Below are 56,282 nucleotides of genomic sequence, written 5' to 3'. Positions count from 1 at the left end.
TGGCAGAGCCCGGACTGAGCCAGCGAAACACTGGAGGTGACGCGGCACCGGCGCGGGTGGAGGCGGTGGCGCGTGCCTCCTACGGGCGGCTGCTCGCACTGCTCGCCGCCCCGACCGGCGACCTTGCCGCGGCCGAGGACGCACTCGCCGACGCGTTCCTCAAGGCGCTGACGCTCTGGCCCCGCAGCGGGATCCCCGACAACCCGGAGGCGTGGCTGCTCACCGTGGCGCGCAACCGCCAGAAGGACAGCTACCGTTCGGCAGCCCGGCGCACCTCGGTGCCCCTCGACAACGCGCCCGGTCCCGCCCTGGCGGATGCCGCAACCATCGAGGCCGGGTCGGCCGGGGGCCCGTTCCCGGATCGCCGCCTCGCGCTGCTCTTCGTCTGCGCCCACCCCGCAATTCACCCGGGAATCCGCACGCCGCTCATGCTGCAGACGGTGCTGGGGATCGACTCCGGGAGGATAGCCAGGGCCTTTGCCGTTCCGGAACCGGCGATGGCGCAGCGGCTCGTGCGGGCGAAGCGCCGCATCCGCGACGCCCGGATTCCCTTCAGCGTGCCCGACACCGAGGTGCTGCCGGCCAGGCTCCCCGCCGTCCTCGAAGCGGTCTATGGCGCCCATGCGATCGACTGGCGGGCCGTGTCGGGAACAACCTATCGTGACTCACTCGCAGCCGAGGCCCTCTACCTTGCCACCACACTTGCCGAGCTGCTGCCCGCCGAGCCGGAGGTGCACGGGCTCGCCGCCCTCATCTGCCTGTCACTGGCGCGGGCCCCGGCGCGCGGTGGAGCCGACGGCACTTTCGTGCCCCTCGACCGCCAGGATCCCGCAGCCTGGGATGCCCGCCTGATTGCCCGGGGCGAGGCCTACCTCCACCGGGCCCACGCCCTGGGGCGGATCGGGCGGTTCCAGCTCGAGGCGGCGCTGCAGTCGGTTCACTGCGCCCGGGCCAGGACGGGACGAACCGACTGGGAGGCACTTGTGAAGCTCAACCGCGCGCTCGTCCAGCTCTTTCCAACGCTCGGTGCACGGGTATCCCTCGCCGCGGCGGTCGGTGAGGCGGAGGGGCCGGCCGCCGGGCTCGCTGTCCTCGGGGATCCGGACGGCACCCTGCACCGGTTCCAGCCGGCCTGGGCCACCCGGGCGCACCTTCTCGAACGCTCGGGGCGCACCACGGAAGCCGCAGCGGCGTACGCACACGCGCTCACCCTGACCACCGATCCGGCCGAGCGGCGGCACCTTGAGGACGCTCGCCGCAGGCTCGCCCGCGCGTCCGCGGAGGCTACGACCGCGGCGGAGTGATGTTGGCGGAATGATGTTCCGTTGCGGTTCGTCGGTGACGAACCTACTGGGCCGTGCCCGTCCACCCGTCTTCTTCGGAGCTGTCGTCGGCGCCTCCGCTAAGCACCCGCAACACCGTGTCCGCCGCTTTCTGTACTGCCTCATCGGCGCCCCGCCGGCCTTTTGTTGAGGCGGTCCCTGCTGCGTAACCGATCAGGAAGGCGCTCACTGCACCGGCGTTCGGGGCGACCGAATCCGAGGACTTCGATGCGACTTCAACGATCTTTTCCGAATCGACCTCAAGGTCAAGGATCTGCAGGGCCTGGGTGAGCGTCCGGCTCCAGTCGCTGAGTTCACGGGCTTCGGCTTCGGGCAGTGTCATGACTTCTCCTTCATCGGCTGGCTCCGGCGGAACGGCCCGAAACGCATCCAAGGTCCATTCCTTCTACCAAGGCATAACACCCCGCCCCGGCTCACACAACGAAAAGAACCGATCCGTTGCGGCGGCGGAAGACGGTTACTTCACCGCTCCCGCCGTGAGTCCGCCGATAAGGCGCTTTTCGATCAGCGCGAAGAGGATGATCACCGGGATGATCGCGACGATCGAGACGCCGAAGACGTACTGCCAGCTCGTTGCGTACTGGCCGATGAACTTCGTCAGTGCAACCGACAGCGGCTGGTTCTCGGCGGTGGACATGATCACGAGGGAGGCAGCGAACTCGTTCCACGACGAAACGAAGGTGAAGATGATCGCTGTGACGATTCCGGGCCAGACGAGCGGCAGGTTGACGCGGAAAAGCACGGCTATCCGGCTCGCTCCGTCGAGCTGGGCTGCCTCATCGATTTCCCTGGGGATCCCCGCGAAGAAGCTGTGCATGATCCACAGCGCGAAGGAGAGGTTGAAGGCGGCGTTGATGAGGATCATGGCGAGCCAGGTGTCGTTGATGTCGAGCACCAGCATCTGACGAAACAATCCGGCCGTGAGGACGGCCGGCTGGAGCATCTGCGTCACGATCACCAGGAACAAAAAGGCGAGCTTGCCGGGGAACCGGAAGCGCGCCGTGTAGTAGGCGGCAGGGGTGGCAACGAGCAGCACAAGGAGCGTGGCGAACACAGCGATGATCAGTGTGGAGACGAGGTTGTACGGCAGCGGAGTCTCAGGCGTCGACCACATCGACGCATAGTTGCCCAGCTGCAGCCCCTCCTGCGGCAGGTACGCGGGCGGCACGGCGAGGATTTCAGGCCGGGTCTTCAGCGAACCGACCAGCATGATCAGGTACGGGGTCAGGAAGACGACGGCGATCACGATCCCGGCGACGACGCGCATTGTCATGCGGCGCCTGCTGACGCCGTCGGAGCCGTACCGTCTGGTCCGGCCCGCGGTCCGCGCCGTTCCATCGAGCTTCAGCGGGGCGGCGACTGTCACTTCAGTTCTCCTTCATTGGACGAACGACCTTGACGTACACCGCAACGATCAAGAGGACGACGGCGAAATTTACGACGCTCAGGGCGCTGGCGATGTCGAGACGCCGATCGAACTGAAGCACCTTGAAGATGTAGGTCATGAGGGTGTCGGCGCTGTAGCCCGGGATCGAACCGGTCATGATGCGCAGGATCGGCAGGTTGTTGAACACGTTGATCACGTTGATGAGCACCGCGACGGCGAGCGCACTGCGCAGCTGCGGAAGCACGACGCCGAAGTAGGTGCGCACCGGTCCCGCCCCGTCCATCTTCGCGGCTTCGAGGGTGTCGGCCGAGACGGCCTGCAGGCCGGCCAGCAGAGTGTAGGTGGTGAACGGGATGGAAACGAAGACGCCGACGACGATCGCCGCACCGAGGGCGCTGGTGACGTTCTTGGTGAACCCGTAGGCCGAATCGAGCACGCCGATGTCGACGAGGAATGCGTTCATGATCCCGTAGTCGCGGTCGAGGCCGTAGTAGAAAACGGTCGTGGTCATGACGACGCTGGCCGCCCAGGGAACCACAACAGCCATCCGCACCAGGGTGCGTCCCGGGAACGGCTTGTTGAGGAAGTTCGCCAGCGCGAGCGAAATGAGGACGGTCAACGACACAACGACGACCACCCAGACGAGGGTGTTGAGCAGGATCCGGGGCAGGTTCGGGTCGGCGAAGACATCGGCGAAATTCGCGCCGCCCACTCCCTCGACGTCGGTGCCGGCCTGGCTGATGCGCCGCGTGGAGTTGTAGATCATGTATCCGGCTGGAAACAGGACCACCCCGAAGATCAGGATCAGGACGGGACCGATCCAGGGCATCGCTGCCCACAGGCTGTCGCCGCTCTGGGGCCCGGGCTTCCGGAAACGGGCCGCCGGCGGTTGGAAGGTGCTCATGAAATGCCAGTCCCTTTCGGAAACCCTGAGGGAGCCGGCCACGGAGGGCCGGCTCCCCGGTTAAGGATTAGGCTGCGGCGTCTGCCTTGGCCTGGATTTGCTCAAGCACCGTTTCCGGGTCCTTGTCTTCAAGCTGTCCCATGAGGGACTTGAAGGCGCCGTCGGTCGCGTTCCACGCCGGGTTGGACGTCGGGTAGAACTTGGCGTCGGGAAGCATCTCGAGGAACGGCTTGAGGGTTTCGTTCGAGGCCATCGCTTCGGCCCCGCTCTTGGTGGTGGGCAGGAAGCCCTCCGTCTCGACCCAGTTCACGTACTGGTCTTCCTGGAAGAAGAAGTCCATGAACTGGGTGATTGCCTCCTTCTTGGCGTCGTCGTTCTTGAAGGCCATCAGGCGGTCGGCGACGCCGAGGGTGGCCGGCTCGCCGTCCTTGGTCGGCACATTGGCGACGCCGTAGTTGAGGTCGGGGTTTTCCTTCTCGATCTGGCCCACGGTCTGCGGCAGCCCGTACACCATGCCGATCTTGCCCTGGGTGAAGACATTCAGCATCGGCGTCCGCTGGGTGGCGCCGGGGTCGGGCTGCGTCACGCCGTCGGTGATCATCTTCTTCATGAACTCGGCCGCTTCGAGGTTCTCCGGGGTGTTCACTGTGATCTTCGATTCATCACCGAATCCGCCGCCGTTGCCGGCAAACCAGATGAGGCTCTCACCCTGGGCTTCCTCGGAGCCAAGCGGCATGCCGTACCCGGGGGTTCCGGTTGCGGTGATCTTCTTGGCCGCGTCGTGGAGTTCGTCCCACGTTGTCGGAGGTTCGGCGACGCCGGCCTCTTCCATCAGGTCCTTGTTGTAGAAGAGGGCACGCGCCGAAGCGATAAGGGGAAGCCCGTACTGCGTGCCTTCGAATGACTCATTCTCGGCGAAGGACGTCTGGAAGTCACCGATGACCTCCGGTGAGGCGATCTCTTCAGCCGGGTAGAGCAGGCCTTCGGAAGCGAAAGCGGAGAAGGCGCCTCCGTTGTAGATGTCCGGTGCTTCTCCGGCCTGGATCTTGGTCTGCAGCACCGATTCGAGGTTTTCCCACGATTCGATCTGCAGATTCACCGTGACACCCTCGTTGGCTGCCTCGAACTCCTTGACGACGCCTTCCCACAGGGCCTTGGTGCCGTCCGAATAGCTCGGCACAAGCATGTTGAGCGTTGTCTCTCCGCCCTCACCTTCGTTGGCGGTCCCACCTCCCCCGAACCCGCAGGAGGTCACCATCAGCGTTCCTGCGGCGGCAGCGGCCATCAGGCCTCTACGAAGTCTGCTCTTCATCTATTCCTCTTTCAGGTGGTGCATCCTTCAGGCGGTGCGCCGCGGTCATCAGGCGTAGGAAGACCTGCCCGAGAAGGATGGTGATTAGTGATACTTCGGAGCCATTCCCGATCACAACGAATCATGCAATGTCAAAATAATGACGTGATCCACGTCTCACGTCAAGGGATTGCTCAATGCCTCGTTCTTCGGAGCGCTTGCGGGCCGTGACGTTGCGGTTCGCCGGTAATTCGACTTGGAAAGAAACGCACGCCCTCAGGAAGACCGGACCAAGATGATCGCTCCTGATCACTAGACAGGGCATTCGATCACACGCCATCATTGGTGGGAAGAGCGCCGCATCCGCCGCCTCCAGCGCCGCCAGCCAAGGAGTAGCACGCATGAACCCGAATCCGAGCCAGCCCGCCCAGGGCACCGGCGGGCGCCGCATGGAGGAAGAGCTCAATTCGCAGCCCGACCTCTGGGTGCGTGCGATCGGCCAGGCCCGGTCCGAACAGCTCGCGCCCGCCCCGGGCCACCGCGTGGCAGTCGTTGGCTGCGGGACCTCTTCGTTCATGGCGCAGTCCTATGCCGCGGCCCGCGAGGCCGCCGGCCAGGGGGAAACCGACGCGTTCGCCGCTTCGGAAGCAGCGCCCGTCGAAAGCCGGGGGTACGAGGCGGTCATCGCCATTACCCGCTCCGGAACCACAAGCGAGGTCCTCACGCTGCTCGAGCGCCTCAAGGGGCGGGTCCGCACCATCGCCGTCCTTGGTGATACCGGCTCCCCCGCCGTCGAGCTTGCCGACGCCGTCGTTGCCCTGCCGTACGCCGATGAGACCTCGGTTGTCCAGACGCGCTTCGCCACCACGGCGCTTACCTACCTGCTGGCAACGGCCGGCATCGACCTCTCGGCCGCGGCCGACGACGCACGGCGCGCCCTTTCGTCTCCGACCCAGCGGATGCTGCTCGACGCCGAACAATTCAGCTTCCTCGGCACCGGCTGGACCGTTGGCCTTGCCCACGAGGCCGCATTGAAGATGCGCGAAGCGGTCCAGGGCTGGACCGAGTCCTACCCCGCAATGGAGTACCGCCACGGGCCCATCTCCATCGCCGCCCCCGGCCGCGTGACCTGGATGCTCGGGGATGGGCCCGACGGCCTTGCTGCCGAGGTCGCCGCCACCGGCGCCGACTTCGTTGCATCGGACCTGCATCCGCTCGCGGAACTGGTCCGGGTCCACAAGGTGACCCTTGAGCGCGCCCGCGCCCGCGGGCTCGACCCCGATTCACCCCGCCACCTCTCCCGCTCCGTCATCCTCGGACACTGAGGTGAAGGTGGATCATGGGCACGTCCCACCGGCGCGGGACGAAGCGGCACCTCCAAGCGGCGTCCTCGCGTTCGACGTTGGCGGAACCGACATGAAGGTGGCCCTGATCGACGAGGCGGGCCGGTTCCACGAACTGCTGCGTGTTCCAACCCCCCACGACGCACGCCGGCCCGGTGACGTCGTTGTGGACAGGGTGCAGTCCCTGACCCTTCAATATCAGGACAAGTTTCCTGCATTCACCATCCAATCGATCGGGTTCGTGGTACCGGGGCTCGTTGACGAGGACGCCGGACTGGGCCTGATGTCCGCGAACCTCGGCTGGCGCGACTATCCCTTTACCGAACGTATCCGCAGCGCCACAGGACTCCCCGTGGCGTTCGGCCACGACGTCAGCATTGCCGGGGAAGCGGAAATGCGGGCCGGAGCCGGACGCGGGTTCCGGGACGCCGCCGTCCTGGTCATCGGCACGGGCATCGCCGCAGCGGTCTTCTGCGGCGGACAGCTCGTGCGCGCCGGCGGGTACGCCGGCGAGATCGGCCACGCCCAGGTGCCCGGAGGGACGGCCTGCCCCTGCGGGGCACACGGATGCCTCGAAACACTCGGTTCGGCAGGGGCAATCCAACGGCGCTACTCGGAGCTGTCCGGCATCCCGGTTTCGGGAGCACGGGACGTGCTCGAAGCCGCGGCCGAGGGGGACACAACCGCTCAGAAGGTGTGGGACGACGCCGTCGGTGCCCTCTCCTTCACCGTGTGCCAGCTTGCCGCGATCCTCGGGAGCGAGGCGGTCATCCTCGGTGGAGGGCTCGCCCAGGCAGGCCCGGCACTCCTTGACCCGCTGCGCCGGCGCGTCGAAGACAGCCTCTCCTTCCACCGCCGCCCACAGATCCTCGCTTCGGTCCTCGGCCAGGACGCGGGCCTGATCGGTGCAGGGCTCCGGGCCCGCGACCTCGTGGCACACCCATGAACACCCGCCGCGTGCCCGCCACCGTCGTCACGGTGACGCCCAACCCCGCCCTCGACGAAACCTACACCGTGCACGGGTTGGTGCCGGGAAACACCCACCGGGTTGATGCGCCGACCGTACGGGCGGGCGGCAAGGGCGTCAACGTGGCTCGGGTTCTCCACCAGCTGGGCCGTGCGGCCCTGGCCGTCGCACCTGTTGGCGGACCGGGTGGTGCGGTGTTCAGTGCCGACCTTCACTCGAGCGGAGTTCCGGCCGCGCTCGTCTCCGTTTCCGCGCCCACCCGGCGCACCCTCGCCTTCGTCGACGACACCGCCTCGCTCACGAGCATCTTCAACGAGACCGGGGCGCGCCTCGGTACGGACGAGCTGGCCGGGTTGGACCGGACCATCGATGCCGCCCTTCAACAGGCGGGCTGCCTCGTCGGCTCGGGCAGCCTCCCCCCGGGCGTTCCGGCGGACTTTTACGCCGGTCTCGTCCGGAAATCGGCGGCACTGGGCATTCCCTGCATCATCGACACCACTGGATCGGCACTGCTGGCCGCGGCGGCCGCCGGAGCCACAGCCCTGAAGCCCAACCAGCACGAACTCGTCGAGGCAACGGGGATTCCCGACATCCCCAGCGCGGCCCGGTCGCTGCTGGCGCGCGGAGCGCAACGGGTCTTCGTCAGCTGCGGTGAGGCCGGACTCCTGGCCTTTGACGCCCGCGACCCGGACACCCACCTTGCCGCGGCGCTGCCGGAGCCGCTCCCCGGCAATCCCACGGGCGCCGGCGACGCGGCTGTTGCAGCACTCGCTGCCTCATTCACCGACGGGTCGGCCGAAGGCCCGGACGCCACGGCCCGCATGCTCCGCCGGGCCACCGTCTGGTCGGCCGCCGCAGTGCTCGTGCCCATCGCCGGCGAAATTTCCCGTGATCATGAAGGCCTCGCCGGGACCGTGCTGGTCACCCGCCGCCAGGATGCCGCATTCAGCACAAGGAGGGGAAACTGATGGGCCTTACCGCAACCCGCACCCTCGTCGAGGCCGCTGCCGCCGCAGGCAGCGGCATCGGCGGGTTCAACGTGCTGCACCTCGAGACCGCCGAAGCGATCGTCCAGGGTGCCGAGGCTGCCGGACTCCCCGTCATTCTCCAGATCTCCCAAAACTGCTCCAGTTACCACGGCGCGCTTGAACCCCTCGCGCTGGCCTGCATCGCCATCGCCAATTCGGCGAGTGTCCCGGTTGCGCTCCACCTCGACCACGCCGAAGACGAAGCCCTGGTGCACCGGGCGATCGCCCTGGGCTTCGGGTCGGTCATGTACGACGGCGCCCGCCTTCCCTACGAAGAGAACGTTGCCGCCACGGCCCGCATCGTCAAGGACGCCCGCAGCCACGGCACCTTCGTTGAAGCGGAACTCGGCGAGGTGGGAGGCAAGAACGGCGCCCACGCACCCGGTGTGCGCACCGACCCCCAGGAAGCCCGAGCCTTCGTTGAGGGAACCGGCGTCGACGCCCTCGCCGTCGCCGTCGGCTCCTCGCACGCAATGACCACCCGCAGCGCGGAGCTCGACCTCGGGCTGATCAGGAGGCTCAAGGACGCGACCGGAGTGCCGCTGGTGCTCCACGGCTCCTCGGGAGTGCCCGACACCATGCTCGTTGAAGCGGTCCGGGCGGGCATGACGAAGATCAACGTCTCAACGCACCTCAACGGGTTCTTTACCCGGGCCGTCCGCGAAGCGCTCGAGGCCTCACCCGACCTCGTCGATTCCCGCACGTACCTCGGTGCCGGCCGCCGGGCGCTCGCTCCGGAGGCAGCACGACTGCTTCATCTCCTGGCCGCGGGCCGGGACACTGCCGAAGGCGGGGAGTGATCCTGGAAAAGACCGAGCGGCTCAACGCGATCCTCGACCTGATCGCCGTTGCCGGACACGTGCAGGTCGAGGACATCGTCCGGGAGTTGAAAGTCTCCCCCGCTACGGCCCGGCGCGACCTCGACAGCCTCGCCACGCAGCGGCTCCTGACCAGGACCCGGGGCGGTGCAACGATGGAATCTGTAGCCTACGACCTGCCGACTCGGTACAACCGGGACGACCACACCGCCCAGAAACAGGCGATTGCCCGCGCGGCGAGCGCCCTTGTCCCCAAGGGCGCAGTGATCGGCCTCTGCGGCGGGACAACAAGCACCGCCATTGCCCACGCACTCGGCATGCGACCCGACCTCCTTGAACCCTCAAGCAAACCGACACTCACGGTGGTGACGAACGCCATCAACATCGCCGCCCAGCTCGTCGTCCGGCCGAACATCCGAATCATGGTCACCGGCGGTGTCGTGAATCCGCGTTCCTACGAACTGGTCGGACCCTACACCGACGTCATCCTTCAGCGGGTTGCCCTGGACCTCGCCTTCGTCGGAGTGAACGGCCTCGACCCCGAGGTCGGCCCGACCGTGAGCGACGAGGGGGAAGCGGCAGTCAACTCGCTCATGGCACGCCGCGCCTCCGAGACCTACATCGTGGCTGACTCGTCGAAGATTGGAACGCGCAGTTTCGCAACGATGCCCGACTATGTCTTCAGCAACCTCATCACCGACTCCGGGATCACCGCCGACCAGAAGGCCGCTTTCGAAGCGCACGGCACGAAGGTGACCGTGGCGCCTCAGGCTCCCGGATCCCCCTCCGCCTCCTGACCACACCCCCCGCCCGCGCCCCAGGCACGAACGCAGCGATTGGCAGCCCATGCACCTTGTGATCCTCGAAAACTCCTCCCAAATCGGTGAGTATGCAAGTGACCTGATTCTTCGTCGGTTGACCGCGGGGAAGCTGCGGAACCTCGGCGTTGCCACCGGCTCGTCTCCCCTGTCCATCTACAAGGCCCTTGAGTCCCGGTGGGTTCCCGGGCTCGCGGCGCTCAACGTCTTCGCGCTCGACGAGTACGTGGGCCTTCCCCCGCAGCACCCCGAGAGCTACCACTCTGTCATCGACCGGGAGGTCACCCGCCGGCTGCGGCTCGACCCCGGCCGGGTCCATGTTCCGGACGGATACGCCTCCGACCTGGCTGCCGCATGCGAGGACTTCGAAGCGGAAATCACCGCCGCCGGGGGAATCGACCTGCAGATCCTGGGGATCGGCCGCAACGGGCACATCGGCTTCAACGAGCCGACGTCTTCCCTCGCCTCGCGCACCCGGGTGAAGACCCTGATGTCCGCGACACGGATGGATAATTCGCGTTTCTTCGACGACGAGCAGCAGGTGCCGAAGCACTGCCTCACGCAGGGGCTCGGCACAATCCTCGAGGCCCACGAAGTCCTGCTCGTCGCCCAGGGGCCCGCCAAGGCGGCTGCAATTGCCCGCGCCGTCGAGGGCCCTGTCTCGAGCATGTGCCCCGCCTCGGTGCTGCAGCACCACCCGCGCGCCACCCTTGTCATCGACCGGGACGCAGCGCGGGAGCTCGAGCTTCAGGACTATTACCGCTACGTCGACGAAAACCCGGTCGCCGGAGGAACCTGGTGAGCGGGCTGCTTGTGCACGGAGCAACGAAGGGCGACGTCAACTTCGTCGTTTTCGATTCCGCATGGACCGTGGCCTCGGTGGCCGCACTCGGAAGGCGGAGCGCCGGCGCTGCCTTATAAGGTGCACAACGGCCGGGGCCTCATCTTGACGCCAAGAAAGAATTACCCTTCTGTCATGCCACGCGTCATCTATAACACCGCAACCTCACTCAACGGGTTCATCGCCGACGAGGCGAACTCCCTCGAATGGCTCTTCGCCGCCGAACCACCCGAACCTGCACATCATGAACGGTTCCTCGCCGGTATCGGTGTGCTCGTGCAGGGCTCGACAACCTATGAATGGGTCCTCCGGGAGGAAAAGCTGCTCGACAATCCCGGGAAGTGGCCTGCGTACTTCGGGCAGCGCCCCACGTTCGTCTTCACTACGCGGAAGCTGCCGGTGCCGGCGGGGGCGGACGTGCGCTTCCTCAGCGGGTCGGTTGAAGCGGCGTTTCCTGCCCTGGTGGAAGCCGCCGGGGAAAAGGACATCTGGGTTGTCGGCGGCGGTGACCTCGCCGGGCAGTTCCTCGACGCGGGACACCTCGACGAGATCCAGGTGTCCATTGCGCCGGCGGCCCTGACCGGCGGTGCTCCCCTGCTGCCGCGGAAGGTCCTTCCCGACACCCTGGTGCTGCGCAGTGCCCAGCAGCTGGGTCAGTTCGCCTCGCTGACCTACGACGTTCGACGGCCGTAGGCTCAACCGCGGCGGCGTGTCCCTTTGCAAAGTCGGGCCCGTCTTTGGGGCCGGTCTCGTCCGCCGGATCGCGTCTATGCGGGAGGGCGGTTGGCCTTGTGGAGATCGCGCATCGCGCCGGCGACCACGGCGGCCCGCTCAGCACCCAGGACGTCGACGTAGATCGAGCGCACCATGTCCGCAACGAGGCAGTGCAGCTCGGTTGCCAGCTCCTGGCCCTCCGGCGTCAACTCGAGGTAGGTGATTCGGCGGTCGTCCGCACACGGTGACCGCTTGACGAGCTGGCGGCGGGCCAGCCGGTCTGCCACTTTCGTGAAGCCTCCGGAGCTGAATGCTGCTTCGCGTGCCAGCACTGTCATCGGAACCCGATGCATGGGGCTGGCCCCGAGGCGCAGCATCGTTTCGGTTTCGGGCTCGTCGAGGCTGAATGCCGCGGCTACTGCCTTGTGAAGCTTCTTGTTGGTGACCTCAAACCCGCGGATGACCAGCCCCCACTCGGACACCACTTCACCATCGGTGGGAACGGACGCTGGGAGCGTTTTGGGGGATGACATTTTTCGGGCCTTTCCGGCGAAGGGGAACCGCCGATAGTTCTTCGTCGAGCAAGTATATTCCATGGAAGCAAAAAGTGCACGCTTCTGGCGCGCCGCCCCCCTCGCCTCCACTGCAGCACCGCGAGCACCGCCCCGGGTGTTGGGCAGGGTCACTTTGCTGCCGGCCGGGGGATGCCGGCTTTTTGTTCCCTTCCCGGCTTCGCTTGTTCCCTTCCGGCTGATACCCCCTGCCGGCGGCCGTTCCTCAAAAGCTCGTCAGGGGACTCAAAGCCCCAGAAGGATATTGCGCTGCGATCCTATTCTTCGGGCCTGATATCTGACGCTTGATCTTTCGGCGGACCATCTCCGGCGATTATTTCATCGGTGACGTTCATTCCATCAATTAAGACGATTTCCATTGCTAAGGCACCTCGTGCCGACCAAAATGCAATAGCATCGATTCAAGAGGGAATTGCATCTTCTTCAATAACATAAAGCCTGTAAATGCGCGACTCTTCCACCCTTCGACGCGGCACGCAGCGGACAGCGACAAGTGAATTGCATCAATTGGGGTCTCGGCCCGAAGGCGCGTGCTCCGCCACCTTGAACGGCCTCACCGGATGCCAGATCAAGGGCCGGAGATTCCGCGGCCAGACTGACCATTCGCCAGGACATTGTGGCCGACGATCTTCCCAGGCGCACCCCTAGGTACATCGGATGACATTCGTACTCATTTCGGATGATTGTCTGCCGGGAGGCGCAATGCTGAACTAATGAAGGACTAGGCTGGAAATGTAAAGAGGAGCATTTTGCGCTCTCGGTGGCGCCACGCCAAACACATAACAAAGCCGTTCCCGGCCGTTAGGAACCCATGTCGAACTATTCGCTTCACAGCACTGAGAAAAACTCCCGGTACAACAGCACGCCCGATGGAATGAATGCCCCTGCAAGGAAGACCCTAGGTGTTGTCGGCCTCGTCTTCGCATTCCTCATTAGCCCGATCGGACTGGTCATCAGCATCGTCGCACTGGTCAAGGCCCGAAAAAGTGGGAGCCGCAACGGATTCGCCCTTGCCGGGATCATTGTCGGGATTCTCGGCACAGTACTCCTGGCAATCGCTGCGTTTGCCGCAATGTCACTCATTCCCAACTTCGTTGAACTGGCCGAGCAGTGCCAGGGCCTGGCGCCGGGCACAACGGTTCAGGTCAGCGGCGCCGAAGTGCCGTGCCCTTAGGTCCTAAGTTGTGCAGGTGGCTCCTGGAGCGATGAGCCAGCCGCGCAAGGGGCAGCGGCAAGGATGGCTGTCTCCACGGTCCGGCCGAGCGCAGCCACGGTCTGGAGGAACGCCCGATGCAGCAAGGGCCCCAGCGGGCGGATTCTTATTCCGCCCGCTGGGGCCCTTCGGGTTTGTCCCGGCCCGGGGCCGGCCTTCGTCGAGGACGTTCGGCGCAGTGCCGGCCTCCCAGAGTTCTATTCGAGGTTGGGAATGATCTTGCACGCGAGGGCGACAAGTTGCGCCTTTTCCTCAGCCGTGAGGCTTTGGACGGTTTTGCGTTCGAGTTCTTCCCATATTCCGAGGGTGCGGTCCTTGAGGGCCTGCCCGGCGTCTGTCAGAAAGACCAGGGTGACCCTGCCGTCCGCGTGGGATTTCTCCCGCCGCACCAGACCTGCGGACTCGAGTCGGCGCACCGATTTGGCGATCGTGGAATGGTCGAATCGTTGGGTTTGGCCCAGGGCTTTCTGTGATTGGCCATCCTCGTTCCAGAGCTGCATGAGGATCAGTTCCTGGCTTGGGAAAAGCCCAAGGTCGGCGAGCATTGACGCCGCCAACGCCCGGTGCGAACGGGCCAGGCTGAAGATGGCCCAGCTGGCGGGAAAGTCGCGGGCCGTGGAGGGCTGGGACTCCGCAGTTCCGTTCGGGGTCTTCACGATTGCTGCCTTTGGTTCGTTTTCCTGAGGTATGGGATGGGCGGTAGGGCCCAATATGGCCCCCACGCCCAAGCGGGTCAACCCTAGCATTCCGTCGCTCCGCTGCCCCGGATTGCGCGGGCCGCGGCGGATGTAGCCGGGTTCGGGGGCGGGCGTGCTCCGGTCGCCGGGACCCCTCCTCCCATTTCGCACCAATGGGTGGAGGGGCTGCCTGCCCCTCCACCCACTAATGTCTCTCATTCCGGGCCTATCGCGCCCGTCATTGCTGCTGCGTGGACTACTTGCCGGCCGGCTCTAGGACGGGGTAGTCGGTGTAGCCCGCGGCGCCGCCGCCGTAATAGGTCGCCGGGTCCCCTTCGTTGAACTCCGCGCCCGTCTTGAGGCGCTCGACGACATCGGGATTGGCCAAGGCCCAGGAGGCGATCGGGGCGATGTCTGCCAGTCCGGCCTCGACATCAACTCCTACGTCTTCGCGGGCCCGTCCGGCGCGCAGGACCAGCAGCGTGTTGGGCCAGGCTGCACGGATGTCGCGCAGCAGGTCATCATCACCAATGTGCAGCACGTGCACGTAGACCAGGTCGAGCTTGGCAAGTTCGCCAACGAGGTAGCGGTAAAGATCCCCCGATTCGGAACCTTCGTCCAAGCCGCCGAGGGTCAGGCCCGGCGAGAGGCGGATGCCTGTGCGCTCGGCCCCGATTTCCTCAGCGACGCCCTTGGCGACCTCGAGGGCAAAGCGGGCGCGGTTCTCGATGGAGCCGCCGTACTGGTCGGTGCGCTCATTGGCGTTAGGAGCGAAAAACTGCTGCAGGAGGTACCCGTTGGCGCCGTGGATCTCGACGCCGTCGGCTCCGGCCCGGATGGCAGCCGCTGCCGCGTCGCGGAAGTCCTGCACCGTGGCGGTGATTTCATCAACGCTGAGCTGCCGGGGGACGGGGATATCCTGCGGGCCGGTCATGGTGAACATCGGCACGCCCGGGGCGATGGCCGAGGGTGCCACAGGGGTGCGGTGATGGGGTGTGTTATCCGGGTGGGACATCCGCCCGGCGTGCATCAGCTGCACGAACATCGCGGCGCCGGCCTCGTGGACCGCGGAGGTAACCTCACGCCAGCCCTCGACGTGGGCGTCGGTGTAGATGCCCGGAGTGTTCAGGTAGCCCTGGCCGTCTGCCGAGGGCTGGACGCCTTCGGTGATGAGGAGGCCCAGCGATGCCCGCTGGGCATAGTACTCGGCCGTCAGCGGCCCGGGGGTGCCGTCCGCATTGGCCCGGCTGCGGGTCATTGGCGCCATGGCGAGACGGTGGTCAAGGGTGATGTTGCCGATGGTCGTGGGTTCAAAGAGGTTCGTCATTTTTTCTTCCGATCTGTGGTGGTTTGGAGTCTTGATAGCGGCAGTGATGCCGGCGGGTCTGGTGGCTGGTCCGGGCGGGGCACCGTGGGATCAGTACATGTACGCGCCGCCGTCGACGTTGAGGATCTGGCCGGTGATGAAGGCTGAGTCCTCGGATGCAAGGAAGAACGTGGGGCCCACGAGATCCTCAGAAACCTCGTCGCGCTGGATGGCCCGGGCGTCGCGCTGGGCCTGCAGGATCGTGGCGGGGAAGCTGTCGCGGACTGCCTTGGTGACTGTCAGGCCCGGGGTGATGACGTTGACGGTGATGTTGTATCCACCGACCTCACGGGCCAGTGAGCGGGAGAAGCCAACAACCCCGGCCTTCGCTGCCACGTAGTGCGCCTGGCCAGCGGTGCCGTCAAAGACGGATCCGGAACCGTAGTTGATGATTCGGCCGGCACCCAGATCCTTCATGAGGGGAAGGATCGCCTGGGTCATCAGGAAGGTGCCCGTCAGGTTGATTTCGATGATTTTGCGGAACTGGGTGGACGGCATGTCCTCGAACCTGCTGAACGGGAAGTAGCCCGCGGCGTTGATCAGCACATCGACGCGCCCGGCGGTGCTCCGGGCGAAGCCTGCAACGCGGGTGACGTCCTCATCGGAGGAGACGTCGGCGGCGATGATGGAGAGCTTCGCGCCGGCAGCGTACCGCTGCCGCCATGCGGTAAGGGTCCCTTCGCTGGCATCCGTTGCAATGACCGAGTCGCCGTTGGCAAGGAACCTCTCGACGAGGACCGATCCTACGCCGCCTGCTGCGCCGGTGATGAGTACTGCACGGTTGGTGTTCACTGGATTTCCTTTGATTGTGTCGGCGTCCAATTTGCGTTGCCGACCACATGTTGAACTGTTGTGATTCTGAACTTATTCCCTGCTCCGGGGGCCGGTTTCGCGGGCCCCCTGAGATCTTCTGGGGTTTTAGGTTGCCAGCCACTTGTATAGCGGGTGGAGGGCCCCGTTTATTCCGGACTTGGCACGCGAGTTCTTCCCGTGGCCGCTGCGGGCCGGGTCAGACGGGGGCGGAAGCGAGTTCTTTCCGGAGCTCGGGGACCACATATTCCCCGAGCAGGTCAATCTGCTCCAATGTGGTTGCCAGCGGCACTCCCCCGATCTCAAGGGTGAACAGGATGCGCTGGAAGTTGCCTGCATACTCTCGGAAGGACAACGTCTTTTCGATCACCTGCTGGGGACTGCCGGCGATTGTTGGGGTCTGCGCCATGTAATCCGCCAGGGCCGAGCCTCCGGGAAACATTGGTGCATTGTCGAAGTAGGGCTGGAAGTCCCGGACGGCATCCTGTGAGTTCTTGCGGATGAAGGCGTGCGCCCCGAGGCCCACGATTGCCTGGTCCGCACGGCCGTGCCCGTAGTGCTCGAACCGTTCGCGGTACAGGCCGACCATCCGTGCTGTGTGCTGGGGCGGGCCGAAAATGTGGTTCGCGAAGTACCCGTCGCCATAGTAGGCGGCCTGTTCGGCGATCTCCGGGGTCCGAACCGATCCGTGCCATACAAAGGGGGCGGCGTCATTGAGTGGACGGGGCGTGGATGTGAAGTTTTGCAGCGGCGTGCGGTACTTCCCGTCCCAGGTGACCCGGTCCTCGTCCCACAGCTTTCGCAGGAGAGCGTAGTTTTCGATGGCCAGGTCGACACCCTTGCGGGAATCCTTTCCAAACCACCCGTACACGGGTCCACTGTTCCCGCGGCCCAGCATCAGGTCCAGGCGGCCGTCGGCCAGGTGCTGGAGCATCGCGTAGTCCTCGGCGATTTTCACGGGGTCGTTCGTTGTGATCAGGGTTGTCGAGGTGGACAGGTGGAGGGTGCTCGTCCGGGCGGCGATGAAGCTGAGAAGCGTTGTGGGCGATGAGGTTACATACGGCGGGATGTGGTGTTCGCCGGTGGCAAAGACGTCAAGGCCCGCCTGCTCCGCACGGAGCGCTATCTCAACAGTCCCCTTGATGCGTTCACGTTCCGTGGGGAGCCGGCCCGTTGCCGGGTCCATCGTTCGATCACCGACGCTGAAAATGCCAATCTGCATGATTCCTCCTTCTGCGGGCCGTTCTGGACGCAGAGGGTCCGGACGGGCGGCGCTTTCGTTTGAAATTTAAGTTGCCCACCACGTAACTGCCTAAACCACCGGACTATTCCCCTTCAAACGAGGCCTTGATCGGGAATGAATCAGGGCCGGTTCCGGTTGTAATCATGTGCCCGGCAACATAAAACAAGCGACGAAGCACCGAGATGGAGTTCGAATGACTACGCAGCGAATCATGGTTGTATCCGCCGGACTGGGGGTTCCTTCATCAAGCCGGATGCTTGCCGATCAGCTGGCCGACGCCGTCGTAGCGGAACTCGCCTCCCCTGGCTCGCCGGTCGAGATCGACGCGGTGGAACTGCGGGACCATGCCGTGGACATCGCCAGTAACTTCATCACCGGCTATCCCGCTCCGGCGCTGGCCTCGGTCATCGACCGGCTCGCCCGCGCCGACGCCCTCGTCGTTGTGAGTCCTGTCTTCTCCGGTTCCTACAGCGGCCTGCTGAAGTCCTTCTTCGACGTCCTGGAGCCCACGGCACTTGAGCAGATGCCGGTGCTGATGGGGGCCACGGGTGGAAGTGCCCGCCACGCACTGATGCTCGAACACGCAATGCGCCCCCTGTTCAGCTACCTCCGCGCGGTTGTCGTGCCCACAGCGGTCTACGCCGCACCGGAGGACTGGGGCGCCGGATCGGATTCAATCCAGTCCCTCGAGCACAGGATCCACCGCGCCGCCCGGGAGTTCGCCGGAGCGGTACGGATCTCCGCCCGCACCTCAACCCCGACGGAGGGCCACAACTCAGTTCCGTTCCAGGAACTCCTCGACAGGGCCTCGGGCTACTAGCCCCACCTAAGGCAAGCAGCTCCGAAGCCCCCGCCCCGGCATCCAACGGATCTCCCGCAGTCGACGTCATTCAGCAGCGACGCAATCCCCTATTCGACGGTCTTTCTCCCCAATCCAGGCAGGATCATCATGACCAGCACCACCCCGATGCCGCAACCGCAGGTAAGCGACGCAATGTCCGCCCGGCAGGTCCTTCAGGCACTCACCGGCCTGTTCGCCGCACTTTTCACAGCAATCCTCAGCAGCACCATTGTGGCCAACGCCCTCCCGGCCATCATCTCGGACCTCAACGGGTCACAGACCGACTTCGCGTGGGTCATTACGGCAGCCCTTCTCGCCGGTGCGGTCACCACGCCCCTTTGGGGAAAGCTTGCGGACCTGTTCGATAAGAAAATTCTCGTGCAGTTGAGCATCGTGGTCTTCGTGGCCGGTTCAGTGCTCGCAGGACTCGCCCAAAACATCCCGGTCCTGCTGGCCGGCCGCGCTATCCAGGGCATCGCCATGGGAGGCCTGACCGCCGTCGCCATGGCGATCATCGCAGCGATGGTCTCACCGCGGGAACGCGGACGCTATTCGGGTTATCTCGGTGGGGTCATCGCCGCAGCAACCGCGGCCGGGCCATTGCTCGGCGGCGTCATCGTGGATTCGCCCCTCGGCTGGCGATGGACCTTCTTCGTCGTCGTGCCCCTTGCCGTCATTGCAATGGTCCTGCTCCAACTGACCCTCAAGCTCGTTCACCGCCCCCGCAGGGTCACAATCGACTGGCTCGGTGCAGTGCTCCTGACCCTTGGCGTGAGCACCCTCCTGATCTGGGTCTCCTTCGTCGGCAAAGTCGATACTTTCGGGTGGCTGTCTTGGCAGAGCGCCGGAATGGTCGGCGGAAGCGTCCTGCTCCTGGCGCTGCTGGTCCTTGTTGAGTCAAAGGCCGCCGAGCCGGTGATCCCGCTCAAGATCATCACCGAGCGCACGACCGCCCTTGCGATCGTCGCCTCCCTCGCAGTCGGCGTTGCAATGTTCGCGTCAACCACTTACCTCGGCCAGTACTACCAGGTGGCCCGTGGATTCACTGCAACCGAGGCCGGCCTGCTGACCCTCCCCATGATTGCGGGAAACCTGATCGGATCTGTCGCCTCCGGACAGCTGATTACACGCTTCGGACGGTGGAAGCGCTTCCTTATCGTGGGCTCGGCCCTGCTGATCCTCGGGCTCGGCCTCGCGGGCACCATCGATGAGGTCACGGGCCTCTGGTTCGTCGGAGGTTACACTTTTCTCTTCGGACTGGGCCTGGGACTGCTGATGCAGAACCTCGTGCTCGCCGTCCAGAACACAGTCTCGGTGAAGGACGTCGGTTCAGCCAGTGCTTCAGTGGCGTTCTTCCGCACCATCGGCGGGGCGGCCGGTGTTGCAGCACTCGGCGCCGTCCTGGGAAACCAGACAGCGGCCAAGACGGCCGAGGGCCTGCGTGCCGCCGGACTCTCCCCGGACCTTTCCGGATCCACCGGAGGTTCCCTCAACCCGGTCGGACTTCCCGCCCCCATTGGGGACATCATCCGGGCCGCCTACGGTGAGAGCACGGCGCTGATCTTCCTGATCACCGCCGGGATCGCCGTCCTGGCCCTGATCAGCGTCCTTTTCATCAAGGAGAAGGCTCTGCGCCGGACGGTCGACATCCAACCCCCGGCCCCGGCAAACCGACCAGCGGCTGATGTTTCAGAACCGTCCTCGGGCGCGGAACCCTCCGCGGACCACCCGGAAACCCCGGCACCCGGCCCCCGACGGCCGACCCTGGTCAGCTAGACAACACCGCTCCACCACAAAGACGCAGCCGGGCACCCGGCTGCGTCTTTTCTTCTGCTCCTGCGAAGTGACGGGAGGGCCCTGCGGCAGTGCGGTGCGGGAGGGTTACGAGCCAAGCAGTTCGGTGCGGTAGCTGGGCGCCAGTTCCATCATCAATTCCCGCCGCCGGACAAGCGTCTCCTCGTCAAGCTCGGGGGCGGGGGTGGTTCGGGTGGCCACCGGGTCACCGACGACAGCGAAGAATTCCTCCTGGCCGGCAGGGGTGCACATGCACAACATGCGCACTGTGCTGGTGGAACGGTTTCGGAAGAAGTGGGGCGCATTAGCGGGAATGTTGATCGTCTCGCCGGCGACCGCGGTGAAGCTCTTGCCGCGGAAGGTGAACTCGACTTCACCCTCGGTAAGGGTGAACATTTCCTCGAAGTTGTGGCGGTGGGGACGGGGGCCCCCTCCCGGTGGAATGAGCATATCGATAAGAGTGTACGCCCCGGCAGTGTCGGAGCCGCCGAGCAGGACGGTGTAGGTGCCCCCGGCCAGGCCGATGTGCTGCAGGTCGGACTTGTCGGGACTGACGACGGTGGCCTGACGGCTCGGGTCGTCATCGGGCACGGCTTGTGCGGGAGGGGGTGTCGCTGGTTCCTGGCCCATTGGGGCTCCTCTGTCAGATCGGACTTTTGTGCGCTGGTGCGGAGGGAGCGGGACTTGTGAAGCGGTGCTGGTGCCACCCTAGACAGATCTCGATCCAGCCGCCCCAATATGCGCCTTGATGACGAGCGCGGGGGTGCGGATTCTGGATGCGGATTCGGGGGTGCGGATTCCGGGTGTGGATTCTTTGGGCCGCGGGGGCCCTTGAGCTGCGGTGGTGCCCGGAATTGTGAGTGAGGCAGGGGCCGGTGGAGCTGCCTGAAGATTTTCGGCAAACCGCGTGCGGGTGAGCCGACTGCTCTTTGGTTGGCGAGGCTTTGCGCTAGAGTGCCCGGGTCGAACGGATTCCGCGCCTCTTCATCGCTGCGTCCTTGCCCAACAGCTCGTTCTGGCTGAGGGACAGCACAGCGAACAACCACAGGACGAGCAATACCGGAACCATAAGACGGTCGGCCCCTGGACTCTCCACAGCCGTGAGACCGTCGATAACCCAGGTGCAGGTCCGGCCGGGCGGAAACCACGACCACGCCGCCTCTCCGAAAAACGAGCGGCCGCCGAAAAGGTCGCAGTTGATGTCTTTCGTGAAGAGAAGCCGTTCGGTGATCATTGCTCCAATCCACGACGCGGCGGCCACGACCCACAATCCGATGTGAAGATGCCGGGCGTGGAGAGCGGAAGAGGTCATTGACCCAGTTTCGCAAAACGGCGCTGCGGCTCCGTCCACCCCTGGTATGAACATTCGCCATAGACAATCGCCGCGCTGAGCCGGCGCACCGGATGCGGCACACACAGGTCCGGCGGTACAGGTCCGGCACACACAGATCCGGCAGTACAGGTCCGGCACACACAGATTCGGCAGTACAGGTCCGGCACACGCGGCTCAGGGAGCCAGCACCGCTGCGCCCTCCTTCCCCTCCCCGCCCAGCGTGGGATGCAGCCGAGGTCATCTGGCCCAGCGATTTATCTTGCTTGGAAATAAATTGCATGGAAGGTATGTTGTAGGAACTGACCCGAGATACCGGCCCGGCCGGCAGCAGCAGGAGAAGGTCGCATGCCTGGTGGTCGAGGCCCTCGACTTGCCAGAAGCAGCACCCCTTGGCGTCAAGATATCTTCCACGGAAATAAATTGCGTGGAAGCTAAGTTATAGATCATGCACCCGGACCACCACGGTCCGAGCGAACCACGTTTGTTAGCTGATTGGAGGTGGGCAGATATGCCCACAATGCCCGTAGCAGGGATCGTTCCCCGGTCCGATGCGGTTGAACCCGCTGATCTGATTGTTCGGAACGGCAAGATCTTCACCGGTGATCCGGCACGCCCCCAAGCGACCGCCGTCGCCATCCGGGACGGCAAGGTCACTGTCATCGGCGACGACGCGGAGATCGCCAAGGTCGCCGGGCCCAACACCAAGGTCGTTGACGCGCGGAACCGCCGGGTGGTCCCGGGCCTTAACGATTCGCACCTCCACGTGATCCGCGGTGGCCTCAACTATGTCCTCGAGCTTCGCTGGGACGGGGTGCCGACCCTGAAGCTGGCCATGCAGATGCTCCGCGAGCAGGCAGCACGCACCCCCAAGGGCCAGTGGGTCCGCGTTGTCGGCGGATTCAACAAGGAGCAGTTCGCCGAGAAGCGTCTTCCCACCCTTGCAGAGCTGAACGATGCGGCTCCGGACACCCCGGTCTTCATCCTCAACCTTTACTCCTCCGCACTGCTGAACCGCGCCGCGGTCAAGGCTGCCGGCTACTCCAAGGAAACCCCCGACTTCAAGGGCGGCCAGATCGTCCGTGGACGTGACGGCGAGCCCACAGGGCTCCTCCTGGCCGCGCCAAGCGCACTGGTGCTCTACTCCACCCTGGCCAAGGCTCCGCTGCTGCCCGCCGAGGAACGCAAGGATTCGACCCGCCAGTACCTGCGGGAACTGAACCGGTTCGGCCTGACCTCCGCCATCGACGCGGCCGGCGGCTTCCAGAACTTCCCCGACAACTACCGCACGGTGATGGACCTGGCGAACGAGGGCAAGCTGTCCCTCCGCATCGCCTACCACCTCTTCCCGCAGGTGGCCGGGCAGGAAGTCGACGACCTCCGCCGCTGGGTTGAGACAGTCAACCCGGGTGACGGCGACGAGTGGCTGCGCCTCAACGGCGCCGGTGAGAACCTCACCTGGGCAGCGGGCGACTTCGAAAACTTCACAGAGCCGCGCCCCGAGCTTTCCCCCGACTACGAGGTTGAGTTCGAGAAGGCAGTCCGTCTGATGATGGAGAACGGCTGGGGCTTCCGCCTCCACGCCACCTACAACGAGACGATCGAGCGCGACCTCGCTGTCTTCGAGAAGCTTGCCGCAGAAGGCCTGTTCCCCGGCGACAACCGGTGGATCTTCGACCACGCCGAGACGATCAGCGGCCGGAGCCTTGACCGAGTCGCGGCTTTGGGCGGAGCACTCTCCATCCAGAACCGCATGTCCTTCCAGGGTGAGGCCTTCGTCCAGCGCTACGGCGCCGGTGCGGCAGCCGAAGCACCACCGATCCGCAAGATGCTCGACCGCGGACTCGTCGTCGGCGCAGGAACGGACGCCACCCGCGTTTCGTCCTACAACCCCTGGGTTGCCCTGCACTGGCTGGTTTCCGGACGGACCGTTGGGGACACCCTCATCTACCCGCCCGAGAACCGCGTGAGCCGCGAGCAGGCGCTTGAGATGTTCACCGTCGCCGGTGCCAAGCTCACCGGCGAGGACGACGTGAAGGGCGTCCTGCGGGAGGGCTTCTACGGAGACCTCTCGATTCTCTCGGATGACTTCTTCGCCGTCGAGGAGCGGGACATCCCGCACATCGAGTCCCTGTTCACGGTTGTCGGCGGACGGATCGTCTACGCCGCAGGCGACTACGAGGGCCAGGACGAGGAAATGCCCAAGGTTTCCCCGCTGTGGAGCCCCGTGGCCCACTACGGCGGATACCAGGCAACCCCCAAGCCCTCGATGGCCGGAGGCCGCCAGGCCGAACTGCTCGCCCAGGCGGCAGCCGAGTCCGAGCAGCAGAGGCAATGGCGTGCAGCCCGTTACGGCGCGGCTCCCGCCATCTCCGACAGCGCGTTCGAAACGCACAGCCACTAAGCCCCACGAATAAGAAAAACCTGTACGAAATCATTCGCACGGCATTCAGCAGGAACCAGTACAAAGGAAAAGAAGAAATGGCTACCATCGATTTCGCCAACGTCACCGCCACCCCCAGTGACGACCTGCTCACGCCGGATAACAGCGTGTTCCTCTTCGTTGACCACCAGCCCCAGATGTTCTTCGGCGTAGGCAGCGGAGACCGCACCTCGATCATCAACGCCACCGTCGGCCTGGCCAAGTCCGCCAAGGCCTTCAACGTGCCGACGATCCTGACCACCGTTGCCGCGCAGTCCTTCTCCGGCAACATTCTGCCCGACCTGGCCGCGGTGTTCCCGGGCCAGGAGATCATCGACCGTTCGACGATGAACGCCTGGGAAGACGAGCGCGTCGTTGAGGCAATCAAGGCCACCGGCCGCACNAGCGCATGACCCGCGCCGGCGCCGTCCCCGTGACCTGGATCCAGGTCCTCCTCGAGCTCCAGCGCGACTGGGCCCGCGGCGAGACCTACATCCCCGTCACCGAGGTCGTCAAGGCCCACGGCGGAACCTACGGCCTGGGCATGCACTACGCCGGTGACTTCATCGGCGGAAACGCCGGCTAATCAGCCACCCGGCCGACGTTGCACCCGGCTGGAGCTGCACGGCTGAGAAGCCACTGGTTGGCAAGCACTACGGCTGACCGGCCGTCCGGCCGGTCAGCCCCACGAAACGACGAAAGAGACCGGATCATGAATGCCGATATTGGAATCCTGCTGCTGCGGGTGGTGATCGGGCTGTTGATTGCCGGCCATGGGCTGCAGAAGGTCTCCTTTCGGCTGGGAGGCTCAGGTCTCCAGGGCGGCATTGACGAGTTCCGCGCCGATGGGTTCCGCGGCGGTGCCGTGACGGCGCTGGCCGCGGGCCTCGGCCAACTCGGATCCGGCCTCTTTCTCGCTTTCGGAGCCCTCACTCCGCTTGCGGGAATGGTGGCCATTGGCGTGATGACGGTCGCCTTGACTGTCAAAGCCTCGAAGGGCCTCTGGGTACAGCACGACGGGTACGAATACCCGCTGGTGCTGATCGTTATCGCCGCAGCGCTGAGCATCACCGGCCCCGGCGCACTCTCGGTGGATGCCCTGTTCGGCATCGCTGTCCTCCCGCTCTGGGCGGGCATCCTCACAACTCTTGTAGGCGCAGCCTCCGGTCTCATCGTTCGGGTCCTGCTCCACACCGAACCAGCACAACGACCCGATCAAAGGGAAATCTGAAAATGGCACGGCTACCGCAGACCAAATACACAGCCTCATTCGCAATCATCGCAACGACCTTCGCCCTGATGACGACCGGCGGCACCCTGCCGATCCCCCTCTATACCCTTTGGGGCGACGAGTTCGGGTTCGGCGCCGAAACCACAACCTGGGTGTTCGCCGTCTATGTGCTCGGAACGCTGCTCGCGCTGATCTTCTTCGGAGGCCTCTCCGACCAGATCGGCCGCCGGCCCCTGGCCTTCGCCGCGCTGTCGCTGACGATCCTCTCCACCCTGTTTTTCCTCTTCGCCGCAAACGTCCCCATGCTGCTCGCAGGACGGTTCCTCAGCGGTGTCGGTGTGGGCCTGATGACCTCGGCAGCCACCGCCGCACTGGCGGAACTGTACCGCGGGAAGAACAAGGCGTTCCCCTCGATGATCTCGACCGCCGCCAACATGGGTGGCCTCGGCCTCGGCCCGCTCGTGGCCGGCGTCTTCGCCCAGTACCTTCCCGCACCGACGGCCCTGATCTTCATCGTGTTCGGCGCCCTTGTTGCAGCGGCGTTCCTCCTGACCTTCTTCGTTCCCGAAACCCATCCGCGCACGGTGGGCAAGATCAACTGGGCGCCGAGGGTCGGGGTACCCCGCTCGGCTCTGGGGATCTATGGGAAGTCGGCCATCGCCGTCGTCCCGACCTTCACCCTCCTTGGCCTGTTCTCGAGCCTCACCCCAAGGTTCATCGCCCAGACCCTCGACGTGCACAACCTGGCACTGGCAGGGCTCGCGACGTTCATCCTCTTTGAGATTGGCGTCATCGCGCAGCTGTCATTCCGGGGAAAGGCGCCCCGGTGGTCGATCCTCCGCGGACTTCCGGTTCTGATCCTTGCCCTCGCCCTGGTGCTCACCGGCTTCCTCACCGCGAACCTCGTGGTGTTCGGGGCAGGCACGATCCTTGGCGGATTCGGGGCGGGCCTGACGTTCATGGGCGGCTTGAGCCAGCTGGCGAGGGCCGTACCACACGAGAGCCACGCCAAGAGTGTCGCAGCGTACTTCATTGCAGCACAGAGCGGCCTCGCCATCCCGGTCCTCTCGATCGGCGCCCTCACCGGCCCCCTGGGGCTCACGACGGCAACCACCATCGTGATCGCCGTCGTGATGGTCCTGGCCGCCGCTGCCTGGATGGTCAACCGCAGAACGACGCGCGCCGCCGCCTGAGAACACCCGGCGCCAGCGCCACACCACAGCAAACCCACAAGACCCGCACCACCGTTTGGAGAAATCATGGAAATCGGCGTTTTCACAGTCAGTGACGTCACCCGCAACCCGCTCACCGGAAAGACCCCGACCGAGGGTGAGCGCATCAAGGCCGCCGTCGCGATCGCCAAGAAGGTCGAAGAGATCGGCATGGATGTCTACGCCACCGGCGAGCACCATAACCCGCCCTTCTACGCCAGTTCCCCCACCACGATCCTCGCGTACATTGCCGCGCAGACCGAACGCATCAAGCTCTCGACGTCGACCACCCTGATCACCACGAACGATCCGGTGAAGATCGCCGAAGACTTCGCAACCCTGCAGCACCTGGCCGACGGCCGGGTCGACCTGATCCTGGGCCGCGGAAACACCGGCCCGGTCTACCCCTGGTTCGGCAAGAACCAGCAGGACAGCGTCGAGTTGACCATCGAGAACTACAACCTGCTGCGCCAACTGTGGGACAACGACGTCGTGAACTGGGAAGGCAAGTTCCGCACCCCGCTGCGCAACTTCACCTCGACCCCGCGCCCCCTCGACGGCGTCGCCCCGTTCGTCTGGCACGGCTCGATCCGCACCCCCGAGGTCGCCGAAATCGCGGCATACTTCGGTGACGGATTCTTCGCGAACAACATCTTCTGGCCCAAGGAGCACTACCAGCAGCTCATCGGGCTCTACCGCGAGCGCTACGCCCACTACGGCCACGGCGCCGCCGACCAGGCGATCGTGGGCCTGGGCGGGCAGTTCTTCATGGCCCGGAAGTCCCAGGACGCCGTGAAGGAATTCCGACCGTTCTTCGACAACGCCCCGGTGTACGGCCACGGCCCGCGGATGGAGGACTTCATGGCGCAGACGCCGCTGACAGTCGGCAGCCCGCAGGAGGTCATCGAGAAGACCCTCTCCTTCCAGGAGTACTTCGGCGACTACCAGCGCCAGCTGTTCCTGATTGACCACGCCGGCCTGCCGCTGAAGACCGTGCTGAACCAGCTCGACCTCTTCGGCGAACTGGTCCTCCCCGAGCTTCGCGCCGAGTTCGCCAAGCGCCGTCCGGCGCACGTCCCCGACAAGCCGGTCCACACCACGCGCAAGCCGGGCTCCGTCACCGCAGCCTGATTCGGGGGCGCGAAGCACCAAACCCTGGCGGGAACGCTCCTGCCGCCTGAACCACGTGGAGGCAGGAGCGTTCCCTTACGGCGCTGCCGGGCCGTAAGGGAATCCAAGCCCCGGTGGAAGAGCCAGCCTCTTCCACCGGGGCTTTTCTCATCCCTGCGGCCGTTCGGGCAGCGGCGTCCGCCCAAGGGACCCCTGGCTGTCCCGGAAATACTGCTGGAGCGTGGGATAAAGGGTCTGGTCGGTGGAGTACTCCCCCAGGAGGGACTGATCACCGAGGAGTCCTGAACCCCCTGGGTGTACTGCCACTTCATCGCCTCGGGACCGAGGACTTCACCGATTGACTGCCCTCCAGAGACGGAGGAGTGCCGGTTTATTACCTTGGGAGCCTCAGTCGGCCCCTACCGACAGCCATAATCCGGCATGTTCCCCGGAGCACCCCGCTCACCATTGAGCCGGGGTTACAGTGGTGCAATGCCATCACCAGAGCCATCGTAAGGCGATGGAGTTTTCCATCCGCGCCGCGGGCCCCGGCGACGCCGCGGCCCTTGCAGCGTGCGCGGCCGTGACCTTTCCACTCGCCTGTCCCCCGGGTTCCGACCGACGGGACATCGACCATTTTCTTGCCACCGAGTTGTCGGTGAACCGGTTCAAGGACTATCTCAGCGACCCGGACCGGATCCTGTTGTGCCTCGGGGCCGGAGAATCCGCAGGAGGCAGCGACGCGGATACCGGGCCGGATCCGCGCGTCGAGGGATACAGCATGCTGGTCCGCACCCAGCCGGCCGACCCGCAGGTCCGTTCCGCCCTGACGCTCCTGCCCGCCATTGAGCTCAGCAAGTTCTACGTAGATCCGGCGCACCACGGAACCGGCGCCGCGGGAGCACTGATGGCCGCGTCGCTTGCCGCGGCGGCCGGGAGTGGAATGCGGGGTATCTGGCTTGGCGTCAATCAGGAGAACGAGCGTGCCATCCGGTTCTACTCCCGCAGCGGCTTCCGCCTTGCGGGAACCAAGACCTTCCGCCTGGGCGGACGGATCGAGAACGACTACGTCTTCGAACAACCCCTCGCCTCACGGGCTGCCTAGACGGGCGGGCCGTACTCCGGGGGCACCGTTCCCATCAGCATTTCGAGGTCGCTCATCATCAACGCGAACTGGCTCAACATGAACGAGTAGATAATTGCCATCAGGATGAACCAGATCACCCAATAACCGATGGCTACCCAGCCGAGGATCCGGCCCGCATTCGCCGGCTCGCCGAGGCCCTCGGCCTTGCCTGCCTGCACGATGGCCAGCGGGGCGAAGATCACGAAGAAGACTCCGAAAAACAGCGCGAGCACGCCGAAGACCAACGACAGCTGCGCGTGTCTCTTGCCGGCCTGGGAGTCAAAGGGCATGCCCCCGCCGCGGTACTGCAGCCCGCCTCCGCCGAAGGGCTGCTCGCTGGGATACGCCGGCCTGCTCTGGCGCGCATACTGGGACATTCGTGGGTCCTTCCGAGGGTGGGGCGAGGTGGGGCGCAGCGCGCCCGAGAATGAAACGTTGCAACCGGCCCAGCCCGCGTGGAAGGTTCCCCCATCAATGCGAAATGTGTAAGGCGCATCAGAACTATAGCCTTTCGATTTCGCTGATGGAAGATACGCACGGTACAGGTGGTACAGAACATGTTCGAACGGGAAGGTGCAATGGACGAGATGACGGTACTCGTCGGGCTCGCCGCGGTCCTCGGCGTTTACGCAGTGCTTCTCCTGGCGCTGGCGGTCTATGCAAGGCGCCACCCCGAGGCGCTGACAATGACCGACGCCCTGCGGTTCCTTCCCGATCTGCTTCGGCTGCTGAGGCGCCTCGCTGCCGACCGGTCGGTGCCGGCCGGGGTGCGTGCAGGGCTCGTCCTGCTCCTTGGTTACCTTCTGCTCCCCATCGACCTCGTCCCTGATTTCCTGCCGGTGATCGGCTACGCGGACGACGTCCTCCTCGTGGTCTTCGTGCTGCGCCTGACAATCCGCCGCGCCGGCGCCGGCGTGGTGGAGCGTCACTGGCCGGGCAGCCCGCAGGGGCTCGCCGTCGTCCTTCGGCTCGCCGGGCTCTAGGCCGCAGCGCGCGGTGCAGGCGGCGCGCGGTGCAGTCGGGACGACGCGGCCCGGGCGGCGATTCCGGCACTCCCGGAGCGCCGATGGCGGGTTCCCGGCTGGCGCACTTCCCACCCGGGCCAACCCTGCGGGCGAAACATTGCGTAACCGGAGCGCGCGCCGTCCGGCCCCGCAGGCGTAGTCTCCCCGCATGGTTACAAGCCCCATCCCCGTCTTTGACCTCAGCGCCGCCCGCACCGCCGATGGCTCATTCGACCCCCAGTTCATCGACCGCCTGCGCGACGCAGCGCATACCGTCGGCTTCTTCCAGGTGACGAACTACGGAGCAGCGGAAACCCAGGTTGAAGACCTGTTCTCGGTGACCCGGAAGTTCTTCGACCTCCCCCTCGAGGAACGGCTCAAGCTCGACAACCGGCACTCCCCCCACTTCCGGGGCTACGCCCGGCTGGGCACCGAAGTGACGCGCGGCAGGCCCGATGCCCGCGAACAGATCGACTTCTCCCCCGACCGCCCCCCGGTGGAGAGCTACCCGGCGGACCAGCCGTACTGGCTGCTTCAGGGTCCCAACCAGTGGCCCACCCGGGCACTGCCCGAACTCGAGCGTCGGGCGATGGGCTGGGCGCAGCTGCTTTCGACGGTCGGCGCTGAACTCCTTGGCGCCCTCTCAGTTGCGCTCGGACTGCCGGAGGATCACTTCGCCGAGCCCTTCGAGGGAGCACCTGCCTGGATGGCGAAGCTCGTTCACTATGTGGGGGGTGATGGCGAGGCCGGCGGGCAGGGGGTCGGCTCCCATGCCGACTACGGCTTCGTGACCCTCCTGCTCCAGGACGAGGTCGGTGGGCTCGAAGTCCTCCCCCGGGGAAGCTCGGACTGGGTGCCGGTCGAGCCGATTCCCGGGGCGCTCGTCGTCAACCTGGGCGAGATGCTTGAGGTCGCCACCCAGGGGTATCTTGCCGCGACGATCCACCGCGTGAAGTCACCACCCCCGGGGGTCGACCGCTACGCCGTCCCGTTCTTCTGGTCGCCACGGCTCGACGCCGTCATCGACCCCGTTTCTCTGCCCGAGCCGTTGCGCGCAGAGGCGCGGGGAATCTCCGACGATCCGGAGAACCCGATGCTCGCCTCCTACGGTTCGAACGTGCTCAAGGGGAGGCTGCGGGCACACCCCGACGTCGCTGCGCTCCACCATCCCGAGCTGGTGCGCGGCTAACCGGCGCGTAACCCCAGCCGGCAAATCCCTATCCGGCAGAAACCGGAGGCCCGGCAATCAGGAGCAGCGCAAACACCATGCCCACGCCGGCGAGCGCCACGAGCGCGGCGAGCACGGGGCTGCGCAGCACCAGGGCCTGTGCTTTTTCAAGTACGCCGGCGGCGGGCTCGCGGCCGGGCGCCAGGCGCCAGTGGCCGTCGAGCTTTCCGCCGCGCTCGAGCCAACGGTCAAACGGAACCGTGGCGAAGGGCACGACGGCGGAGACCAGGCCCAGCAGGCCCGTGGCCACCGACCACCGCTGGTTGATCCAGACGAAGGCGGTCGTCAGCACAAAGCAGAGGAAGATGAAGCCGTGGATGCCGCCCGCGGGCGCGATCAACGCCTCGGTGGTGCGTGCGATGTATTTGAAGAACATGGCTGTCAGCAGGAAAGCCCAGCTGATTGCCTCGGCTACGGCGACGGTCTTGAACAGCAGGCGCGGATTCATGAATCTCCAGGACGGTGAAAAGAGGCTCCTCCACGCTACCGCATTCAATGTCACCGCCGCATGGTGAGCTTGCCGTAGTTGGTAAGTTGTTGATCACCATCGCACCTGCCCGGGAGTCCACGTGTTCCTGCTCAACCCCGTTTCACCCGGCACCGCCCCCGACCTTGTCTTCTCCGCGAGCGACCTCGTCACCGCCGCCGAGTGCGAGTACCGGGCACTTCGCATCCTCGACGAAAAGCTGGGCTGGGCTCCCCCCGCCGAGTTCGCGGCGGATGAGATGCTGCAGCGGGCAGCGGTGCTGGGCGATGCCCATGAGCACCGCGTTCTCGAGAAGTTCATCGCGGACCAGGGCACCTTTTCCGAAGAGAACCCGCACGGCGTGTACGAGGTGGTCCCGGCGGCCTCGATGGATCGGGCCGCGCTCACCGCCAAGCACGAGGAGTCGATTGCCGCCCTGGACGCGGGCGCCGGCGTGGTGTTCCAGGCCTCCTTCTTCGACGGCGAGTTCCACGGCCGCTCGGACTTCCTCGTGCGGACCGAGGACGGGGCCTACGCGGTCTGGGACACCAAACTGGCCCGGCACGCCAAGGTCGGTGCGCTGCTGCAGCTGGCCGCGTACGGCGACCAGCTGCTCGGTGCCGGGGTTAGAACGGCGCCGGAGATCACCCTGGTCCTCGGCAACGGGACCTCGAGCACGCACCGGCTCTCCGACATCCTCCCCGTGTACCGGGAACGGCGGCAGCGCGTCACTGAGCTGCTCACCCGTCACCGTGAGGGTCAGCTGCCGGTGGCCTGGGAAGGGCAGGGCCACACCGCCTGCGGGCGCTGCGATTACTGCCGAGAGATGATCGAGCAGACCCGCGACGTCCTGCTTGTCCCCAACCTCAGCATGAGCCAACGGCAGACACTCCGCGGGAGGGGCGTCCGCACCATTGACGACCTCGCGGTTCTGGAGGTCGCTGACCCCGCGTCGAGCCTCGCCCGCCTGCGGGAACAGGCCCGGATGCAGACGCGGACCGCGCCCATCGACGGAGGACGCAGCTATGTCGACCAGCAGGGCGCAGCACGCACGATCGAGTACCAGGTGATCGACGGCAACGCCCTCGGGTTGCTTCCCCCGCCGAGTGACGGTGACATCTTCTTCGACTTCGAGGGCGACCCCCTCTGGCAGGATCCTGAAACGGGGGCCTGGGGCCTGGAGTACCTGTTCGGCGTCATCGAGAATCCAGCCGGCGGAGATCCTGCCTCCGAACCGGCCTACCGTGCGTTCTGGGCGCACTCGCGCGGCGAGGAGAAGCAGGCGTTCACAAGCTTTCTCGGTTACGTGGCGGAGCGACGGCAGCGCCACCCGGACCTGCACGTGTACCACTACGCCTCCTACGAAAAGACCGCCCTGCGCAGGCTGTCCCTGACCCACGTTATTGGCGAAGACGCCGTCGACACCCTCCTGCGGGAGGGCGTGCTTGTCGACCTTTACGAAACAGTGCGCCGGAGCCTGCGCATCTCCGAGGATTCCTACAGCCTTAAAAAGCTTGAACCGCTCTATATGGGCGACAACCTGCGCACCGGCGATGTCACCGACGCCGGCGCCTCGGTTGTGGCATACGCCGAGTACTGCGCCGCCCGGGACGCCGAGGACGCCGAAACGGCCGACGCTGTCCTTGCCGGAATCCGGGATTACAACCGTTACGACTGCCTATCAACGCGCGAGCTGCGCAACTGGCTGCTGGGCCTGGCCAGGGACCGCGGCATCACCCCGGCGACGGCGGGGCAATCCGTTGAACCCCCGTCGGGCCCGGAACCCTTCCCCGAGGAAAGCGCACTACTCGACTACGTCGCCTCCCTGCCGCCCGGCCCGGCACCCGTCGGTGACGCCCAGGCGGTGGCGATGGTCGCCGCCGCCGTCGGCTACCACCGGAGGGAACGCAAACAGTTCTGGTGGGGCCACTTCGACCGCCTCTCCACCTCAATCGACAGCTGGTCCGACGCCCGCGATGTCTTCCTTCCCACCTCCGCCGAGGTGCTCACCGAATGGGCGCCGCGCACGCCCAGGGCCCGCACCCTGGCACGGACCATCCGCCTGTCCGGTGTGCTCCCCGAAGGAGCGGAGTTCCGGCGGGGCTCGACGTGGTTCAGCATGTACGCTCCGCCCCTGCCCGAAGGGGTTGACTCGCGTGAAAACGCCGACGGCGGCCGCGGCGGATGGTTCGGTTCAACCGTCCTCGAAGCGTCCTCCTCCGCCCGGGGCGACACCCTGGTGCTCGAGGAGCGCCTGCGCACCGGTGGCCTGCCGCACGACCTGCTCCCCCTCGCCCTGACCCCCGACAAGCCGCTGCCGACAACCTCGATCGAGACGGCATTGCGTGCCCTCGCCGCTGAAGTCCACGCCACGTTGCCCGACCTCCCCGGTGGACCGGGCCTTGACCTGCTGCGCAGGCTTCCACCCCGCCTCGCCGCCGGAGTGGAACTGCCTGCTGTGGGTGAAGGCCCCGGAGCGTATGTCGAAGCGATCACCGAGGCGGTGTCGCTGCTCGAATCCTCCTACCTCGCCGTCCAAGGCCCACCGGGGACGGGCAAGACGTACGTCGGTGCCCGCGTGATCAGCAGGCTCGTGGCCCGCGGCTGGAAGGTGGGGGTGGTGGCCCAGTCCCACGCCGTCGTGGAACACATGATCGAGGCCGCCCTCGAGGCCGGGGTTCCCCCCGCCGTGACCGCCAAGAAAACCGATCGCGATGCGCCGTGGCCGAACCGCCGGGACGAGGATGTCGAGGCGCTGCTTCCGTCCGATGCCGGTTGCCTGATCGGCGGAACGGCGTGGACGCTGACGGGGAGCCGCGTCCCGCAACAGTCGCTTGACCTCCTCGTGATCGATGAGGCCGGCCAGTTCTCCCTGGCGAACACCCTCGCCGTGACTCGATCTACCCGGCGGCTGCTGCTGCTTGGAGATCCGCAGCAGCTCCCCCAGGTCACCCAGGGCAGGCACCCCGAGCCCATCGATGAATCCGCGCTCGGGTGGCTGTCGCACGGAGCCGCGACGCTGCCTGAACACTTCGGGTACTTCCTTGCCACAAGCTGGCGCATGCACCCGGCACTGTGTGCCGCCGTCTCGCAGCTCGCCTATGACGGGAAGCTCGAATCGGCGCCCCCCGCGGCGGTGCGGAACCTCGACGGCGTCCGCGCCGGCGTGGAGTGCGTCCTGGTCGACCACGCACACCGCAAGACATCGTCTCCGGAAGAAGCGGCCGAGGTCCTTGCCCAGGTTCAACGCCATCTGGGCCTGGCCTGGACGCCGGACGAGGGGAAGCCAACCCGCCCCTTGGAGCAGTCCGATCTCCTGGTTGTTGCGGCCTACAATGCCCAGGTCCAACTGATCCGCGGGGTGTTGGAGGGTGCCGGCGTCCCCGACGTCCGTGTGGGTACCGTCGACAAGTTTCAGGGCCAGCAGGCCGCAGTCGTGATCGTCTCAATGGCTTGTTCAGCGGCTGCTGAAGCACCGCGAGGGATCGAGTTCCTGCTGAACAGGAACCGCATCAATGTTGCGGTTTCTCGGGGACAGTGGCGTGCGGTGATCATCCGCTCACCCCAGTTGACATCGCACCTTCCCACACGGCCGCACTACCTCGAGGAACTCGGGGCTTTCGCGGGGCTGTGCGGCCCCGAATCGCCTATGCTTGGCTGACGCACCCTCTCACTCAGGAATCCCGTGGGCGAACACCATCCAGAGAAGCAGCCGCGGCCCGGCGGAGCGGCAGCACCCCGCACCAGCCGCGGGTTTCCCCCTCCCCTCCAGGGCCCGTCCGCGCGTTCCTTTCAGGGTGCAGAAGGCCAGGGCGCAAAAAACCAGGGTGCCGAAAACGCTTTCGTCTACCCGTCGGAACGTCCTGGAAAACGGCGTCGGCGCCGCCCGCGTTCGCTGCACGTAGGAACCGCCTGCGTTGTCGCCGTCGTCGCAGCCCTCTACCTCGCCCCCGATGTCACCGGAGGCGTTCTGAACCGGGTAGTCGAGCCATTGACCGTTGCACTGCCGGGACAGTCCTCCCAGCGGCCTCCCGCAGGAATCGAAGCCTCGGCCGTCCCGCTGGGGGTTCCACCCGCGGTCGAACCCTCAACCAACTACAGGCTCTTCGATACCGGCAACACTTCCCAGGCCTTCATCGCCTACGATCCGTGCCGTCCGATCCACTACGTTGTCCGGCCCGACCATCAGCCACCCGGTGGTTCGAAGCTGATCCACGAAGCCGTCGCCGAGGTTTCCGCTGCGACCGGCCTCCGCTTCATCCATGACGGAGCCACCTCTGAAGCACCGGCCGCACAGCGGGAACAGTACCAGCCGGAGCTGTATGGCGAGCGATGGGCGCCGGTCCTCATCGCGTGGGTCACTCCCGAGGAGAACCCCGAGGTCGCAGATGACATAGCGGGGATCGGCGGGAGTACAGCACTCGGGCTGCTGGACGGGCCATCGATCTACGTGTCCGGCCAGATCCAGCTCGACGGCCCGCAGTTGAGCCGGATGCTTCCCTTCCCCGGCGGAGCGGATGCGGCCCGTGCGGTGGTCATCCATGAACTGGGACACCTCGTCGGGCTTGACCACGTTGACGACCCGACCCAGCTCATGCACGCCGAGACAACGTCGCCGACCCAGCTCGGCGCCGGCGACCGCGCCGGGCTCGCCCACCTGGGCAGGGGACCCTGCGTGCCGGATCTTTAGCCGTATGGCGCACCGGCCTGGCGCTCAGGACCGGAACTCGCGGCTGAAACCTAGAACAGGGCGTTAAATAGCAACAGGACGGGAATCGCTTCCCGTCCTGTTACTGAAATCAAGCCTTAGAGAGGCTGGATGTTTGACGCCTGGGGACCCTTGGGGCCCTGCTCGGTGTCGAAGCTAACCTTCTGGTTCTCATCCAGCGAGCGGTAGCCGCTCGCGTTGATGGCGGAGAAGTGTGCGAACACGTCTGCGCTTCCGTCGTCGGGGGCGATGAATCCAAAGCCCTTTTCAGCGTTGAACCACTTCACGGTACCTGTTGCCATTTTTGTTATCCTTCTGAAATTCAGACGCCTTCCGACTTTCGGAAAGCCCCAGTCGCGGCGTGCTTGTCCGCTCTTTCAGATATGCGGCGCCGCCCCGGAGGGCTTCGCCGCGTGAAATACAAATGCGCAACACTACAACCGAGACCCACTTTGCCAAACCAACACGGGTAATGGCAAGCAGGAATCCAAACCTTCTTTTAAATGCAACCTTTAGGCCGCCATCGGGCGTGCCAGCCCGGCAACCAGCTCGAAGGACCTCAGCCAGGCTTCTTCGCTGCTGGCCCGCGTTGCGATGATCAACTCGTCAGCCTGGGCGTGGTTGGTGAACCGCTCGAGATAATCCTGCACCTGCGGCACGGTTCCCACGGCGGAGTACGTGGCCATCTGCGCTACCTGCTGGCCCCCCGGTGAGGCGAGGATCGCATCCGCCTCCTCGGGGCTGAACGTGCGGCCACGCCCCAGCAGCAGTTCGACCATCCGCCGCTGGCCGTCCTGGAACTGGCGCTGGGCCTCCTCTTCCAAGTCGGCGGCCATCACGTTGACGCCGGCGATCACGTGCGGGTGCTCGAGCTGGGCGGAGGGCTGAAACTCCCTGCGGTAGAGGGCCACCGCGTCCCGAAGGGCGGCCGGGGCGAAATGGGAGGCGAACGCATAGGGCAACCCCAGGGCTGCGGCGAGCCTCGCCCCGAACAGCGATGAGCCAAGGATGTAGAGCGGGACGTTTGTCCCCCGTCCGGGCGTTGCGTGGACCCCCGGGATGCGCGTATCGCCGGAGAGGTAACCCTGCAGTTCAAGGACGTCCTCAGGGAACGACTCCGCCGACGCCGGGTCCCGGCGAAGTGCCCGCAGGGTGTTCGCATCACTTCCCGGTGCACGCCCGAGTCCGAGATCGATACGGCCCGGGTGAAGCGTTTCGAGGGTCCCGAACTGCTCGGCGATCGTCAGGGGTGAATGGTTCGGCAGCATGACTCCACCGGCACCCAGACGGATGCTCGAGGTCGCCGCGGCGACATGGGCAATCAATACGCTCGTTGCGGAGGAAGCGATGCTTCCCATGTTGTGGTGCTCTGCGTACCAGATCCTTCGATATCCCCATTTTTCCGCGTTCTGCGCCAGCCTTACACTTGCGGCAAAACTCCCAGCGGCAGTGCCTTCCCGCGGGATGTGTGCCAGGTCGAGGATGGACATCGGAACAGTTATCAAAGAAAAACCTTCCCAAAAGTTGCGCGCCGTGTTATTTACCGTTCGAAAGCGGTGCGGCTTGCAGGCGCTCTTAGGGGAACGGCCAGGACCGCCGACTTATTTCGGCTGCAGTTCACCCGGCTGTCCGGCCAGGAGGTTTCGCCGGTGCGGGCGGAGCATCTGGCACGATGAACCCATGGCCAATTTTGAGCTTCCATCCACTGAGGCCGGGCTCCGGGCGAGGCAGGACGAGCTCGTCCGCGCGCTCGCCACCGAATCGGGAACCGCGGGCCTCACCGCCCTGAGCGAAGAACTCGAAGCCGTCCAGCGGCGCCTCGAGGACCTCCGCTGACCCCGGCGCCGGCGCTGGGACCGGCGGCGGGCTCAGATGGGCGTTGAGGAGGCGCGGCCCTCATCCCCGGACACCCGCAGCGCCTTGCGCTTCCGCGCCCTGTCGAGGGCGTTGATGACCGGGGCTGCGCTCATGCCGTGGACCACGATCGACAGGCACACGATCAGGCCCACGATGCGCCACAGCACCTCGTCCTCAGCCCCGAACTCCCCCTTGGACAACGCGTAGCCCAGGTAGTAGATGGAGCCGATACCGCGGACTCCGAAGAAGGATATGACACCGCGCTCCCACAATCCGGTGCGTCCCCGGGCCAGGCTGATCCACGCTGCGACCGGGCGGACAAGGAGGAGGAACAGCACCGCCACGAGAATCTCCTGCCAGCGGAGGCCCTCCAGCATCCCGCGGGCAACGGCGCCGCCCAGCAGGACGAGGATGACGACAGTCAGAAGCCTTTCGAGCTGCTCGATATAGCTGTGAAGCACCCCGTGGTAGCCGTGCGTATGCTCCGCCGTCCGGATGGTCACGGCGCAGACGAACACGGCGATGAAGCCGTACCCCTCGGCAAGTTCGGTGAGGCCATAGGTCAGGAAGGTCGCGGCGAGCGCAACGAAGCCCTCCGAATAGTTGGCCAGCCTGACGCTCTCGCTGCGGGCCGAGAAGAAGATCCGGCCCAGCAGCTTGCCCATGCCGAAGCCGAAGAGGCAGCCGATCCCGAGGCGCCAGACGACGTCGACCGCGAACCACTCGGGGAACCATGCCGATGGGGCGGACCCGACGAGGCTGAGCGCGATCGCAAGGTAGACGAACGGGAATGCGAGGCCGTCATTGAGCCCGGCTTCCGAGGTCAGCCCGAAGCGTACCTCGTCCTCGCCTTCAAGGTCCTCTTCGGTTTCCGAGGGCTCGCCCACCTGGACCTCCGAGGCAAGCACCGGATCGGTCGGCGCGAGCGCCGCTGCGACGAGCAGGGCCGAGGCGAGTCCAAGCCCCAGCACCCACAGGCCCAGGAACATGAGGAGCACGATGCACACCGGCATTGCGATGCCCAACAGGCGCCACGTCGTACCCCAGCGCTTCCGGCCCACCCGGCGGTCGAGGGCGAGCCCTGCACCCATGAGGGAGATGATGACGCAGACCTCGGCGAGGTGGGTCGTGAAGTCGCCGTACTTGATCGGGTCGGGATCGGGGAGGTTGTCGATCAGCGAAAAGGTGAGCACTCCCGCGCCAAGGAACACCATCGGCATTGAAACCGGAGCGCGCATCAGCAGGCGGGGCAGCAGTGCCGCCGCGAAAACCGCAAGCCCTGCCGCGGCATAAATGAAACTTGGTGCTTCGAACACCGGCAACCCTTCGTCGGAGGAGTGAAAACGGCCCCATTCGTAGGTTACGTGCTGGCCGCTGTCCGGAGGAATCAAAAGCCTCCAACGGCCGCGGAACGCAACAATCGCTTGTAGCGGAAACCCCTCCATGCCGGGCCAGGGCGGGCGCGCCAGCGTGAGAGCATGAAAGTATGCCCACTTCCCCCCTGCCCCTGGTCGATGTCACGGACATCATCCGCGTCGTGGGCGGAGCCGCTTTCCAACGGGGCCAGATCTACGCCAAGGACGGCGCCGTGACGTCGGTGGCCTGGGACGCCGGGGCGAAGATCCTCACCGGGCGGGTGCGCGGTGGAAGTCCGGCGGAATACCGCACGAAGCTTCGCCTCGGGCTGAAGGGCGACGGTCGTTTCCGACCCTTGGAGAGCCACTGCAGCTGCCCGGTTGGGGGCAGCTGCAAGCACGTCGCGGCGACAGCACTCCAAAGCAACACCGAGCACCTCCTCGCCAACCACGAGCCCGCTGCCGTGCCCTCGACCCGCCGGCCCGCCGGCTGGCAGGCATCACTGACCGACCTGCTTGAACCGGCCGGACCCGAAACGCCTCCAACCCCCGCGCCCACCCCGCTTGCGCTCCAGTTCGAGGTGCGCACCCCCGAAGTCGCAGTGCAGCGCTGGGGATCGGCAGCCGACCGGCAGGGCCTGCGGACGCTCAACTCGCGGCTTGGGGTCAGGCCCGTCAGCCAAAACAGCAAGGGCAAGTGGGTCAAGAACAGCCTGTCCTGGGGCAACATCAGCTATCAGACCTACGGCCTGAAGCTCGACCCCGACCAGCACCGCTGGTTCTCCCAGTTCCCCGCCCTGCACCGCGGCACCGGCGTCAACTATTTCGGCAACAACGACTCATGGCTCTACCTCGACGAGTTCAGCAACCCGCTGCTCTGGCAGCTGCTGGAGGAGGCCGAACGGCTGGGCATCGAGTTCGTCGGAACGAAAAAGGCCGTGACGATCAAGCTGGGCCGCCGGGCGGTGCTCTCCCTCGACGCCACGGCCGCCGGTGAAGGAGACCTGCAGTTGAACCCGCGGCTCGAGATCGACGGCGTTGAACACCCGGCCGAAACCGCGCACGTCATCGCGAACCACGGTATCTACACCGTCTCCCCAAACTCCGTCATCACCCTCGCCTCCGCCGGAAAGCTCAGCGGCCAGCACATCGACCTGCTGCAGCGGGCCCGCCCGGTGGTCGTGCCGGCCGCCGAGACCCCGGAGTTCCTCGAGGAGTACTACCCGAGGCTTCGCCGCTCCCTGCGGATCGCCAGCAGCGACGAAAGCGTTGACCTGCCCGAGGTGCAGCCGCCGGTCCTCCTGCTCACCGCGGCATACCGGTCCGACGGTGCGGTGGCCCTGTCCTGGGAGTTCAAGTACAGCATCGGGGCGGCGGTGCACCGCCGTCCCCTTCAGAGCGACGACGTCGATGGGTTCCGCGACGCCGACGCCGAAGAGGCGCTGGTCAGCGAAGCGGCGTCCGTCCTGGGGCCGCTGCCGCTGAAGTCAACGACCCTCGAGGAGATGCTCGCCGTCGAGTTCTCCGAGGACGTGCTGCCCCGGCTGGAGGAGCTCAAGGGTGTTGAAGTCGAGATTGTCGGCGTGAAACCGCTCTACCAGGAGCTCACCGAGGCGCCGCAGCTGACAATCTCCACAGTTGAGACCGACAACCGGGACTGGTTCGACCTCGGCGTCATGGTCACGGTCAGTGGCCGGAAAATCCCCTTCGACTCGATCTTCCGTGCCCTCGCCCAGGGCCGGAAGAAGCTCAAGCTGGTCGACAACAGCTACCTTTCACTCGACCAGCCCGTCTTCGAGCAGCTGCGCGAGCTCATCGAGGAAGCCCGGGACCTCAGCGAATGGGAGACGGGCTTCCAGATCAGCCGCTACCAGGCCGGCCTGTGGGCCGAGTTCGAGGACCTCGCCGACGAGACCGAGCAGGCATCGGCCTGGCGCGACGCAGTCGCCGGGCTCCTCGACCTGCCCAACCTCGAACCCGTCGAGGTGCCCCCCGGCGTCGCGGCGGAGCTTCGGCCGTACCAGCAGGAGGGGTTCAACTGGCTGGCGTTCCTGTGGCGCACCCAGCTGGGAGGGGTCCTCGCCGACGACATGGGACTGGGCAAGACGCTCCAGGCCCTCGCGCTGATCGAGCACGCACGCAGCACTTCCGAGCCAGGCCGTCCCTTCCTCGTCGTCGCACCCACCTCGGTGGTTCCGAACTGGATCAATGAAACGCACCGGTTCACGCCCGGACTGAAGGTGGTCGGGATCACCGACACCCAGGGTGCGTCGGGGATTCCGGTGGCGGAGCAGATCCGCGGCGCCGACGTCGTCATCACCTCCTACACCCTCTTCCGGCTCGACCTTCCCGCCTACCAGGACCTCGAGTGGGCCGGACTGATCCTCGATGAGGCGCAGTTCGTGAAGAACCGGACGTCGAAGATCCACCAGGCCGCAAAGGACTTCGACACCCCGTTCAAGCTGGCGATCACCGGAACGCCGATGGAGAACAACCTCATGGAGCTGTGGGCGATGTTCAACATCGTGGCGCCCGGGCTCTTCCCGTCGGCCCGGAAGTTCACCGAGGATTACCGCACACCGATCGAGAAAACCGGCGACAACCGTCCGCTTGCCCGGCTGCGGCGCCGGATACGGCCGCTCATGATGCGGCGCACCAAGGAGGCCGTCGCCTCCGACCTGCCCCCGAAGCAGGAACAGGTGCTCGAGGTTGAGCTCTCCCCGGAGCACCGCCACATCTACTCGACCTACCTGCAGCGCGAACGCCAGAAGCTGCTTGGACTGATCGAAGACATGAACAGCAACCGGATGATCGTCTTCAGGTCACTGACCCTGCTGCGCATGCTGAGCCTCGACGCGTCCCTTGTCGATCCCGAGCACGAGGGAGTACCGTCGGCCAAGCTCGAACTGCTCCTCGAGCAGCTCGAGGACGTGCTGGCCGAGGGTCACCGCGCCCTGGTGTTCAGCCAGTTCACCTCCTACCTGAAAAAGGCGGCAGCCCAGCTTGAGGCCCGCGGCATCGACTATGCCTACCTCGACGGGTCGACGCGCAGCCGCGGAGAGGTGATCGATTCCTTCAAGGAGGGCAAGGCTCCGGTCTTCCTGATCAGCCTCAAGGCCGGTGGGTTCGGCCTGAACCTGACCGAGGCGGACTACTGCTTCCTCCTCGACCCCTGGTGGAACCCAGCCACCGAGGCACAGGCCGTGGACCGCACCCACCGCATCGGACAGACGAAGAACGTGATGGTGTACCGGATGGTCTCCAAGGGCACCATCGAGGAGAAGGTCATGAAGCTCAAAGAGCAGAAGGCCCGGCTATTCACCTCGGTCATGGACGACGACGCGGTCTTCAGTTCCGCGCTCACCGCCGACGACATCCGGGGCCTGCTGGAGGCCTGAGGAGTTGCCTCAGGTTCCGTTGGTGTGCGGGCCGGCGTCGAGGACGGCCGCGAAGTCCGCCGGGCGGGCGGCGATCCACCAATGGCCCCCCTCAACGTGTTCAACGGTCAGCTCACCCACCTGCTCCTCGAGCCCAGCAGTGAGCGACGGCGAGAGGAAGGGGTCGCGGAGCGGGACGACGACGTGGACCGGCACATTGATGCGCCCGGGGGCCCGCCGCGCGGAAAAAAGCGTTCGGCGGTACAGGACGAGCCCGCGGGCCGGGTTCTCGCCGATGCTTCGGCCGGACAGATCCTCGTAGCGCGGACCCAGGTAGCGCCGCCACACCGCCTCCGGGAGCAGGGGAAGCTGGAAGGCGGCCACGTAGGAGCTTCGCAGCAGCTGGCCGGCAAGGCGGGGCCAGCTCCCGGGCCGGCGTGCGCTGCCGCGGATCCACCGCCGGAAGTGAAGCAGATCCGGCCCGGAGACACTCGTGAACCGTGAAAACACCCCCGCCCGCGGGTCCCGCAGCGCAGCCCAGGCCTGGATCGATCCCCAGTCGTGGCCCACAAGGTGCACCTGGGCAAGTCCGGTTGTCTCGATCACCGCGAACAGGTCATCGACGAGCGTTGAAAGCAGGAAGGCGCCCGGTCCGCCGCCGGCTACTGACTGGCCGGCAACCCTCGTGTCATAGGTGACGATCGTGAAGGTCGAGGCGAGCCGGCGGATCACCGGGAGGAACACCCGGTGATCATCGGGGTAGCCGTGGACCAGCAGCAGTGCGGGGACTCCGGGTGCGGGAGTGCGCCCGAATTCGAAGACGGCGAGCTGCGCGCCGGAGGAGGAAACGGTTCGTCGTCGGCCGCCCAGCTCGCCGAAGTCGGGTTCGGCCGGGGATCTGGCGCCGCTGCCCGTTGAGGGAGGGATTTCCGCGTTGCTGTCCATAGCCCCGGACCCTACCGCGGGTGTGCCCCGCGCGGGGGGGAAACTCGGCGGGAACCGGAGCGTGCCGCCAATGAGACGCCCGATGCGGTGGCAGACCGCCCGGGCGAACTCAGTGTCGTGGGTGGCCAGCACTGCCCCTCCCCCGGCAGCTGCATGGTCGGCGAGGACCCGGGCCAACAGGTTCCGCCCCCGTTCGTCGAGACCGGCCGTCGGCTCGTCGAGCACCCACAGCACCGGACCCGTGGCGATCAGGGAAGCGAGCGCGACGAGGCGCCGTTCAACGAAGCCGAGCTCGTAGGGATGGGACTGGGCGCGGTTCTCCAGGCCCACGGCCTCGAGTGCGGCATGCGCGGCGGTCTGCGCAGCCTCCCGCGAGGACCCGGCGGCCGATGGTCCGTAGGCCACCTCGCGCAGGACCGTCCGTTCGAAGAGCTGCTGGTCCGTGTCCTGGAAGAGGTAGCCGGCGGTGCGCGCGGGCTCACCGACGCTGCGCCCCCCAAGCTCTCCCCCGGCCAGGCGCACCGATCCGGCCGACGGGCGGAGCAGCCCATTGAAATGCTTGAGCAGCGTCGACTTCCCCGAGCCGTTGGCCCCGGTGAGGGCAATGATTTCACCGGGAAACACGGTGAGGTCGACGCCGTGCAGTCCGGCGGGAGGTTCTCCCGAGGGCTGCGGATAGGTGAAATGGACCCGGCTCAGCTGGGCCAGCGGGATTCGCTCAGCGATTGGCTTGGGATGAGGGGCGGGAACGAAGCGGGGAGGCTCGCCTTCGGTGCCAATGCCGTGGCGTGCCAGGTCGGCGTCCCGGGCCTCGGCGAGCGATCCGCTGAAGACCTGCCGTCCGCCGTCGAGCGCCAGGATCCGGGTGCCCGGCGGAGCATCCTGCGGGAGCAGCGGCTGGAGGAGCACCACACCGGTCCCCGCATCCCGCAGTCCGTCAAGGACGGCGGCAACCTCACGGGCCGCCTCCGGGTCGAGGCCTTGGTAGGGTTCGTCGAGCACGAGGATGCCGGGGCGCGCGGCAACGGCCCCGGCGATCACTGTCCGCCGCAGCTGGCCTCCGGAGAGCCTGCGCGGGTCCCGGTCAAGGAGTCCGGTGAGGCCGAGGTCCCCGGCCACAGCGGCAACGGTTTCCCGAAGCCGGTCCACCGGCACGCCGTGATTGGCGGGCCCGAAGGCGATTTCCTCACCGACCGTCGCGGACATCAGGGAGAGCTGGCTCCACGCCGACTGGGCGACGAACCCCACCCGGGCGCTCCACGCCGCCGGGTCGATCCGGGGGTCGTCGTCGGTGCCGGAGAAGTCGAGCCGCTGGCCGTCGAGCGCCAGGGTGCCCCGGAAAACGGATCCGGCGTCCCTGCCGGTCTGGCCGGCGAGCAGGTGGGCGAGCGTCGTCTTGCCCGAGCCCGACGCACCGACGACGACCACGAGTTCGCCGGGTGCGACGTCGAGGGCGGTGCCGCGCAGTGCAGCACCCTTCCTCCCCTGCCCGGTTCCGGCGGGCGCGTCCGGACCCTGCCGGGGGAAATGCGGCCCCTCGTCGGGGGAATCATCGTAGGCGAAAACCTCGCAGTGCAGGCTTATCACTTCAGGCTCCCCCGGCAAGCCACAGCACCGAGAAGACAAGGACGGCACCGGTCATCCCCCAGCGTGCTGCGGCCTGCGCGCGGGTGTCGGTGTCGGGGCGGTAGCTGGTGCGGGCTCCGGTGGCGGAGAACCCCCGGGCCTCGAGCATGCGCGCGCGTTCGGCCGCCTCGACAAGCAGGCCCAGCACCAGGGGAACGGTGACCATGAGCAACCCTCGAAGCCGCGAGATGAGGCCTCCGCGCACCACAAGGCCGCGGGCCTGCTGTGCCTGGGTGATCGCACGGGCCCGTTCGGCCACCTGCGGCAGCAGGCCGAGCGCCGAGCCGAGGAGGAAGACGAGCTTCCGGTTCCAGCCCTTGGAGGTCATCGCGGAGATCAGTTCGGGGATGCTCACGGTGCTTGCCGCAGTGAGCAGGGCACCGGCAAGCACCGCCAGGCGCAGGCCCATCGAACCGGCGAAGGAAAGCCCCTCGGCGGTCACCCGGGCAGGACCCCACTGCGCCAGCACGGTCGACCCCTCGGGGAAGAACAACCCATGGAGCACCAGTGACGAGGCAAGGAGCGGCCCCGCCACGACGGCCAGCGCCGTTCCGAGCTTCCGGGGCGCCCCGGAGAGGAGCACCGCAGGGAGGATGACGGCCACGAGCACCGCCAGGGAGAACTGCCAGCGGTTGATGACGAGGACCAGGACGACGAGCAGCGCCGCCGCCAGCAGTTCGGTGAACGGATGGAAGACCCGGCGCCGGGGCAAGGCGTTACCGGCCGGCGTGCGCCGTGCCTGCGAGCACGGCGTGGCGGCGCAGGAACGGGAACTGGCTGCGGGTCCGCCGCGGCAGGGAGTAGACGATGAGCGCGACAAGCGTGAACACGATCAGCTTGTCGATTGTGTCGGAGGTGAGCCCCTGCTTGGTCGCCGCCACGAGCAGTGAATCGCCAACCGCCCTGAACGCAGCAACGATGGCGTTGGTCCCCACGCTTCCGGCGGCACCAAACAGGAAGGCGGCCACGGGAGCTGCGACAAGCCCGCCGATCGCCCCGACGACGAGACCGGCCAGGGGCGCGAGGTAGACGCGCCGGAACATCCCGTACTGCGCGGCGAGGCCGGCGAGCAGGCCGATCAGGGCCGCCCCTGCGGCGAAGGGAAGCGCAAGGGGATTGAACAGCCCCCAGATGGCGTTGCTGAGCGCGCCCGTTGCGGCGCCCGCGGCGGGTCCGGCCAGGACGGCGACGAGCACCGTTCCAATCGCGTCGAGGTAGATCTGCAGCCCAAGGCTTCCGGCGGTCTGGCCGATCGCGATATTGAGCGCGATGCCAAGGGGCATGATCACGAGGGTGTTGGTGCTCAGCGTCGGCACGATTCCGGCAACGAGGAGCGCTCCTCCGCCGAGGAAGCCTAGGAGGCAGATCAGGGCGGCGGCGCTGCCGGTGCCACCGGCGACCTCGGAGGGCTGGGCCAGCACAAGGTAGAGGTAGGTCGCGGCGATCAGCACCGCTCCGGCGGCGGTCAGGAGGCGGCGGTGCGCGGAGGAGCCGCGCGAAGCGGGAAGGATCAGGGGTGAACTCATGGCAGTCCTCATTAGCGCGGGAAAGGCTTGGGAGTGCACCTCATGTCACCTCGGCGCGGGCCCGCGGCAGTGCGGGCAGTTAGTAAGTGTACCCGCGCATCGGCTCCCGTTCAGCCCCGCGACCTGGCGAGGGCCCCGACGCGGCGGACGAGCAGATCGAAGCATTCCTCGGGATTGTTGGTTCGGACCACGCGCGCATTCGGCGGTTGCTTCCAGAACCCGGCGAAATCCCCAACCGTCTGCCCCCGGGTGAGGGTGGAGGAGGTTTCGACGTCGACCGTTGCGGTGCGCGCGCTGAAGGAGGCTTCACCGGTGGCAACCATCGCCGCGAACAGGTCATGGAGGTGGGCGAGATAGCCCTGGTCGTAGCGGCGGTGGAATTCCATGTAGAACCGCAGCGCATCCGAGACCCAGGCGATCATCCGGTTTGAATTGGAGCTGCGCAGCCCTTCGGCGTCTTCGGCGCTGAGCACCTCCGGTCCGGCGCCCGCCGCGCGAGAGAGACGGTCGATATGTTCGGGGAGGCATTCGATGCGTTCGGTTGATTCGAGCGCGCAGACGATCGGCAGCTTCTCGGCCGGCAGCCCGCGGTAGGCGGCGAAGACTTCGCGCGCCGCGTGCGGATCGACCGAAACATTCCACTCCGCCACCGGCGTCGTGTTTCCGGGGTAGTTGAATGCCCCGCCCATGATGACGAGCCCGCGCAGCAGCGAGGGAAGTTCCGGTTCGGCGCGCAGCGTCAGGGCGAAATTGGTGAGCGGCCCGGTGATCAGGCCGGTGATCTGGCCCGGGTTGGCCCGTGCCGCCTCGACCCACACCTCGACGGCGTGCCTGTCCGAGACGCTGGCGGCGGCCGGCGGCACGACGGCGTAGCCCACGCCGTAGTCGCCGTGGGTCTCCTCGGTGGTCACCAGCGGTACCTGCAGGGGCACTTCGCTGCCGATCGCGACCTCCACCCCTTCGACGCCGGCAAGCTCGAGCAGGGCAAGGTTGTTCGCGGCAACCTGGGCGGCTGGGACGTTGCCCGCGGTGCAGGTGATCGCTTCGATCCGCACCCCGGGCGCGGCCAGGAGGTAGAGCAGGGCGATCGCGTCGTCGATTCCGGTATCCACGTCGAGCAGCAGCCTGGATTGGGGGTCCACGGCGCTACCCGGCTGCCGTGGTGCGCAGCAGGCGCAGGCGCAGCGTCCGCGCAGTTTCCATGTGGGTGCGGGCAATCCGTCGGGCGTCGTCGACCCTGCGGTCCGCCACCGCCGACACCAGGGCGGCGTGCTCGTCGAGGGACTCCTGCCAGCGGTTGTCGACCGAAAGCGTTGAACGCGGCGTATGGATCAGGTGGGTGGACAACCGTGCCAGCAGGTCGGTCAGCACCGGATTGTGGGTTGCCGCCCACACCGCCAGATGGAACTCCTGGTTGTACGTGATCTTCGTGCGGTCATCGGGATCGTTCGCCGCACGGTCACGCTCCAGAAGCGCTTCAAGGCGCATCAGCTCCGCCGCTCCGCGGCTGAGCGCCGCCTGCCCGGCGGCTTCCTCCTCGAGCATGACCCGCAGGTCGTAGATCTGGATGACTTCCTGCGGGTCGATCTGCGGAACCTGGAGCCCGCGGGCCGCACGCTCCAGGAGGCGCTCATGCTGCAACCGGCTGAGCGCCTCCCGGACCGGAGTACGGGAAACACCGAAGCGTTCGGAAATCACCACTTCGCGCAAAGCGGTGCCCGGGGGGTGGACCCCTGCAAGGATCTCCCCCCGAAGCACCCGAAAGATGGCTTCACCGTCCACCCGCGTGGACGCGTCCATTGACTCGGCCACGGTGCTGGGTCAGCCCACCAGTTGACGAAGCACGTACTGCAGGATGCCGCCGTTGCGGTAGTAGTCCGCTTCACCCGGAGTGTCGATGCGCAGGACGGCGTCGATGGTGATCGGCTGTCCTCCGTCGGCCGGAGTTGCCGTCACCTTGACCGTGCGCGGTGTCCTGCCCTCGTTCAGCTCGGTGACGCCCTCGACCGCGAACGTTTCAGTGCCGGTCAGGCCGAGGCTCTGGGCGGTTGCCCCTTCCGGGTACTGCAGGGGCAGCACCCCCATGCCGATCAGGTTGGAGCGGTGGATGCGCTCGTAGCTTTCGGCGATCACAGCACGCACCCCCAGCAGCGCGGTTCCCTTCGCAGCCCAGTCACGGGAGGACCCGGAGCCGTATTCCTTACCGGCCAGCACGACAAGGGGAATGCCCGCCTTCCGGTAGTTCTCCGCCGCGTCGTACACTGCCGCCTGCGGCGCGTCGGGCTGGCTGAAGTCACGCGTGAAGCCGCCTTCGACGCCGTCGAGCAGCTGGTTCTTGATGCGGATGTTCGCGAACGTGCCGCGGATCATCACCTCGTGGTTGCCACGGCGCGAGCCGTAGGAGTTGAAGTCCTTGCGCTGGACCCCGTGCTCAAGGAGGTAACGGCCCGCGGGCGTGTCTGACTTGAAGGAGCCGGCGGGGCTGATGTGGTCGGTGGTGACCGAGTCGCCGAGCTTGAGCAAAACGCGGGCGCCCTCGATGTTCTTCACGGGCTCGGCCTCGAGGGTCATTCCCTCGAAGTATGGCGGCTTCCGCACGTACGTGGACTCGGGATCCCACGCGAACGTTGCGCCGGCGGGCGTCGGAAGTGACTTCCAGCGCTCGTCACCCTCGAAGATCGTGCCGTAGCTCGAGGTGAACATCTCCTCGTTGATCGAGGAGTCGATGACGGACTGCACCTCGACGGGGTTGGGCCAGATGTCCTTGAGGAACACGTCGTTGCCGTCGCTGTCCTGGCCCAGGGGCTGGTTGTCGAAGTCGAAGTCCATTGTGCCGGCCAGGGCGTAGGCGACTACCAGCGGCGGGGAGGCCAGGTAGTTCATCTTGACGTCAGGGTTGATGCGGCCTTCGAAGTTCCGGTTGCCCGAGAGGACGGCCGTCACGGCGAGGTCGTTGTCCTGGATGGCCTTGGCGATCTCATCCTCGAGCGGACCGGAGTTGCCGATGCAGGTGGCGCAGCCGTATCCGACGATGAAGAAGCCCAGCTTCTCAAGGTAGGGGATGAGGCCCGACTTCTCGTAGTAGTCGGTGACGACCTTCGAGCCCGGTGCGACCGAAGTCTTCACCCACGGCTTCGAAGTGAGGCCCTTCTCGACGGCGTTGCGTGCCAGCACGGCGGCGGCGAGCATGACGGAAGGGTTTGAGGTGTTGGTGCAGGAGGTGATCGAGGCGATGCTTACCGCACCGTGGTCGAGCTCGAACTCGCGCCCGTCCTTCATTGCGACGTTGACCTTCTTGGAAGGCCGTGTCGCCTGGTCCGCCCCGGCGTGCACGGTTTCCCGCGGCTTGGCGTTCTCGTCTACGTGGGTGCCCCCTGCGGTGAAGCTCGGCGAATCGGAGGCCGGGAAGCTGAATTCCGAGGCTTCGTCGACGGTTCCCGCCGGCGATTCGGCAAGGTGCGGGTCGTCCGAGTAGTGGCTCAGGTCCTCACGGAACTGGCTCTTCGACTCCGTCAACGCGACACGGTCCTGCGGACGCTTCGGACCGGCGATCGAGGGAACGACGGTCGAGAGGTCGAGTTCGAGGTACTCGGAGAACTGGATGTCCTTCGACGGGTCGTGCCACAGCCCTTGTTCCTTGGCGTAGGCCTCAACCAGCGCCACGTTCTCGGCGGGACGCCCGGTCAGGCGCAGGTAGTCGAGGGTCACCTCGTCGATGGGGAACATTGCCGCGGTTGAGCCGAACTCCGGGCTCATGTTGCCGATCGTTGCGCGGTTGGCCAGCGGCACCTCGGCAACGCCTTCACCGTAGAACTCGACGAACTTGCCCACCACGCCGTGCTGGCGGAGCATCTCGGTGATCGTGAGCACGACGTCGGTGGCCGTTGCCCCGGCCGGGATCGAGCCGGACAGCTTGAATCCGACGACCCGGGGGATCAGCATCGACACCGGCTGGCCGAGCATTGCGGCCTCGGCCTCGATCCCGCCGACACCCCAGCCGAGCACGCCAAGGCCGTTGACCATCGTGGTGTGTGAATCGGTGCCCACGCAGGTGTCGGGGTATGCCCGCAGCACGGTTGTTCCATTGCTTTCGACCTCGCGGGTCATCACTGTGCGGGCCAGGTATTCGAGGTTCACCTGGTGCACGATGCCCATGCCCGGGGGAACAACCTTGAAGTCATCGAACGCGGTCTGGCCCCAGCGCAGGAACTGGTAGCGCTCACCGTTGCGCTCGTACTCGATTTCCATGTTGCGCTCCAACGCTCCGGCGTTGCCGAAGACGTCGATCTGCACGGAGTGGTCAATGACCATCTCCGCCGGCGCCAGGGGGTTCACCCGCTTGGGGTCGCCGCCGAGGTCCGCAACCGCTTCACGCATCGTGGCCAGGTCGACAACGCAGGGAACGCCGGTGAAGTCCTGCATGATGACGCGGGCCGGCGTGAACTGGATCTCCGTGTCCGGCTGTGCGTCCGGGTTCCATCCGGCGAGAGCGCGGACGTGATCGGCGGTGATGTTCGCGCCGTCCTCTGTTCGCAGGAGGTTTTCCAGCAGCACCTTGAGGCTGAAGGGGAGCTTCTCCGCACCCTCAACAGCATCCAGCCGAAAAATCTCGTACGACTTACCGGCGACATCGAGTACGCCCTTTGAGCCAAATGAATCCGCGGCAGTCATAACCTTCGCTCCTTAGCTTGAAAACAAGTTTTGCCCCTAGTCTAGTACCCGGTTTCGCTCACTGTATACATTGGTACACACGAGGCGGGTATCGTGGCGGGACGGGCCGGTCGGAGGGGGGGCGTAGGCCTTGGGTGCGACGGCCCCGAAGGCGGGGCCGCCTTCCCCGGCGGGCTAGATCGAGGCGCCGTTCCCCGCCGCGGTTCCCCGGGCGGCGGAGGCGGAGACACCGCGCAGGAACGCATCAGGAGCCTCGATGTCGCCCCTGCTCTGGTCGACAACCGGTCCGGTTCCGGCGATCTCGCGCATCAATTCAATTCCCGCGATTGCGTCCTGTTTCGTCGCATAGAAAGCGGAAACGGCAACCAGTGAACCATCCGGGGCGGTGAGCTTCACTCGGTAGCCGTCATCATGGGCGTCAACCAGTTTGAAATAACCAGCCATCGTCTTACCTCCTTGTAAGGGGCATTTTCCTCAAATGCGGTGCTTAATCATAAGCATACTTACTGGATTGTGGATCACCCAGTCCGCGGAGCCTAGGATCGATGCATGGCCGACACCGTCAGCCGCGAACAGCGCAGCCTCAACATGTCCCGGATCCGGGGCAGGAACACTCGGCCGGAGCTTGCCGTGCGTCGTGCGCTCCACCGGGCGGGCTACCGGTACAGGCTCCACGGCTCGTTCGCCGGGACATTCCTGCCGGGAAAGCCGGACCTCGTTTTTGCGGGCCGCCGCAAGGTGATTTTCGTCAACGGGTGCTTCTGGCACTCCCATTCGTGCCGCGCCGGGCAGCGGGCACCGTCAACGAATGCCGAGTTCTGGGCTCAGAAGCGGGCCCGCACTGTTGAACGGGACAGCGCGCAGGTCGCCCTCCTGCAGGAGATGGGATGGGAAGTGATGGTGGTGTGGGAGTGCCGGTTGAAGGAGCCGGCGTCAATACTTGAACAGGAGCTCGCGGCGTTCCTCGGCCCGTAGCGCCGCCTGGCCACCGACCGCGGGCCCGACGAAGGGAAGACTTATTGTGAGCAGTGGCATTGGAGCAGCAGGCGACGGAACCGAAGCCGTCCGCCCGGAGAAGGCCGACGCGCCGGTGAAGGACCCCGCGAACGGGGACGGAGAAGACAACCTCAGCGGCGCGGGAAGCGGACAGCCGACGCCGGACCGGCGCGGTTCGGCCCTTGAGCCCGGCGCAGGGCAGTCCGGGGCCGACGCGGCGAACATCCGGGAGCAGCAGGGCACTTCCGGCGGCGGAATGGTTCCGCCGAGCTTCACGGGAGAAGACGGGCCTGAGGACGCGGCGGATTCCGCGGGCGAACCCGGCCAGGACTCCGGGGACGACCGGGGGTGAACCGGCACCCGGGGCTGAACCGGCTCCCGAATCACCGGCCCCATGGGCGCCGCTCCTCGGACTACCCCTGACTCGAACTATCCCTAACTCCAACTACACAGCTCAGCGGCCCCGGTTGGCGAGCGCGGCAACGAGGGAGTCAGGGGCGGTGCGCGCCACAGCGGAAAGCACCTTGTACCGCTTGCTTGGGATTGATACGGCCTTGCCCGCGGCCGCGTCACGCAGTGCCTCCGAGACCACCTGGCCTGGTTCGAGCCACATCCACTGCGGAACCGAGGCCTTGTCAACGCCCATGCGGTCGTGGAATTCGGTGTGGACGAACCCGGGGCACACCGCGGTGACGGCTATTCCCTCCTTCCGGTAGGCGATATTGGCCCACCGGCTGAAGCTGATCATGGCCGCTTTCGCCGCACCGTAGGTATCCCGCGGGGTGAAACCGGCAACGCTCGCAACATTGATGACGCGACCGCTCCCCCGGCGCCGCATCCCCTGGAGAGCAGCGTGCATCAGCGCGATGGGCACCTCGACGTGGATTTTCAGGTGGCGCAGTTCGTCGTTGAGCGCGTTGTCGGCGAACGGCTTCTGCAGTCCGTAGCCCGCGTTGTTCACCAACGCCGTCACCGGAACCTCGGACGCCGAAAGACGGGCGATCACCCGATCCCGGCCGCCGTCGTCCAAGAGGTCCGCCGCAAGCGTCTCCACTTCAACACCGTGGGTGCCCCGAAGCGCCTTTGCGCTCTCATCGAGGCGCGCCGCGTCCCGTGCAACGAGGATGAGGTTCGATCCGCGGGCTGCAAGCTGCTTCGCGAATTCGGCCCCGAGGCCGGCACTGGCGCCGGTGATCAAAACAGTCTCAGTCATGGCTCCCACCCTGCCCTTTCCTGCAACGCCCTTGCAACCTTCAATCCGCTACGGTCGGACGGAGCTCCGCCTCACGGCCGAGCAGTGGAAGGGCGCATGGAGGAGCTCAGCGAGGAGGATCCGGTCAACGAGGACCGGACCGACTGTTACTGAAAGGGAAACCCATGCCTGGAAACAAAGCTGTTGCCTATAAGGCTCCCGGTGAGGTCGAGGTCATCGACATCGACTACCCCACCTTCGAGCTCAAGGACGGCCCGGGGGTTAATCCGGCAAACGTCGGGCGGCAGGTGCAACACGGAGTCATCCTCAAGACCGTAGCCACCAATATCTGCGGTTCGGACCAGCATATGGTCCGGGGCCGCACGACCGCGCCGGCCAATTTGGTGCTGGGTCACGAGATCACCGGCGAAGTGGTCGAGGTGGGCCGCGACGTCGAATTCATCAAGGAGGGCGACATCGTTTCGGTCCCCTTCAACATCGCCTGTGGCCGCTGCCGCAACTGCAAGGAGCGGAAGACCGGCATCTGCCTCAACGTCAACCCCGATCGCCCCGGAAGCGCCTACGGTTACGTGGACATGGGCGGCTGGGTGGGAGGCCAGGCGGAGTACGTCCTGGTGCCCTATGCGGACTGGAATGTGCTGAAGTTCCCGGACCGGGATCAGGCGCTTGAGAAAATCCTCGACCTGACGATGCTCTCGGACATCTTCCCCACGGGATTCCATGGCGCCGTGTCGGCGGGTGTCGGCGTTGGATCGACGGTCTACGTGGCAGGGGCGGGTCCGGTCGGGCTTGCCGCTGCGGTGTCGGCCCAGCTCCTCGGCGCCGCCGTCGTGATTGTTGGCGACCTGAACGCCGACCGTCTCGAGCGGGCGCGCAGCTTCGGCTGTGAGACAGTCGATGTCTCGAAGGGCGATCCGAAGGACCAGATCGAGCAGCTCCTCGGCGTGCCCGAGGTCGACTGCGGCGTTGATGCCGTGGGCTTCGAAGCCCGGGGCCATGGTTCGGGGTCAAGCACGGAGGCGCCGGCGACGGTGCTCAACTCGCTGATGGACATCACGGCCGCGGGCGGAGCGCTGGGCATCCCGGGGCTCTACGTCACGGGCGACCCGGGCGGCATCGATGAGGCCGCCAAGGTTGGCTCGCTGTCGCTCAGCCTTGGCACCGGCTGGGCCAAGTCGCTGTCCTTCACCACCGGGCAGTGTCCGGTCATGAAGTACAACAGGGGCCTCATGATGGCGATCCTCCACGACAAGGTGAACATCGCCAAGGCCGTGAACGCGAAGGCGATCCCGCTTACTGACGCCCCGCGGGGTTACGAGGAGTTCGACGCGGGAGCCGCGACGAAGTACGTCCTCGATCCCAACGGCTACCTCGGTACGCAGCAGGCCAGCATGGCGGGCTCTGCCCAGCAGTAGGACGAGAACACACTGGAGGGCAGCATACGGGGCGGCACCCCGGCTGCTGCCCTCCGGCGTGTCCGCACCCTGCTTGGGGAGCATCAGCCGAACAGAGGAGCCCCAAGGCGGGTGCGCAGTAGATCCCTTTGGTCAGCACTGAGCCGCACGAGTTGGCCGGTGGCGGCCCGGGCGAAGGCAAGAACGGTAGCCGCTTTCACGCAGACCTCCCCGTTCAGGGGATCGCGGACGAGGTAGGACAGCGTGATGCTCGCGGGCTTCACCTCGCTCACCCAGACGTCGACGACCGCTGGAATGTTGCGGTACTCAAGGGCGGCTGTGTACCGGACCCTGTGTTCGACGACGAGCGCCTGGACGTCGGCGTCGAGCGCCGAGAAAAACTCAACCTGCGCGGTCTGCCCGGCAGCTCCGGTTCCTGCCGGCTGGCCGAACACCCCGACGCGGGCCTCCTCGAGGAGCCGGACCACCGAAACGTTATTGATGTGGCCGTAGGCGTCCATGTCGCCCCAGCGGAGGGGCACCTGGCAGGTAAGCGCGGCAGTGGGAGTTTCCATGCTCCCGTTCTACAGGAACCACACCGGGGCACGCGCTTCACTGACGCGAGGCAGGCGCGGAACCACCTCGATTCCGGCTGGCGGAGCCGCCCGCGAGCGGCCATTCTCGGCCGGTTCGAGGCCCCGCCGGAGGTCCGTCAAGGGCCCACCGCGGGCGAAGTGTTCCAGACCGGGCGGCAGACTTCCAGTTTTTTTCCGGTTTTTTCTAAAAGTCAATCACCGTTTCATCTCGATTTGGCAACGATCGAATTCTCGCCTAGCGTAGGGGTGTTCCCCGCTCTGGGGATCGATAAAGGCTGCCGGTTCCAAACCGCGCGGCTGCATATGCCCGGTACCGCCTCCACCGCATGCTGCTCGTCAGGCGGATACCGAACCATGACCTCTATTCAGTCAAGGTGAGCAGCGGTACAAAGACGTCCGGGGACGGAACGAGTGCAGGTGGCCTTTTGGAGCATCGTACCCTCATGAAGAACTCAAAAACGACTCTTAACGCGCGCCGTGGCCTTGCCGTCGTCGCCCTCGCAGGCCTTGGCCTCGGTGCTTCGGCTGGTGCGGCAAACGCCGCTCCCGCCAGCGACTGGGACGCCCTCGCCCAGTGCGAAAGTGGCGGAGACTGGGGAATCAACACCGGTAACGGCTACTCCGGAGGACTCCAGTTCTCCCCCTCCACCTGGGCCGCGTACGGTGGATCCGGCTCCGCAGCCGATGCCAGCCGCGAGCAGCAGATTGCCGTAGCCGAGCGCGTTCTCGAGGGTCAGGGCTGGGGCGCATGGCCCTCCTGCTCCTCGCAGCTCGGCCTGAACAGCTCGGCGAGCACCGGCGGAGCGGTTCCGGCTCCGGCACCCGTTTCGGTCCAGCAGGCTCCTGTCGCCCAGGTACCCGTCGTCGAAGTACCCGTCGTCGAAGCACCCGTTGTCGAGGCCCCCGTGGTTGAAGCACCC

Annotated in this window: 54 protein-coding genes and 2 pseudogenes (3 of these 56 cut by a window edge); 30 read left to right on the top strand and 26 right to left on the bottom strand. The window is 66.1% G+C overall.

Annotation, left to right across the window (positions count from 1 at the left end; translation table 11 throughout):
* Positions 1-18 carry the end of a YciI family protein gene (locus tag AC4D2R_RS03910; protein ID WP_490937702.1) on the top strand. Its footprint begins 360 nt before the window's first position, so 18 of the gene's 378 nt are visible here — the last part of the coding sequence; its start codon lies off the left edge, out of view; the stop codon is at positions 16-18.
* A protein-coding gene (locus AC4D2R_RS03905; protein ID WP_490937700.1) for an RNA polymerase sigma factor crosses the window boundary here: on the top strand, positions 1-1,304 show its 3' portion. Its footprint begins 1 nt before the window's first position; only the last 1,304 of its 1,305 coding nucleotides appear in the window; its start codon straddles the left edge of the window (only 2 of its three bases are visible, at positions 1-2); it ends in the stop codon at positions 1,302-1,304. The genes AC4D2R_RS03910 and AC4D2R_RS03905 overlap by 19 nt, the downstream gene beginning before the upstream one ends.
* 43 nt (positions 1,305-1,347) lie before the next feature.
* On the opposite strand, the gene AC4D2R_RS03900 is transcribed toward AC4D2R_RS03905, so the two are convergent.
* The 4 genes from AC4D2R_RS03900 to AC4D2R_RS03885 form a co-directional block, all read right to left on the bottom strand.
* Positions 1,348-1,665 carry a DUF6457 domain-containing protein gene (locus AC4D2R_RS03900; RefSeq protein ID WP_490937698.1) on the bottom strand — a complete coding sequence of 106 codons (318 nt, stop codon included), beginning with the start codon at positions 1,663-1,665 and terminating at the stop codon, positions 1,348-1,350.
* Positions 1,666-1,800: 135 nt separating this feature from the next.
* Positions 1,801-2,709, bottom strand: a complete 909-nt coding sequence (locus AC4D2R_RS03895) for a carbohydrate ABC transporter permease (protein ID WP_490937696.1) — start codon at positions 2,707-2,709, stop codon at positions 1,801-1,803.
* Position 2,710: 1 nt separating this feature from the next.
* Positions 2,711-3,634 (bottom strand): carbohydrate ABC transporter permease, encoded by a 924-nt coding sequence (locus AC4D2R_RS03890; RefSeq protein WP_490937694.1) that lies wholly within the window; start codon positions 3,632-3,634, stop codon positions 2,711-2,713.
* Between the two features lie 67 nt (positions 3,635-3,701).
* Positions 3,702-4,946 carry an extracellular solute-binding protein gene (locus AC4D2R_RS03885; protein WP_490937692.1) on the bottom strand — a complete coding sequence of 415 codons (1,245 nt, stop codon included), beginning with the start codon at positions 4,944-4,946 and terminating at the stop codon, positions 3,702-3,704.
* A 380-nt stretch (positions 4,947-5,326) separates the two neighbouring features.
* Here AC4D2R_RS03885 and AC4D2R_RS03880 point away from each other — a divergent pair, with 380 nt between their 5' ends.
* The 8 genes from AC4D2R_RS03880 to AC4D2R_RS03845 are packed head-to-tail and all read left to right on the top strand — an operon-like array spanning position 5,327 to position 11,433.
* Positions 5,327-6,250: an SIS domain-containing protein gene (locus AC4D2R_RS03880; protein ID WP_490937690.1), complete on the top strand. Its 924-nt coding sequence runs from the start codon at positions 5,327-5,329 to the stop codon at positions 6,248-6,250.
* Position 6,251: 1 nt separating this feature from the next.
* Positions 6,252-7,214, top strand: coding sequence for an ROK family protein (locus AC4D2R_RS03875; RefSeq protein ID WP_490937687.1), 963 nt, complete (start codon positions 6,252-6,254; stop codon positions 7,212-7,214).
* On the top strand, positions 7,211-8,203 hold the full coding sequence (locus tag AC4D2R_RS03870) for a 1-phosphofructokinase family hexose kinase (RefSeq protein ID WP_490937685.1): 993 nt from the start codon (positions 7,211-7,213) through the stop codon (positions 8,201-8,203). The genes AC4D2R_RS03875 and AC4D2R_RS03870 overlap by 4 nt, the downstream gene beginning before the upstream one ends.
* The gene (locus AC4D2R_RS03865) at positions 8,203-9,063 is read left to right on the top strand and encodes a class II fructose-bisphosphate aldolase (RefSeq protein WP_490937683.1); all 861 of its coding nucleotides are present in this window, start codon (positions 8,203-8,205) and stop codon (positions 9,061-9,063) included. The genes AC4D2R_RS03870 and AC4D2R_RS03865 overlap by 1 nt, the downstream gene beginning before the upstream one ends.
* Before the next feature lie 2 nt (positions 9,064-9,065).
* On the top strand, positions 9,066-9,878 hold the full coding sequence (locus tag AC4D2R_RS03860; protein ID WP_490938357.1) for a DeoR/GlpR family DNA-binding transcription regulator: 813 nt from the start codon (positions 9,066-9,068) through the stop codon (positions 9,876-9,878).
* 49 nt (positions 9,879-9,927) lie between these two features.
* A complete protein-coding gene (gene nagB / locus AC4D2R_RS03855; RefSeq protein ID WP_490937681.1) occupies positions 9,928-10,701 on the top strand; it encodes a glucosamine-6-phosphate deaminase in 774 nt (257 codons plus the stop codon).
* Positions 10,698-10,820: a hypothetical protein gene (locus tag AC4D2R_RS03850; protein ID WP_490937679.1), complete on the top strand. Its 123-nt coding sequence runs from the start codon at positions 10,698-10,700 to the stop codon at positions 10,818-10,820. The genes nagB and AC4D2R_RS03850 overlap by 4 nt, the downstream gene beginning before the upstream one ends.
* A 55-nt stretch (positions 10,821-10,875) precedes the next feature.
* Positions 10,876-11,433 carry a dihydrofolate reductase family protein gene (locus tag AC4D2R_RS03845; protein WP_490937677.1) on the top strand — a complete coding sequence of 186 codons (558 nt, stop codon included), beginning with the start codon at positions 10,876-10,878 and terminating at the stop codon, positions 11,431-11,433.
* Positions 11,434-11,507: 74 nt separating this feature from the next.
* On the opposite strand, the gene AC4D2R_RS03840 is transcribed toward AC4D2R_RS03845, so the two are convergent.
* Entirely contained in the window at positions 11,508-11,987 is a 480-nt protein-coding gene (locus tag AC4D2R_RS03840) for a MarR family winged helix-turn-helix transcriptional regulator (RefSeq protein WP_490937675.1), read from the bottom strand.
* An 850-nt stretch (positions 11,988-12,837) separates the two neighbouring features.
* Here AC4D2R_RS03840 and AC4D2R_RS03835 point away from each other — a divergent pair.
* Positions 12,838-13,200 (top strand): DUF4190 domain-containing protein, encoded by a 363-nt coding sequence (locus tag AC4D2R_RS03835; RefSeq protein WP_490937673.1) that lies wholly within the window; start codon positions 12,838-12,840, stop codon positions 13,198-13,200.
* Positions 13,201-13,436: 236 nt separating this feature from the next.
* Here AC4D2R_RS03835 and AC4D2R_RS03830 read toward each other — a convergent pair whose 3' ends face one another.
* From AC4D2R_RS03830 to AC4D2R_RS03815, 4 genes are all read right to left on the bottom strand, one after another.
* Positions 13,437-13,895 (bottom strand): MarR family winged helix-turn-helix transcriptional regulator, encoded by a 459-nt coding sequence (locus AC4D2R_RS03830; RefSeq protein ID WP_490901754.1) that lies wholly within the window; start codon positions 13,893-13,895, stop codon positions 13,437-13,439.
* Between the two features lie 277 nt (positions 13,896-14,172).
* A complete protein-coding gene (locus tag AC4D2R_RS03825; protein ID WP_490937671.1) occupies positions 14,173-15,243 on the bottom strand; it encodes an alkene reductase in 1,071 nt (356 codons plus the stop codon).
* Positions 15,244-15,333: 90 nt separating this feature from the next.
* Positions 15,334-16,074, bottom strand: a complete 741-nt coding sequence (locus tag AC4D2R_RS03820) for an SDR family NAD(P)-dependent oxidoreductase (RefSeq protein WP_490937669.1) — start codon at positions 16,072-16,074, stop codon at positions 15,334-15,336.
* 217 nt (positions 16,075-16,291) lie between these two features.
* Positions 16,292-17,314: a CE1758 family FMN-dependent luciferase-like monooxygenase gene (locus AC4D2R_RS03815; RefSeq protein ID WP_490937667.1), complete on the bottom strand. Its 1,023-nt coding sequence runs from the start codon at positions 17,312-17,314 to the stop codon at positions 16,292-16,294.
* 214 nt (positions 17,315-17,528) lie between these two features.
* Between AC4D2R_RS03815 and AC4D2R_RS03810 the strand changes: the two genes are divergently transcribed.
* Both AC4D2R_RS03810 and AC4D2R_RS03805 read left to right on the top strand, forming a co-directional pair.
* Positions 17,529-18,155: an FMN reductase gene (locus AC4D2R_RS03810; RefSeq protein ID WP_490937665.1), complete on the top strand. Its 627-nt coding sequence runs from the start codon at positions 17,529-17,531 to the stop codon at positions 18,153-18,155.
* A gap of 129 nt (positions 18,156-18,284) precedes the next feature.
* Positions 18,285-19,832, top strand: a pseudogene (locus tag AC4D2R_RS03805) (MFS transporter); the annotation flags it as partial.
* 225 nt (positions 19,833-20,057) lie between these two features.
* On the opposite strand, the gene AC4D2R_RS03800 reads toward AC4D2R_RS03805, so the two are convergent.
* Positions 20,058-20,600 (bottom strand): cupin domain-containing protein, encoded by a 543-nt coding sequence (locus tag AC4D2R_RS03800; RefSeq protein WP_490937663.1) that lies wholly within the window; start codon positions 20,598-20,600, stop codon positions 20,058-20,060.
* Between the two features lie 319 nt (positions 20,601-20,919).
* A complete protein-coding gene (locus AC4D2R_RS03795; protein ID WP_490937661.1) occupies positions 20,920-21,282 on the bottom strand; it encodes a hypothetical protein in 363 nt (120 codons plus the stop codon).
* Positions 21,283-21,811: 529 nt separating this feature from the next.
* Between AC4D2R_RS03795 and AC4D2R_RS03790 the strand changes: the two genes are divergently transcribed.
* The 6 genes from AC4D2R_RS03790 to AC4D2R_RS03765 all read left to right on the top strand — a co-directional run bounded on the left by AC4D2R_RS03790 (position 21,812) and on the right by AC4D2R_RS03765 (position 27,295).
* Positions 21,812-23,704, top strand: a complete 1,893-nt coding sequence (locus tag AC4D2R_RS03790) for an amidohydrolase (protein WP_490937659.1) — start codon at positions 21,812-21,814, stop codon at positions 23,702-23,704.
* Entirely contained in the window at positions 23,635-24,135 is a 501-nt protein-coding gene (locus AC4D2R_RS03785; protein WP_490937657.1) for an isochorismatase family protein, read from the top strand. Before AC4D2R_RS03790 ends, AC4D2R_RS03785 begins: the two co-directional genes overlap by 70 nt.
* Entirely contained in the window at positions 24,132-24,308 is a 177-nt protein-coding gene (locus AC4D2R_RS03780; RefSeq protein WP_490937655.1) for a hypothetical protein, read from the top strand. Before AC4D2R_RS03785 ends, AC4D2R_RS03780 begins: the two co-directional genes overlap by 4 nt.
* A 126-nt stretch (positions 24,309-24,434) precedes the next feature.
* A complete protein-coding gene (locus tag AC4D2R_RS03775) occupies positions 24,435-24,953 on the top strand; it encodes a DoxX family protein (RefSeq protein ID WP_490937653.1) in 519 nt (172 codons plus the stop codon).
* 2 nt (positions 24,954-24,955) lie between these two features.
* Complete coding sequence (locus tag AC4D2R_RS03770; RefSeq protein ID WP_490937650.1) at positions 24,956-26,146, top strand: MFS transporter; 1,191 nt, start codon at positions 24,956-24,958, stop codon at positions 26,144-26,146.
* A gap of 66 nt (positions 26,147-26,212) precedes the next feature.
* A complete protein-coding gene (locus AC4D2R_RS03765) occupies positions 26,213-27,295 on the top strand; it encodes a CE1758 family FMN-dependent luciferase-like monooxygenase (RefSeq protein WP_490937648.1) in 1,083 nt (360 codons plus the stop codon).
* A gap of 147 nt (positions 27,296-27,442) precedes the next feature.
* Here the strand turns inward: AC4D2R_RS03765 and AC4D2R_RS03760 are convergent, their stop codons facing one another.
* Positions 27,443-27,601 carry a hypothetical protein gene (locus AC4D2R_RS03760; protein ID WP_490937645.1) on the bottom strand — a complete coding sequence of 53 codons (159 nt, stop codon included), beginning with the start codon at positions 27,599-27,601 and terminating at the stop codon, positions 27,443-27,445.
* A 193-nt stretch (positions 27,602-27,794) separates the two neighbouring features.
* Between AC4D2R_RS03760 and AC4D2R_RS03755 the strand changes: the two genes are divergently transcribed.
* Positions 27,795-28,379, top strand: coding sequence for a GNAT family N-acetyltransferase (locus AC4D2R_RS03755; protein WP_490937643.1), 585 nt, complete (start codon positions 27,795-27,797; stop codon positions 28,377-28,379).
* On the opposite strand, the gene AC4D2R_RS03750 is transcribed toward AC4D2R_RS03755, so the two are convergent.
* Entirely contained in the window at positions 28,376-28,777 is a 402-nt protein-coding gene (locus AC4D2R_RS03750) for a hypothetical protein (RefSeq protein WP_490937640.1), read from the bottom strand. The genes AC4D2R_RS03755 and AC4D2R_RS03750 overlap by 4 nt on opposite strands.
* A gap of 417 nt (positions 28,778-29,194) precedes the next feature.
* Here AC4D2R_RS03750 and AC4D2R_RS03745 point away from each other — a divergent pair.
* Positions 29,195-29,273 (top strand): annotated as a pseudogene (locus tag AC4D2R_RS03745) (DUF1232 domain-containing protein); the annotation flags it as partial.
* A gap of 300 nt (positions 29,274-29,573) precedes the next feature.
* Entirely contained in the window at positions 29,574-30,593 is a 1,020-nt protein-coding gene (locus AC4D2R_RS03740; protein ID WP_490937637.1) for an isopenicillin N synthase family dioxygenase, read from the top strand.
* A 28-nt stretch (positions 30,594-30,621) separates the two neighbouring features.
* On the opposite strand, the gene AC4D2R_RS03735 is transcribed toward AC4D2R_RS03740, so the two are convergent.
* Positions 30,622-31,080, bottom strand: coding sequence for a DUF3817 domain-containing protein (locus AC4D2R_RS03735; protein ID WP_490937634.1), 459 nt, complete (start codon positions 31,078-31,080; stop codon positions 30,622-30,624).
* Between the two features lie 121 nt (positions 31,081-31,201).
* On the opposite strand from AC4D2R_RS03735, the gene AC4D2R_RS03730 reads away from it, so the two are divergent.
* Positions 31,202-34,759 carry a TM0106 family RecB-like putative nuclease gene (locus AC4D2R_RS03730; RefSeq protein ID WP_490937632.1) on the top strand — a complete coding sequence of 1,186 codons (3,558 nt, stop codon included), beginning with the start codon at positions 31,202-31,204 and terminating at the stop codon, positions 34,757-34,759.
* Between the two features lie 24 nt (positions 34,760-34,783).
* Entirely contained in the window at positions 34,784-35,788 is a 1,005-nt protein-coding gene (locus AC4D2R_RS03725) for a matrixin family metalloprotease (protein WP_490937630.1), read from the top strand.
* Between the two features lie 116 nt (positions 35,789-35,904).
* On the opposite strand, the gene AC4D2R_RS03720 is transcribed toward AC4D2R_RS03725, so the two are convergent.
* A complete protein-coding gene (locus AC4D2R_RS03720) occupies positions 35,905-36,108 on the bottom strand; it encodes a cold-shock protein (protein WP_026533290.1) in 204 nt (67 codons plus the stop codon).
* A 210-nt stretch (positions 36,109-36,318) separates the two neighbouring features.
* Complete coding sequence (locus AC4D2R_RS03715; protein ID WP_490938355.1) at positions 36,319-37,308, bottom strand: LLM class flavin-dependent oxidoreductase; 990 nt, start codon at positions 37,306-37,308, stop codon at positions 36,319-36,321.
* 178 nt (positions 37,309-37,486) lie between these two features.
* Here AC4D2R_RS03715 and AC4D2R_RS03710 point away from each other — a divergent pair, with 178 nt between their 5' ends.
* A complete protein-coding gene (locus tag AC4D2R_RS03710) occupies positions 37,487-37,642 on the top strand; it encodes a hypothetical protein (RefSeq protein ID WP_490937628.1) in 156 nt (51 codons plus the stop codon).
* Positions 37,643-37,674: 32 nt separating this feature from the next.
* Here the strand turns inward: AC4D2R_RS03710 and AC4D2R_RS03705 are convergent, their stop codons facing one another.
* Positions 37,675-38,979, bottom strand: a complete 1,305-nt coding sequence (locus tag AC4D2R_RS03705; RefSeq protein WP_490937626.1) for a cation:proton antiporter — start codon at positions 38,977-38,979, stop codon at positions 37,675-37,677.
* A 170-nt stretch (positions 38,980-39,149) separates the two neighbouring features.
* Here AC4D2R_RS03705 and AC4D2R_RS03700 point away from each other — a divergent pair, with 170 nt between their 5' ends.
* Positions 39,150-42,416: a DEAD/DEAH box helicase gene (locus tag AC4D2R_RS03700; protein WP_490937624.1), complete on the top strand. Its 3,267-nt coding sequence runs from the start codon at positions 39,150-39,152 to the stop codon at positions 42,414-42,416.
* Positions 42,417-42,425: 9 nt separating this feature from the next.
* On the opposite strand, the gene AC4D2R_RS03695 is transcribed toward AC4D2R_RS03700, so the two are convergent.
* The 7 genes from AC4D2R_RS03695 to AC4D2R_RS03665 form a co-directional block, all read right to left on the bottom strand.
* The gene (locus tag AC4D2R_RS03695; protein WP_490937622.1) at positions 42,426-44,927 is read right to left on the bottom strand and encodes an alpha/beta fold hydrolase; all 2,502 of its coding nucleotides are present in this window, start codon (positions 44,925-44,927) and stop codon (positions 42,426-42,428) included.
* A gap of 1 nt (position 44,928) precedes the next feature.
* Complete coding sequence (locus AC4D2R_RS03690) at positions 44,929-45,678, bottom strand: energy-coupling factor transporter transmembrane component T (RefSeq protein ID WP_490937619.1); 750 nt, start codon at positions 45,676-45,678, stop codon at positions 44,929-44,931.
* A 4-nt stretch (positions 45,679-45,682) separates the two neighbouring features.
* Positions 45,683-46,492 carry an ECF transporter S component gene (locus tag AC4D2R_RS03685; protein ID WP_490937617.1) on the bottom strand — a complete coding sequence of 270 codons (810 nt, stop codon included), beginning with the start codon at positions 46,490-46,492 and terminating at the stop codon, positions 45,683-45,685.
* A 110-nt stretch (positions 46,493-46,602) separates the two neighbouring features.
* Positions 46,603-47,634, bottom strand: coding sequence for a nucleoside hydrolase (locus AC4D2R_RS03680; RefSeq protein ID WP_490937615.1), 1,032 nt, complete (start codon positions 47,632-47,634; stop codon positions 46,603-46,605).
* Between the two features lie 4 nt (positions 47,635-47,638).
* Positions 47,639-48,292: a GntR family transcriptional regulator gene (locus AC4D2R_RS03675; protein WP_490937613.1), complete on the bottom strand. Its 654-nt coding sequence runs from the start codon at positions 48,290-48,292 to the stop codon at positions 47,639-47,641.
* 21 nt (positions 48,293-48,313) lie between these two features.
* Complete coding sequence (locus AC4D2R_RS03670; RefSeq protein ID WP_490937611.1) at positions 48,314-51,163, bottom strand: aconitate hydratase; 2,850 nt, start codon at positions 51,161-51,163, stop codon at positions 48,314-48,316.
* A 174-nt stretch (positions 51,164-51,337) separates the two neighbouring features.
* Complete coding sequence (locus AC4D2R_RS03665) at positions 51,338-51,607, bottom strand: YegP family protein (protein ID WP_490937609.1); 270 nt, start codon at positions 51,605-51,607, stop codon at positions 51,338-51,340.
* 105 nt (positions 51,608-51,712) lie between these two features.
* Here AC4D2R_RS03665 and AC4D2R_RS03660 point away from each other — a divergent pair, with 105 nt between their 5' ends.
* Positions 51,713-52,138, top strand: coding sequence for a very short patch repair endonuclease (locus AC4D2R_RS03660; protein ID WP_490937607.1), 426 nt, complete (start codon positions 51,713-51,715; stop codon positions 52,136-52,138).
* A gap of 46 nt (positions 52,139-52,184) precedes the next feature.
* The gene (locus tag AC4D2R_RS03655; protein WP_490937605.1) at positions 52,185-52,511 is read left to right on the top strand and encodes a hypothetical protein; all 327 of its coding nucleotides are present in this window, start codon (positions 52,185-52,187) and stop codon (positions 52,509-52,511) included.
* 102 nt (positions 52,512-52,613) lie between these two features.
* Here AC4D2R_RS03655 and AC4D2R_RS03650 read toward each other — a convergent pair whose 3' ends face one another.
* Positions 52,614-53,372: an SDR family NAD(P)-dependent oxidoreductase gene (locus AC4D2R_RS03650; protein ID WP_490937603.1), complete on the bottom strand. Its 759-nt coding sequence runs from the start codon at positions 53,370-53,372 to the stop codon at positions 52,614-52,616.
* A gap of 164 nt (positions 53,373-53,536) precedes the next feature.
* On the opposite strand from AC4D2R_RS03650, the gene fdhA reads away from it, so the two are divergent.
* Positions 53,537-54,787 carry a formaldehyde dehydrogenase, glutathione-independent gene (gene fdhA / locus AC4D2R_RS03645; RefSeq protein ID WP_490901705.1) on the top strand — a complete coding sequence of 417 codons (1,251 nt, stop codon included), beginning with the start codon at positions 53,537-53,539 and terminating at the stop codon, positions 54,785-54,787.
* A gap of 83 nt (positions 54,788-54,870) precedes the next feature.
* Here the strand turns inward: fdhA and AC4D2R_RS03640 are convergent, their stop codons facing one another.
* On the bottom strand, positions 54,871-55,341 hold the full coding sequence (locus tag AC4D2R_RS03640; protein WP_490937601.1) for an acyl-CoA thioesterase: 471 nt from the start codon (positions 55,339-55,341) through the stop codon (positions 54,871-54,873).
* A gap of 464 nt (positions 55,342-55,805) precedes the next feature.
* Between AC4D2R_RS03640 and AC4D2R_RS03635 the strand changes: the two genes are divergently transcribed.
* A protein-coding gene (locus AC4D2R_RS03635) for a transglycosylase family protein (protein WP_490937599.1) crosses the window boundary here: on the top strand, positions 55,806-56,282 show its 5' portion. Its footprint extends 225 nt past the window's final position; the window shows 477 of its 702 coding nt (coding positions 1-477); its start codon is at positions 55,806-55,808; its stop codon lies off the right edge, out of view.

The sequence above is a fragment of the Arthrobacter sp. TJ-217 genome (genome assembly GCF_058269255.1).
The sequence above is the reverse complement of the archived record's forward strand: the minus strand, read 5'-3'. Positions and strand labels throughout refer to the sequence as shown.

Excerpts from the sequence above, each read along its gene's own strand:
- AC4D2R_RS03870 (WP_490937685.1), top strand. The coding sequence starts at position 7,211 with ATGAACACCCGCCGCGTGCCCGCCACCGTCGTCACGGTGACGCCCAAC.
- AC4D2R_RS03720 (WP_026533290.1), bottom strand. The coding sequence starts at position 36,108 with ATGGCAACAGGTACCGTGAAGTGGTTCAACGCTGAAAAGGGCTTTGGA.
- AC4D2R_RS03885 (WP_490937692.1), bottom strand. The coding sequence starts at position 4,946 with ATGAAGAGCAGACTTCGTAGAGGCCTGATGGCCGCTGCCGCCGCAGGA.
- fdhA (WP_490901705.1), top strand. The coding sequence starts at position 53,537 with ATGCCTGGAAACAAAGCTGTTGCCTATAAGGCTCCCGGTGAGGTCGAG.
- AC4D2R_RS03710 (WP_490937628.1), top strand. The coding sequence starts at position 37,487 with ATGGCCAATTTTGAGCTTCCATCCACTGAGGCCGGGCTCCGGGCGAGG.
- AC4D2R_RS03685 (WP_490937617.1), bottom strand. The coding sequence starts at position 46,492 with ATGAGTTCACCCCTGATCCTTCCCGCTTCGCGCGGCTCCTCCGCGCAC.
- AC4D2R_RS03675 (WP_490937613.1), bottom strand. The coding sequence starts at position 48,292 with ATGGACGCGTCCACGCGGGTGGACGGTGAAGCCATCTTTCGGGTGCTT.
- AC4D2R_RS03810 (WP_490937665.1), top strand. The coding sequence starts at position 17,529 with ATGACTACGCAGCGAATCATGGTTGTATCCGCCGGACTGGGGGTTCCT.
- nagB (WP_490937681.1), top strand. The coding sequence starts at position 9,928 with ATGCACCTTGTGATCCTCGAAAACTCCTCCCAAATCGGTGAGTATGCA.
- AC4D2R_RS03840 (WP_490937675.1), bottom strand. The coding sequence starts at position 11,987 with ATGTCATCCCCCAAAACGCTCCCAGCGTCCGTTCCCACCGATGGTGAA.
- AC4D2R_RS03890 (WP_490937694.1), bottom strand. The coding sequence starts at position 3,634 with ATGAGCACCTTCCAACCGCCGGCGGCCCGTTTCCGGAAGCCCGGGCCC.
- AC4D2R_RS03795 (WP_490937661.1), bottom strand. The coding sequence starts at position 21,282 with ATGACCTCTTCCGCTCTCCACGCCCGGCATCTTCACATCGGATTGTGG.
- AC4D2R_RS03765 (WP_490937648.1), top strand. The coding sequence starts at position 26,213 with ATGGAAATCGGCGTTTTCACAGTCAGTGACGTCACCCGCAACCCGCTC.
- AC4D2R_RS03775 (WP_490937653.1), top strand. The coding sequence starts at position 24,435 with ATGAATGCCGATATTGGAATCCTGCTGCTGCGGGTGGTGATCGGGCTG.
- AC4D2R_RS03865 (WP_490937683.1), top strand. The coding sequence starts at position 8,203 with ATGGGCCTTACCGCAACCCGCACCCTCGTCGAGGCCGCTGCCGCCGCA.
- AC4D2R_RS03640 (WP_490937601.1), bottom strand. The coding sequence starts at position 55,341 with ATGGAAACTCCCACTGCCGCGCTTACCTGCCAGGTGCCCCTCCGCTGG.
- AC4D2R_RS03700 (WP_490937624.1), top strand. The coding sequence starts at position 39,150 with ATGCCCACTTCCCCCCTGCCCCTGGTCGATGTCACGGACATCATCCGC.
- AC4D2R_RS03665 (WP_490937609.1), bottom strand. The coding sequence starts at position 51,607 with ATGGCTGGTTATTTCAAACTGGTTGACGCCCATGATGACGGCTACCGA.
- AC4D2R_RS03880 (WP_490937690.1), top strand. The coding sequence starts at position 5,327 with ATGAACCCGAATCCGAGCCAGCCCGCCCAGGGCACCGGCGGGCGCCGC.
- AC4D2R_RS03670 (WP_490937611.1), bottom strand. The coding sequence starts at position 51,163 with ATGACTGCCGCGGATTCATTTGGCTCAAAGGGCGTACTCGATGTCGCC.
- AC4D2R_RS03735 (WP_490937634.1), bottom strand. The coding sequence starts at position 31,080 with ATGAATCCGCGCCTGCTGTTCAAGACCGTCGCCGTAGCCGAGGCAATC.
- AC4D2R_RS03770 (WP_490937650.1), top strand. The coding sequence starts at position 24,956 with ATGGCACGGCTACCGCAGACCAAATACACAGCCTCATTCGCAATCATC.
- AC4D2R_RS03800 (WP_490937663.1), bottom strand. The coding sequence starts at position 20,600 with ATGGGCCAGGAACCAGCGACACCCCCTCCCGCACAAGCCGTGCCCGAT.
- AC4D2R_RS03780 (WP_490937655.1), top strand. The coding sequence starts at position 24,132 with ATGACCCGCGCCGGCGCCGTCCCCGTGACCTGGATCCAGGTCCTCCTC.
- AC4D2R_RS03650 (WP_490937603.1), bottom strand. The coding sequence starts at position 53,372 with ATGACTGAGACTGTTTTGATCACCGGCGCCAGTGCCGGCCTCGGGGCC.
- AC4D2R_RS03755 (WP_490937643.1), top strand. The coding sequence starts at position 27,795 with ATGGAGTTTTCCATCCGCGCCGCGGGCCCCGGCGACGCCGCGGCCCTT.
- AC4D2R_RS03790 (WP_490937659.1), top strand. The coding sequence starts at position 21,812 with ATGCCCACAATGCCCGTAGCAGGGATCGTTCCCCGGTCCGATGCGGTT.
- AC4D2R_RS03845 (WP_490937677.1), top strand. The coding sequence starts at position 10,876 with ATGCCACGCGTCATCTATAACACCGCAACCTCACTCAACGGGTTCATC.
- AC4D2R_RS03660 (WP_490937607.1), top strand. The coding sequence starts at position 51,713 with ATGGCCGACACCGTCAGCCGCGAACAGCGCAGCCTCAACATGTCCCGG.
- AC4D2R_RS03750 (WP_490937640.1), bottom strand. The coding sequence starts at position 28,777 with ATGTCCCAGTATGCGCGCCAGAGCAGGCCGGCGTATCCCAGCGAGCAG.
- AC4D2R_RS03900 (WP_490937698.1), bottom strand. The coding sequence starts at position 1,665 with ATGACACTGCCCGAAGCCGAAGCCCGTGAACTCAGCGACTGGAGCCGG.
- AC4D2R_RS03825 (WP_490937671.1), bottom strand. The coding sequence starts at position 15,243 with ATGACGAACCTCTTTGAACCCACGACCATCGGCAACATCACCCTTGAC.
- AC4D2R_RS03835 (WP_490937673.1), top strand. The coding sequence starts at position 12,838 with ATGTCGAACTATTCGCTTCACAGCACTGAGAAAAACTCCCGGTACAAC.
- AC4D2R_RS03740 (WP_490937637.1), top strand. The coding sequence starts at position 29,574 with ATGGTTACAAGCCCCATCCCCGTCTTTGACCTCAGCGCCGCCCGCACC.
- AC4D2R_RS03815 (WP_490937667.1), bottom strand. The coding sequence starts at position 17,314 with ATGCAGATTGGCATTTTCAGCGTCGGTGATCGAACGATGGACCCGGCA.